This is a genomic window from Holdemania sp. 1001302B_160321_E10 (assembly GCF_015552275.1).
Classification (GTDB): Bacteria; Bacillota_I; Bacilli_A; order Erysipelotrichales; family Erysipelotrichaceae; genus Holdemania.
Genome location: NZ_JADNEM010000022.1, coordinates 1 through 57,671, shown reverse-complemented (window position 1 = coordinate 57,671; position 57,671 = coordinate 1). Strand labels below are relative to the sequence as shown.

Below are 57,671 nucleotides of genomic sequence, written 5' to 3'. Positions count from 1 at the left end.
CCCTGGCTGGCCTGAGTGATTTTCTTTGCCGTGGCAACCGGAACATACATCGAGGTCGAAAGGTTATCGCTGTCCGAGAGCGCCGCCATCATGCTGCTGGAAGTGTCATAATGGTAAATTCCGACGACATAGAACACCTGCACGCCGTTGTTGAGGCTGACCTCCAGCTTTTCGCCCATCGCCTTCTCAACGGAACCGTACAGCTTTTCCGCCAGATAATCCGAGATGACGGCCGAGCGTTTAGTCTGCGTATTGTCCTTCTCATTGATAAACCGGCCTGTGATCATATCCAGATCCTCGACGGTCAGGGCGTCGGGATTAACGCCGCTCACGCTGACGCTGCCGGATACCTCGGCCTGACTGATCGTGCCGCTGCCGATATTCTCTGAGCAGGATAGCGCTGTGATCCGGCTGCCGAACAGTGAGCGGTATTCCGTAATCATCGCTTCCGAGATCAGATCTTCCTCATCGGGATTGCCTGGGCCGAACATCAACACCCGGCCGCCGCCATAGCTGTTGGAAGACGCGCTGCTTTTTTTCTGCAGCGATACGGTGATGTTGCTTGCGCCCATCCCCGACATACTGTCGGTGATCGAACCGGTCAAGGAGTCGCCGACGGTCATGATCGCGATGACGGCGCTGATGCCGATGATGATGCCCAGCATCGTTAACAGCGAGCGCATTTTATTCGCTTTCAGGCTGGACAGCGCCATCCGGATATTATCAAGCACACCCATGGACGCCCGCTCCTTTCCGAACGTTGACGATCTGACCGTCGCGCAGCGTAATCACGCGCTGGGTTTCCTCCGCCAGCTCGGGATTGTGGGTGATCAGCACGATCGTTTTGTGTTGTTCCTCGTGCAGCTTGTGAAACAGATCCATGACGACCCGGCTGGTCGCCGTGTCCAACGCGCCGGTCGGTTCATCGGCCAGGATCAGTGAAGGATCGTTCGCCATCGCCCGGGCGATCGCCACCCGCTGCTTCTGGCCGCCGGAAAGCTCGTTGGGCTGGTGTTTTTTCCGCTCGCTCATCCCGACCAGATCGAGCAGTTCTGCCGCCCGTTGGGATCGCTCGCGGGCCGGCATCCCGGCGTACAGCATCGGCAGCTCGACATTTTTCAGCGCGCTCATCCGGCCGATCAAATTGAAGGTCTGAAAGACGAAGCCGATCTGGCGGTTGCGAATTTTTGCCAGTTCTTTATCCCCAGCCGTCTGGATATCGACGCCATTGAGCTTGTAGTGGCCTTCCGTCGGCCGGTCCAGCGCTCCCAGAATGTTCATCATCGTCGATTTGCCGCTGCCGCTTTCGCCGACGATCGCGACGAACTCGCCCGGTTCCACTTGCAGGTCGATGCCGTGCAGAATTTCAAGCTCGTTGGGCTTGCCAATGGAATACCGCTTGACGATGCCCTGCATCACGATAACAGGCTGAGCCGGACTCATCCGTTGCCTCCCCGGCCGCCTGGCGCTCCGCCGCCGTTTCCGCCCGGTCCGCCGGCAGGCATCTGACCGGCAGGCATTTCTCCGGAAGGCATCGCCCCGCCCATGTCGATCTGCATGCCGCCGTTCATCTGAACCGGTTCGCTGCTTTCGCTGCCGCTCACCTGAGCTTGTTTTGGGTCTGCGCTGCTGCGCACCTCCATGCCCTCGCTCAGTTCAGCTGAGCTGATTTCCACATAATAGTCGTTTTCCTCCCCGGTGGTCACGACGACTTCTTTAAAGATGGCGTCACTGCCGGAACCGGATTCCTTGACGAACACGATGGATTCTCCGGCGTCATTGGTGCCGATGGCGTCGATCGGAACGACGAAGACGTTATCCACGGTGAACTGGATAATCTCCACCGTGGCGTTGATGCCGACATAGAGTCCGCTGTTGGGCGTCGTGACTGTCACCTCGGCCGGGAATCCGCCGTTTTGCGAAGAAGCGGTTGGCGAGATTTGTGTCAACGTCCCTTCGATTTCGCCTTCGGTGGCGTCCGTCGTAATCTTGGCGTTCATCCCCAATTCGACGTTTTGAATTTCATATTCCGGAATCGTCACCGTGATTTTCAGCGCGTCTGTGTCCTGAATTGTCGCGATCGTCGTGTTGTTGGTCGCCATTGATCCGACTGTGACGTTGATCGCCGTGACCTTGCCGGCGGTTTTAGCAGTCAGCGTGCAGTTTTCCTTCTTCTCATACAGATCGTCGAGCGTATCGCTGGAAGAAGCCTTCGTGACGGCTTCTTTGGCGTCCTCGACTTTCGTCTGCCAGCTGTCGCGGTTATTGCGGGCTGTATTCCAGGCGGTAAGCGCGGCGTTGTAGGCGCTTTGGGCTGTATTGTAAGCCGCCGCCAGAGAGTCGTAATTCATGGCCGATTGGGCGGATTTGAGATCCTGCTGAGCACTGTCGGCTTTCGCTTTCGCGTCGGCAGAGGTCTGTCTGGCCGTGTTGTAAGCCGACCCGGCAGGGCAGGCTGTATCTTCCAGACCCGTGCAGGTCCCCTCGCTGATCGCGCTGTTCAACGTGGAAAGCGCCTGATTTTCCGCTTCCACCGCACTTTGATAAGCCGCCTGTGCCTGATCGACATTGGCCTGGAACGCATCGACAGAGCTGCGCGCGGATTCATACGCCGTCTTTGCGCTGTTCATTGCGCTTTCCTTCTCTGCCAGCGTGTTCCAGGCACTGTCTGCATCGCTTTGCGCCCAGGACAGATTTTCTTCTGCCGAAGTCAGTGAATCCTTCGCGTTGTCGATGTTCTCCTGTAAGCTTTCCCGTGTCTTCTCAATATTCTTGTCGATTTCCTCTGTATCCAGAACACAGATGATATCTCCGGCTTCCACCCAGTCTCCGACCTGAACCGGAATTGATTTGACCGCCAGCGCTTGATTGGTTGTCACATTGGAGACCGACGCGCTTTCCACCGTGCCGGTCAGGCTGATCGAATTGTTCAGCGTCGTCTTTTTCAGCACCGTCGTTCGAATAAACGACGCCTGCGTTTTGTTTTTTCGGGTTGTCCCCTGACGGGAAAAATAAAAACCCCCCGCCCCAGCCAGACAGAGACCAATCGCCAGGATCAGCGTTTTCTTTTTGGTCCAATGCAGGGATTTCAGTGAGAATCGGAATTTCATTTCATCACGCTCGCTTTCCACACTCTAATAAGCATCGCTATTCTCCCATGGGAATGTGAATTGTTTTTGAATAGTTCATGATAGTAAACTGAATTTCCGGCGAAGCTTTGGCGAAGACCGCAGATTCCCTCGTTTTTGAGTTCTTTCGACAAAGATTGCATTTTAGCCTTTCCGCTCTTTTGCAAAGTTGGGAAATGGTGTACACTTAGGATAATGAACATATCGCTTAACGTTGAAGAAAGGATCGTCCACATGAACAATTCGGAATTCTCTGGCGAACCGCAGGTTTTTTCCCTCATTCAGGCGTTATTTGTCGACAACGACTGGAACTGTTTAGAATCGCTGCTGGATGAAAACGTCCAATGGCACGCCACAGAACCGCCGCAGGACTATGCTTGCCGCGAACAAGTCCGCAGCCATATTGAAAATCAGATGTCGCGGCATCACGAAACCTTAATCTGTACGACGACGCCGATCAGTTCGGTTTTAAACGAACGGTACTGTTTGACCACCGTTAAGGCCCTGCTGCAGGGAGAAGAATGTCATTCGCTGATCCTGACGCTGATCCGCGACCAAATCCGCGGGAAATTCTGTTTCGTCCAGATCAGTCCGGCTCAGATCGCTTCCAGCGCTTATCAAAATCAGGAATTGTCGTTAACATTTCTGCCGGATCAGATGCCGGGCGGTATTTTTCACTGCTTGTTCGACGAACCGCTGACGCTCTTGCAGACCAGCGACAGCTTCCTGCAGCTGACCGGCTACACCCGGGAAGAAATCCGTTCTGAGCTGCACAACAGCTTCCGCGCCTTGATCGATCCGCGTGATTTTGAGAATACGCTCGCCGAGGTCCGCGAACAGCTGCGTCATGGCTGCGATAAGGAACTGCAGTTTCGGCTGCTGCGCAAAAACGCCGAGCCGATCTGGGTCCTGGATAAAGGCCGCTATCTTCAAGACGAATGGGGGCGGCAGTATTTCTGCTGCATTCTGGTCGACATCTCCGAATCCAAGCGAATTGCCGAGGAATTCCGATTAAGCCTGCAGCGTTATGAAATCATCATGAACCAGACGCAGGATATTATTTTTGAATGGAATATTCCGACGGATGAACTCACGTTCTCCGAGAACTGGAAGCAGTATCTGGGATATCCGCTGCAGTTGACGGTATCCGGACTGCTGGATGAAAAGAATACGAATTTTTATCCGGAACAGCGGCATTTATTCACTGATTTGTGCTGCCAGATCCGCGCCGGCCGAGCCTACATCGAAGATGAACTGCAGCTGCACAACGCCCAGCATCAGCCGGTCTGGTTCCGGATCCGCGTGACTACGCAGCTGGATGAAAATCAGAAACCCGTCAAGGCGATCGGTATTCTATCCAATATCGACGAAGAAAAACGACGGTCGCAAAGACTGCTGGAGAAGGCGCAGCGCGATCCGCTGACGCAATATTATAATAAGGAGACGGCGCAGACGTTAATTCAGGAATGGCTGGCTACCCAATCGACGCAGAATGCCTTAATGATCATTGATATCGACGACTTCAAAAGGGTCAACGATACGCTCGGCCATCTGTTCGGCGACGCCTTCTTAATCGAAGCGACGTCCCGGATTCGCCGGCTGTTTCGCAGCGAGGATATCCTCGGCCGGGTCGGCGGCGACGAATTTCTGGTTTTCATGAAAAATATTCCCTCCAAAGAACAGGTGGAAAAGAAGGCGCGGCAGATTATCGACGCCTTCCAGTCCATTGAACTGCGCAATCAGAAGATCCTGAAAGTATCCTGCAGCGTCGGCATCGCGATGACCTCGCCCGTCAATCCGGATTTCCATTACTGGTTCCACCGTGCCGATCAGGCGCTGTATTCGATGAAAAGCAAAGGCAAGAACCAGTTCGCTTTTTACAATCAGCTGGCTGATGAGAACGCGTTTTTCCCAATGGTGGAGGGCGCGTCGGCCGTCAATGCCCGGATCGATTCCAACACGAGCAAAACCGACGAGACGCCGCAGATCAGCGAATTCATTTTCAACAAGCTTTACAACGCGCAGGACCTGGAACGCTGCATTCAGGAAATTCTGGGGATCATCGGCCGGCATTTTGACGTCAGCCGCGTCTATATCTTTGAAAACAGCGACGACGATCAGTTCTGTACTAACACGTTCGAATGGTGCAATCAGGGCATTCCTGCGGAAAAAGAGAATCTCCAGCACATTTCCTATCAAGAAGACCTTGAAGGCCAATATCTGAAAAACTTCGATGAAAATGGAATCTTCTATTGTCAGGATATTCACACCCTGAACCCGGCGCAGATCCGCCTGCTGGAACCGCAGAAGATCAAATCCATGCTTCAATGTCTGATCAAGGACCGGGGCCGGCCGCGGGGCTACATCGGCTTTGATGAATGCCGGGAAAAGCGGCTGTGGGATCAGGTTCAGATCAACGTGCTGACCTATGTCGCGGAAATTCTCAGCGTCTTCCTGCTGAAGAAACGGGCGGAAGACCGGATTCAGCAGCTGGAATCCCGAATCAAAATAAAATAAAAAAACTCCCGTGCCGCCGCTTCAAGGGCTGCGTCCCCGCCTGTCTGGTCAATCCGGAATTCCGGATCCATGGCAAGCGTGCAAAGGCATGGAGTTTTTATTTTGGATAAGCCGTTATCCATTGAACAGTTATCCATTGAACAGTTATCCATTGAACAGTTATCCATTGAACAAACGTAAGGAGTAAGCGTAAAGAAGACTGCTTTTAGAAGTCAGGCATCTTCAGTTTCCGCACAGAGTGACAGGAAAAAACAAAAGAACGATGAGGCACTAGCTTTCCAGCAGCCGGCGCTGCTGATCGAGCGGCAAAATCATATACAGGCCCATTTCAAACGTGTAAAAGCTGACCAGTCCCGGATACCCGTTGAGATCGAGCTTCCCGTCCAAAACCAGCAGCAGACGCCGGTAGAGTTCCTGTTCCGTGCCTTCGAGCAGTTCATGGCGCACGCTGGCCGCCAGCCGCTGCATGTTTTTAGTATAAGTCAGATACTCGCAGTTATATTCGCCGATCAAATCGCCTAATGGCCCGTTGACAAAGCGAACCAGCGGCAGCGTGACTTTTTCATAGTTCATTTTCCAATACGCCTGATCCAGCGGATTTTCAGCCATCTTCCGCAGCTGATCAAGAACCTGCCGCTTCAACTTCGCAAACAACGCTTCATCCATCGTTAAGATGGCCCGGGCGGCATAATAGCGCAGACGTGCATCGTTTTCAATTTGTTCAAATTCCAGCGCATAAATAATCCGGGCGACATAACGCAGCGATCCTTTCAGATCCTGCTGCGCCTGCTCGGTAATCTTTCCCCACAGAAACAGCCTATATTCGCTTTTCGGCACGTTTAAAAACGAACTCCAGATAAAAATTGATATCATGCGGGCATCCTGATCCGGGCAGACCAGATCAAGCATCGACTGATCCGCCTCGCTGGGCGCCGTCGGCCGGCTGATCTGTTCCGTCAGATCGTTAACATTGTACTGCGGCGGCAGTTCCGTCAACAAGGAGGACAACGACCGAATCAGCCCCAGCTGCCGCAGCAGCTGCATGCGCAATCCGGCAAGCTGCTTATGCAGACAAAAATTCGTCATGCTTGGATGACTGATCAAATTCTCCACTTCACCCACGGGAATATTATATTGCCTTAAAAAAGCGATGATCCGCAGACTGTCGACATCCGCCTCGCTGAAATCCAGATAATTATTTTCCGCGCTGCGGCGGGGATGAATCAATCCCTGGTCAATATAAAAGTAGATCGCTTTTTTGGTCAGACCGGTCTGCCGGCAGACTTGTTGAATCCGCAAGGGAATCACCTCTTCTCTCTCTGAATCGTTATCCCGGTTCCTGCCGAAAACTGCCGGCTGGCGCAGTAATAGCGCATCGGATCCCAAATGGAGAATAGATCCGGAAATCAGACAACAAAACCATCCTCTTAGGGAACGGTTTTGTTCGGATTATTCTGTGAAAGCGCTGTAAATATTCACATAGTTGTCCTTTTTCTTCATTATACACTAATCTTTGACCGCATAAAAGTAGGGATTGACCTTCCTGCGACAGGACATTGTATAATCACTTTGCGAAAGCCTTAACAAAAAGGAGTGGAAAGAAATGAAGAAACAAGCAAGCAAGTTTGCGGCGCTGCTGATGTGCGGAGCGATGGTTCTGTCGTTAGCAGCCTGCGGCGACAGTGGTAAGAAAACCGAACCAACCCCGGACGCAGCCGCCAAACAGACCTACACAGCCGGCACCTACACGGCAGCCGCGCCCGGCATGAAGGGCGACGTCACCGTGGAAGTGACAGTCAGCGAAGACGCGATTACAGACATCGTCGTCAAAGATCATCAGGAAACCTACGGAATCGGCTACGGCCTGGAAACTTCCCCGGTTGAAGTTCTGCCGATGCAGATTGTTGAAACTCAGTCGTTAGGCGTCGACAACATCACCGGCGCCACGATCACCACCGCGGCGATCAAAACGGCAGTGGCCAGCGCTGTGACCGAAGCGGGCGGTGATGCGGAAGCATTGAAAAACGTTCCGGTTGAGAAGACAGCTGAAGATGTCACACTTGATGCAGACGTTGTCATCGCGGGCGCCGGCGCAGCCGGTCTGGCGGCCGGTATCGAAGCTTCCCGAGCCGGCGCGAAAGTCGTCATTCTGGAAAAGCAGGGCGTTACCGGCGGCGCGACGACGCGCAGCGGCGGCAAGCTTCTGGCAGCCGGCACTGAATGGCAGAAGAAACAGGGATATGAAGACACCCCGGATCAGTTGCTTGAATACATGAAAACCATGGCCGGCGCCGATCAGCTGGATGAAGCAATGGTCAAGGCATTCTGCGACAATTCGGTTGAAAACATGACGTGGCTGGAAGACATGGGCGTGATGATCTACGACGTGGAAGCCATCCATCAGTCGCTGACGCCGTGGCGCGTTCATAACACGACCAATGCGGCAGGCCACCATGGCGGCGGCATGACCGACGGCTTCGGCGGCAACATCACAGTGCCGATGACGGAAGAATATCTGAAAAACAACGGTGAGATTTTCTACGGCACCACCGCTGATACCATCCTGAAGGATGCGGACGGGGCGATTATCGGCTTAAGCGGAACCAAAGCTGACGGCAGCAAGGTGACGGTCAATGCTAAAAACGTCATCATCGCTACCGGCGGTTATGCCAGCAATCGTGAAATGACAAGCCGGTATGCCGCTTCGATCGGTGATAAATACGCGACAGGCGTTCCGGCCGGCAACCTCGGCGACGGCTTGAAGCTGGGCGAACAGGTCAACGCCAAGATTTTTGACGCTCCGGAAATTCAGACAGTTTACCTGAACTACTATTCCGGCGTCGGCATCAACGAAGAAGCAGGTCTGATCCTCAATGGCAACGGCGAACGGGTTGCCAACGAATATACCTATATGTATCATGTCGCGGACGCGATCTTCAAATCGGGAACGGATCACGGCTGGTACATCGCCAGCGCGAACGAAACCGCGCCGACTGTCCAGTATGCGCTGACGCTGGATTCCACGCTGAAAGCTTCCTCACTGGAAGAACTGGCAGGTTTAATGGGCGTTGACGCCAAGGTTCTGACGGATCAGGTTACCCGTTACAACGAGCTGTGCGCCAAGGGTGTTGACGAAGACTTCGGCAAGCCGGCGGAAAAGATGATCCCGATCGAGGGTGACACTTACTATGCCTTGTCGATGAATCCAAGCGTTACCGTCAGCTTCGGCGGATTGACAACGGACATCAACGCTCAGGTTCTGGATACGGAAAACAATCCGATCCCGGGTCTGTATGCGGCAGGCGAAGTTGCCTTCACCGGACTGTTCGGCGACGAATATCCGTGCTGCGGCATGGCCATCGGCGGCGCTGTCTATTATGGACGGATCGCAGGTCAGCTGGCTGCGGCTAACAAATAATCCAACGTTTAAAAATATTCAAAGCGGCATGTGTCCGGCGGATTTCCCACGGATCTGCCGCTTTTTTATGGCGTCAGTCCCATGACGTCCACCTGATGTCATGGCAGGTAGTTCAGACTGACTCGCTTAACGCGTCAGTCTGTCAGCTGACAGTCCGGGGTTGCCTCTTCCAATCTGGTTCCGGTATACTCAAACCAGAATCTGACAAAAAAAACGAAAGAAGGTAAATCATGAAAATCCAGGAAGCATGCCTGCCCTGTCTGGTATCGTTGGGCGTCCGCTGCGCCGCCCTGATCCCCGCCGCTTCCCGTCCCGCTTTCTACCGCGATTTTTTCCACACGCTCGCCAACGTTGATTTTGATCAGCCCGCGCCTTTGGCCATTGGCCTGCTTTACCGCCTGATCAAGCAAAAAGCAAAAACCGGAGATCCCTACGCTTCACTTCGAAAACAGGTCAACACACAGGTGGCGGCAGAAATCCCGGCGCTGATCAGGCGAATCCGCTCGGCAGTCGATCCGTTTGCGGAAGCACTGCGGCTGGCTGCGCTGGCCAACAGTTTCGATTTTAATCCGCTTCATCAGCCAGATTTCACGCAGATGCTTCAGGATTTCCAACATGTCCTTCTGGGTTCCTATTCAGCCTTTAAGGAAACGGACACTTTCCAGCAGGATCTGATCCGGGCGCAGACCGTTTTGGTGTTGGGCGATAATTTTGGCGAAGTGATGATCGACAGGCTGCTTCTGGAACAGATCCGTATTTTGAATCCGAAACTGCAGCTTTATTATGCCGTGCGCGGTTGTCCGGTTGTCAACGATGTAATCGCTGCCGATGCTCGGCAGGCTGGAATCGAACGATGGGCAACAATAATAAGCAGCGGCGACGATACGCCCGGCACGCTGATTGCGCGAACTGGCGCAGAATTCCAGACCGTTTACCGTCAAGCCGACGTCCTGATAAGCAAAGGTCAGGCCAACTTCGAATGTCTGATCGATCAGCCGGATAAAAACCGTTACTTCCTGTTAAAAGTCAAATGTGCCGTTCTCGCGGAACACACCGGGCTGCCCTCAGGCACACTCGCCTGCATCCACGCTCCCGTTCAGTTATAGCGCACGTTCGCTCTGAACCGACTTCCCTGCTTGTCATCCGCTTCCGCCGTGGTGTATACTAAAAATTAAGCAATCAGAAAGTGGGGGAGAAATCCATGAGAATTGAAGAATGTCTTGAAAAGTCCCGTTTTGAATCGCAAGGCTCGGTCGTTTTGAACGGTCAGACGATCCCATACCGCACCGTCAGCGAAGATAATTTCTTTGTCGATGAGGAAGGGCAGCCGACCGCAACGATCTTTTCTTACGCGTATTTCCGCAGCGATGTTGCGAATCCGGCAACCCGTCCGGTTTTGTTCGCCTATAACGGCGGTCCGGGGTGCTCCAGTTTGTGGGTCCACGCCGGACTGTTTGGTCCGCGGCGCGTCAAGCTGGAAGATGAGCTGCATCTGCCGACCGTGCCGCCCTTTGAGCTGGAAGACAATCCGCATTGTCTGTTGGATCTGTGCGACATCGTTCTGGTCGATCCGGTGGGCACCGGCTTCGGACGCCTGATTCAGGAAAAAGCGCGCGCTGAATTCTATGACGCGGATGGCGACGTGAAGGCAATGGCGATGTTCATCGAACAATGGCTGACCCGGTACAACCGGCGCAACAGCCCGATCCTGTTAGCGGGCGAGAGCTACGGCACCGGCCGTTCGGCTTTGTTAGCTGCGGAGCTGATGGGCGCGGGGCCGGTCAAACCGGATACGCTGGGGCTGTCCGTCAGCGGCATCATGCTTTTGGGCAGCACGTTCTTTGAAGCCAATCCGGCAGAACCGTCTGCCGTGAATCTGATCACGATGGCGGCAACAAATCACTATCATCATCCGGAAGGCAAACCGGATCGGGATGCTTTTATCGCTCAGGCCTTCGATTTCGCCAAAACAGAATACCTGAGCGCCTTGTTTCAGGGCGACGCGCTGCCGGAAGCAAAACAGGCGGCCATCGCGGAAAAACTGACGTATTTCACCGGCATTGAAACCGAGTTCTGGATTCGCCATCATCTGCGGATTGATATGCAGAAGGAATTTGCGCATCTGTTGTTAAAGGATCAGGGACTGGCCGTCGGTTTCTATGACGGCCGCTATACCTGGAAAGACGATCCGGCGATCCGGGATGCCAACGTCATTGCGGATGATCCGGCGATGGGCCAGTACACGCCTGCCTTCCAGACCGCTTTCGCGCTGATCTGCAAGGAGCTGAACATCAGTTTCAACCGCAGCAGTAAGGGACTGGTCTTCGACGTCAACGAAACGTGGCAGCGAAAGTCGAAATCCTCGCCGGCTCAGGCATTAGCCGGAGCGATGCGGCGCAATCCGAAGCTGCGCGTCTTCTTTGCCAGCGGTTTGTACGATCTCTGCACGACGGCCGGCAACGCCCGTTATCTGGCAACACATTCCCATTTAGATCCAAGCCGGGTTATGATCGGTGAATATCCGTCGGGTCACATGGCTTATCTGGGGGAAGAAAGCGCGAAACTGCTCGGAGCGGATATGCGGGCATTTTTCACTCAGGCGATTGGAAAATGAGAAGTCAATTTTGATTTGTGCATCAACCGGTCAATTCGTTTTAAAGTCTTGCGAAAGACTGGCGTTCTTTTGACGCCAGTCTTTATTTAATACCGATCCGCCGGTTCTTTATAGCCCATGAGAAAACGCTGCCATTGAATCTGACAGCGTTTTTTCCTGCTTGTTTAATTTTACTTCTCTCTCACATCGGTTTTAAGTTCTTGTTCAGCCGGTCAACGATCCAGGCGATGCGCTTAACCCGCCCGGCTTCGGTTTTAGGATCCAGGAAAGCGCGGGTATATGTTTTTTTAACCGACATGGACATCGCCAGGAAGTTGGAATAAGCTTGGGGATAAGCTTCCAAAACGGCGGAAAGCGACGCAATTTGTTCCTCGGTGACCGCCGCCGGTTTCGGCGCGTCCCATTGTCCGTTCGCTTTGGCTTCCGCAATCTTTTTCCGACCTGAATCAGTCATCCGGCCTTGTTCTTCCAACATTTGAACAAGCTGCTTGTTTTTTTCCGACCACTTACTCTTCCCGCGGCGCTGCGAAAAGTATTTGCGATACGTTTTATCGTCAAGGCTCTGCATCTGACCGTCAATCCAGCCGAAACAAAGCGCTTCTTCCAGCGCTTCGCCCGCTTTAATCGTTTTCGGCCCGCCTGCCTTGCCCAACACCAGCCAGATGCCTTCCTCAGATAAGCAATGGTCTTCCAGCCATGCCCTGAATTCTCCGCGCGTGGCGAATTGAAGTGTGTCGTTCATTTTCTGATCCTCCATTTCCAGCTTTTCATCAAGCGGACATCAGCGCTGTCCCTGCCGCGCGTTTTCTTCTTTTTTGAATCTGATTGAAAGTTCAATATTCCTGCGATGAAACGGAAACCTGACAGAATTCAAAATATTTTTTAACCGCTGTTTTTAAGGAAGCCAACCCGTTGTACCAGTCTGATCCGGCCTTGAAGTTTAAGGAACAGCGCAGCGGACGATGTTTCTGCCAGTCTTCCGTTGTATACGTTAGTTGATCCAGCAGGGAAGCACCCCCGTCTTTTCTGAATTCTAGATCAAGACTGACGTCCAGATTCTTTTCCACGCGCCGGCAGCGCTTGATATAGTTCTGAACGACAGCTTCGGAAACCAATGTACGCAGCCATTTTGCATAATCGTCAATCCGCATGAGTTGATCCTCTCTCTCTCTGTTGGTTTGATTATATCATGGAAGTTCGTCGCCGGCTTATGATAATATAAAGTCAGAAGTCCTGTCTGACGGTCGCTCGTTAAACACGGCTGCAAAGGTTCTGGATGCAAAGTCAGCTGACCGGCAGGATATTTACAAGAATTCACTTCGCCGAGGAGGATAAAAATGAAAAAAAGTATCGGCCTGAGTCTGAGTTTCATTCTCTTGTTTCTTGGATTTTGCGGCTTTAAAATCAAAACGACGGTTTCTTTAGAAATGCTCATTGCCAATTCCAGGATAATCAGCCTGACCTATTGTGAAATCATAACCAGCGATACAGCGTGCGAGCCGATTGAAATCACTGAGGAAGATACAATCAGGGAGCTCAGTCTGCTTTTTCAAAAAGATCGTTTTACCCGTACTCTCTTCTTTTCTCAGAAAACCGCTCATGAAATCCCCGTAAGAACAGGAAAATTGTTTCTCAGCGATGGAAATCAGACCTGGAATCTTGAGATCTACGGCGATCATACTCTTCGCCTTAACTATCAGGCTTATTCGACAGGATGGTTCAGCAATTCGACGGATTCCCTGCTTGATCGGATCGAACAGATTTACACGCAGTATTGAAAAACGGAAATTCGCAAAATTTTTTACAGGTGATAAAATCAACGTCATCACTGGCGATCACCATCAAAAAAAACGCAGCGTGAGAGAGCTCTCTCATTCTGCGTTTTCTTTTTTCTTTATTCCAGCAAGGAATTCCTGAGACTTAGCGAACCGTGCTGCCGACCGGCAGCTTTTCAACGGAGAGCACCTCGATCTGATCCTCGCCCATTCCGGCTAAAATCATGCCTTGTGACTCGACGCCTCTTAACTTGGCCGGCGCCAAGTTGGTAATGACGACGACTTTCTTACCGATCATCTGTTCCGGCTTATAGCTGCCCGCGATCCCGCTGACAATCTGCCGCGGCTTTTCTTCACCGATGTCAATCTGAGACACCAACAGCTTATCCGCCTTCGGATGCTTTTCGCAGGACAGAACCTGTCCGACCTTCATTTCAATCTTCGCAAAGTCGTCGATCGTGATCTGCGGCTTCGCCGGCTCCGCTGGTTTTACCGGCGCTTTCTTCGGCTGTTCCGCTTCGATCTTTTCCAGCATTTCCTTTTCGTCAATTCGCGCAAACAGAATCTGCGGCTTCGGCGTTACGTGAATCCCATCTTCCAGCTGACCGAAAGTCAGCACGGAATCATAGCTGCGCTGCTGCGTATTGAGCTGATCGAGAATGGCTTTCGACGTTTCCGGTAAATAACTTTCCAACAGAACGGCCGCAATCCGGATGCTTTCCAGCAGGTTATACAATACGGTAGCCAGACGATCTTTCTTCGTTTCATCCTTGCCCAGCGCCCACGGCATTGTTTCGTCAATATATTTATTGCTTCGGCGCAGCAGAGCGAAAATCTCGTCGATCGCATCCGCAACCCGCAGCTCGTCCATCTTTTTCTGAACATTCGCCGGCGTCGCTTTAGCCAAGGCGATCAGTTCGTCATCAATCGGATCGCTGACGTTTGCGTTATGGACTAACCCGCCGAAATACTTATTGGTCATCGACAGCGTGCGGTTGACCAGATTACCGAGGATATTCGCCAGATCGGAATTGATCCGCTCGATCATTAATTCATAGGTGACCGTGCCATCCTGGGCAAACGGCATTTCATGAAGCATGATGTAGCGCACGGCGTCGACGCCGAAGTAACGAACCAGATCGTCCGCATAGATCACGTTGCCCTTGGACTTGGACATCTTGCCCTCGCCCACTAACAGCCATGGATGACCGAACACCTGCTTCGGCAGCGGCAGATCCAGCGCCATCAGCATGATCGGCCAGTAGATCGTGTGAAAACGCAGAATATCTTTGCCGATCAGATGAACATCCGCCGGCCAGTAATGCTTAAACTTTTCGCCATGATTGCCATCGCAGTCATAACCCAGACCGGTGATGTAGTTGGTCAGCGCGTCGATCCAGACATAGACGACATGCTTCGGATCAAAGTCGACCGGCACGCCCCAGGTAAAGGATGTCCGGGAAACGCAGAGATCCTGTAAACCCGGCTTGATAAAGTTGTTGATCATTTCGTTTTTGCGGGATTCCGGCTGAATGAATTCCGGGTGGTCTTCGATATGCTTCAGCAGGCGATCCGCATATTTGCTCATCCGGAAGAAATAGGCTTCTTCCTTCGCTTTTTCAACTGGCGCACCGCAATCCGGACATTTCCCATCGACGATCTGGCTTTCGGTAAAGAATGATTCGCAAGGCTTGCAATACCAGCCCTCGTATTCTGATTTGTAGATATCGCCCTGATCATACAGTTTCTTAAAGATCTTCTGAACCTGCCGCTCATGATCCGGATCGGTTGTCCGCATAAATTTATCGTAGGACGTATTCATCAGATCCCAGATTTCCTTGATCTGCCCTGCGACCTGATCGACAAACTGCTGCGGCGCTACGCCTGCGGCTTTGGCTTTGTCTTCGATCTTCTGACCGTGTTCATCGGTTCCGGTCTGGAAGAAAACATCGTATCCCAACATTCTCTTATACCGGGCAATGCTGTCGGCCAGAACAATTTCATAGGTATTGCCGATGTGCGGCTTGCCCGACGTGTAGGCTATCGCCGTTGTAATGTAATATTTTTCGCTCATGATAATTCCTCCTTTTTGATAATAAAAAAACGTCCCTGAAAGGACGCTGATTTCGCGCGGTACCACCTTACTTCATATCTTTTCGATATGCGCTTGCTTCTTAACGCGAAGTCACGTCTTATCCTACGCTGTTCGGATAATCAGTTCCAAGACCATGTTCGCTTCTGTTTTCTGTCCTGCTTTCACCGACTCAGGCTCTCTGATTCAGAAAATGGAGAAGCTACTCTTCTTTTCTCTACCTTTACGTTCTTAATTATAGTCACAGAAACTGCCGATGTAAAGCCTTAATCTCGTCTGTCAACGCTTTTTTCTTACGATTGTTTCACTGGTTCTCAATCGCTAAAGCATGATATAATGGTTATCAAAGAGGGATGTGTATAATTATGCAAAAACAAAAGAAGCGCGGTTTCACATTAATCGAGTTAATCGTCGTCGTTGCGATCCTGGTTGCTTTGTTACTCATATTGGTTCCAAGACTCACAGGCTTTACGTCCACTGCGGCTGAAGTCCAGTGTCAGCAGACACGGCAGAAAGTCATGGAAATGTACAATGCTTACCAGATCAAAGGTGAACCGGTGTCGATTGGGGATTTATTAAAGAACAAAGATGATGAATATTTTATTTCCACACCGAAATGCGCGTCGGGAGGAAAATTGACCGCAATCGAAATTAAAGGTGTCGTTACCTTAATCAAATGTTCAAAACATGGCAGCATTGCCAGCGATAATCTGGATTACACGCCGAAAGGAATTCAACAAACGATGATTTCCATCATGCAGGAATTTGTAAAAGATTCAGATCTCATGAAAGAATGTATTGGTTATATGAATAACGATCAAATACGTAAGTTTATGAAAAATGAAATTTATGGAGGGGACTGGCCTTCTTTGGAAAAGGGAGTCGTTGAAACAGCGAAATTGCCATCAGGGGACTATAAGATCCAAATCTGTTTCAATCATAAAAGCTCCTATAATAATCCTACCATGGACAATGCGATCATCTATGCTTCCACAATTCAAGAAGGAAATTGGAATACACGTCTTATTTATAATCCTGATAATAATAAATGGTATACCGGGTCTAATAATATTCAAGTAATGAACAGTACTTGGGATGATATTTGGACTCAAATGCAGGCTAATAATTGGAAGCCTGTCGAATACAGCGAATAAAATTATGACAAATTCATGACATTTCCTGCTTCCTTCAATTTTTTCCTTTTTCAATTTCTCTAATCTTATAGTATCACCCAAAAGGATACATGGAGGATAAAGAAATGAAAAAGATAGTGATGATCATCTTAACCGCAGGTCTGTTATTCGGGGCTGCCGCTTGCCAATCCAAGGAAGACAAAACAACGCCGACACCGGAAGCAACGTCCAGTATGCCGGAGGCAACGCCGGCGGATAAGCCAGAAACCACAGAACCGACAATGGCTCCCGAAGCGAAACAAGGCGAAGAAAAAACCATCACCGGAAAAATCAGCGATATCAAAAATGTCATGTTTATTCTGGATGATGGAAAAGACGCCTATGTTTTCCCGATTGATGAAAATTTCAAAATGGAGGGTATCAAAGATGGTGATCAGGTAACAGTCACCTACACAGGCGAACTCAGCGTCACCGGCGATACTGAATTTACTACCGTCAAAGTTGAAAAAGCAAACTGATCCGAAGAACTTTACTTACGAACAGATGAGGATGAACTACTCCTCATTTTTCTTTGTCTCCTTTTAGAAATTTGATAGTCAGCAAAACGAGACCGGAATAAAATAAAGAGTATGAATTTCTCTTTCTTTTCCGTATGAAAATATTTCTTATTGAATGAAAATATAATCATTTTAGCATTGACATCTTTTCATTTCTCGTTTAAACTAAGAACCATAAAATCAATGAACAGAAAAAGTAATTGGAAAAATCCATCAGCGAGCTGATACAGAGTGGAAGGTCAGCGGCACGTGTTCCAATGAAAACGCATCTGGGAGATGACTTTCTGAATTCAGTAGGAAAGTCCGAATATCCGCGTTAAGGATTTGAGGAGGCCGGAATAAACCGGCAATTAGAGTGGCACCGCGAATCCATCGTCTCTAGCATAGGCTGGGGACGATTTTTATTTTCCCTCAGGATTCTGGAAAGGAGTGATGTTGATGATTCCCGCTGTAAACATATCAATTCATAAACAGAAATCAGAAATCCAACATTCCAGGAAACGTTATCGACGATGTTTCTGCATCTTTAACGAAACTCATCTAAGAAAGGAAAATAACCATGAAAAAATTAAATATGCTTCTCTGCGCAGGCTTATTCATCCTGAACACCGCCTGTTCTTCCAACGCTAATGTTTCTTCACCAGAACCGGAAACAAAACAAAATTCCATTGTCGTCGCGGTTGGAGGCCAGATCACAACGCTCGACCCCGGTTTCAATACAGAGACTGTCAACAATTACATTCTTGCCCATACCCTTTCCAGTCTGATGACCAAGGATGAAAATGGCAACGTCATTCCTGAGCTTGCCGAGAACTGCACCGTGAGCGACGATGGTCTGACCTATACTATAAAAATCAAGGAAGGGCTGACCTGGAGTGATGGAAAAGCTCTGACTTCACAGGATTTTAAATATGCCATCCTGCGCAACCTGACCTATGGCGCGGAAAACTCCCTGACGATTTACAATCTGACCACCTATTTAAAAGGCGCGGAAGAAATTGCGGCAAATACCGATCTGGACGCGGAAACGATCGAAATTGACGGAGTCCAGACGCCGGATGAGTCTACGCTGGTTTTAACTCTGAAACAACCCTGCGCCTTTTTCCTGAATCTGTTAACTGGCAACGTCTTTGCGCCGTTAAGACCGGATTTTGCGGATGCGCACGATTCCACATGGGCATTAAAACCCGGCTATCCAAGCATCGGCGCTTACCAGCTGGCGGAATGCAATGAGAACGAAAAAGCCGTCATCGTCAAAAATGACAGCTATTACAAAGCTGATGAAATCACGCTGGATCAGATTACATTTCTGGTCATGCCGGACAGCGACGCCCAGTCGCTCGCTTATAAAAATGGCGAAGTTGATGTCGCGTTAAACGTTCCGGTTGATGTTGGCGTCAATTATCCAAACCAGAACGAAGTCTGGAATATTCCGTCTCCAACCTCCTACTTCATCGCAATAAACTCTGGTTCTACCGCTCCGGAAAGCCTGAAAGACAGCCGGGTCCGGAAAGCACTGGCCCTTGCCATCGACAAAAAAGCTCTGGCTTCCACCCTGGGCCCTGAGGAATACTATCAGGCATTAGGCGGCTATGTCCCATCCGGACTTAACGGCGCAGATGGGGATTTCCGGAAGGAAGCCGACGCGAAAGGGACTCTGCAGGCGTATGACCCGGAACAGGCGAAGACGCTGCTGAAAGAAGCCGGTTATGACGAAGCCCATCCGTTAAAAATCAAATACAAATATTCTTCTTCCTTCATCCATGCCGACGTTGCGCAGATTTTGGAAGCGATGTGGAAAAATATCGGAATCGACTGCGAACTGGAGGTTGTGGAATCCGGCGTCTTCTATAATCAGATCGACAACGGCGACTTTGAACTCTCCCGGTACGGCTACACCGCCAGCGATGATCCATCCCAGTTTTTAACCTTGTGGACTATTGGACAACAAGTCGTTCCTGCGGTCGAGGATCCCGCTTATGATCAGATGATTGAGGACGCCGCGAAGATTGTGGATCATACGGAGTATATGAATGCACTGCATGCGGCTGAAGAATACCTGATTGAGCAGCAGGCCTATATCATTCCGCTGTTCAGCTATAACACACCGATCCTCAAGAGTGAGAAAGTCCAGAATGCCACGAAGAAAGGAACCACACCGTATTACGGCTACGTCACGCTGCAATAACATCCCGATTCTCTCTCCCTGCTTCACACTCCCTCCCAATCTTTTCACAAAAAAGGATGAACATGCACTTCTCATTGAGGGAAGTCACCTTCATCCTTTTTGCTTTGTTTATTTCAATAACGCCGCTTCCAGATCCTGAAGCATCACGTCCAACGCGGTAATCCCGCCTTCTGCCAGATACCAGACCGTCGGCGTGAGGTAGACGATATTGCCGTTCTGCGCGGCCAGCGTCCTGGCGGTCAATTCATTGTTCATGACTTCCTCCGCCAGCTTCGCCCCTTCGGTATTGATCGCGGAATCACGGTCGAGCACGAAGAGATATTCCGGATTCAGCTTGACTAACAATTCCATCGACGACTCGTTGCCATGGGTGGAATCCACGTCGTTCGCCAGATTGGTAAAGCCGATTTCATGGCCGATCAGCGAGCAGCGGCTGCCGTTGCCAAGGGTATTGAAGTTGCTGGAGGTCACCATGCCGATCACCGCGGTTTTGCCTTTGGCCGCCTGACGCAGCGTTTCAATCCGGCTGTCGAAACCAGCCAGCTGTTCCTTCGCTTTGTCTTCCATATTAAATAAAGAAGCGATAGTCATGGCGTTTTGCTTCACGCTTTCCACTATGCCCAGCTCGGCATCGGTGCTCAGATACACAACCGGGGCGATCTCAGACAACGCGTCGTACTGCGCGCTCAGCCGGCCGCCGATGAAAATCACATCCGGTTCGCTGGCCATCAGCGCTTCCATATCGACTTCTTTCAGCGTCCCCAGATTTACGATCGCTTTATTTTCATTATATGCTTTCAGATAATCGACCGTCGAGGATTTCGGCATGCCGACGACGCGGTTGCCCAATCCCCAGCTGTCCAGCATATCCAGCGCCGCCATGTCCAGAATTGCGATCCGCTGCGGATCGACCGGGACTTCCAGCGGACCTTTTTCCTGATTTCCGTTGAGCGTGGTAATCGTCATCGTCGCGGCTGGTTGTTGATTCGGCTGCTCCTCCTTCTGCGGTTTTGCCGTGCAGGCGCTCAGCATCAACAAGCCGGCGGCCATGAAACCCGTTAATTTCTTCATATTCTTTTCTCCTTTTTGTTTTTCCTTTGTGAACTATGATTTGTTGCGGGAAAACCTGTGATTCACATCATTCAAACTGACTTTCCTTTCCGATTCAGCTGAAATTCCTCTCTCGCCTTTCTTCTGAATTTTAGAAACCTATTAATAATAGATCGACAGCGGCCGGCCCGCGACCTGTTGAATCTCGAAATTCACGCCGTAGATCGCCGAAAGGTTTTCCTTGGTGATCACGTCCTCAACAGTCCCGAATCGTGCTACCTTACCGCCGACAAACGCGCAGATATAATCCGAGTAAAACGCCGCGTAGTTGATTTCATGCAGAACCAGAATCACCGTTTTTCCCAATTCATCGCACAGCCGGCGTACGATTTTCATCATGTTTGACGCGTGGTAGATATCGAGGTTATTCGTCGGTTCGTCCAGTAGAATATAATCCGTATCCTGAGCGATCACCATCGCGATCATCGCCCGCTGCCGCTGCCCGCCGGACAGCTCGTCGATAAATTGATCAGCGATCGCTTCCAGCTCCATGTAGGCCAGCGCTTCATCCACTTTCCGCCGGTCTTCTTCCTGCAGCCGCCCCTGACAATAAGGGAAACGGCCGAAACTGACCAGTTCGCGCACCGTGAGCTTCATCTGAATGTTGTTGGACTGCGTCAGGATCGCCAGCCGTTTGGACAGGTCGCGGCTGTTCCACTTCGCCAGATCCTTTCCTTCAAACTGCACCAGTCCCGCATCTTTAGCGACCAGCCGGGAAATCATCCCCATGACCGTCGACTTGCCCGCGCCGTTGGGACCGATCAGAGACAGGACCTTGCCCTTGGGAATTTCGAAGCTCACCTCGTCGACAACCCGTTTTGCGCCATAGTGCTTTGTCAGTTGTTTAATAATCATGCCCGCTGCCTCCCTTTTCCAAATAACAGAATCAAAAAATACAAACCGCCGCCGATCGTGATGAATACGCTGACCGGCATGCTGTAAGAAAAGCCATGCTCGACGATCAGCTGTCCGCCGACCAGAACGATCATCCCCAGCACGGCTGCGCCAAAAATCAGCCAGGTATGCCTGTATGTCTTAAACAGCTGCCGCGACAGATTCGCGATGATCAGGCCCAGAAAGGAAATCGGACCGACCAGCGCCGTGGCGATCGCGATCAGCACCGTTACGCCCAGCAATAACCGGCGGATCGTTTTGTCCACATCCACGCCCAGATTTATCGCCTGATTCTTCCCCAGCGCGATCACATCGAGCAGCTTCAGCTCCTTCCGTAACACGAAGATCACCAAGCCGATCAGCACGGCTGAGATCGCCAACAGACTGGAATTGACGTTGGAAAAGCTGGCAACCAGCGAGCTTAACAGCGCGTCGTATTCGTTGGAATCCATGATCCGGGTCAGCGTCGTCTGCATGCTGGAGAACAACGTCGACATGACCGTGCCTGCCAGCAGCACATAGAGAATCTGATGCTTCATCTTCTTAAACAACGTCCCGTAAATCAGGATCGCGGCTGCCCCCATGATCGTCAGATCGACGAGAAACGAAAGCTGCGGATGGCGGGCGATCAGACTGCCGGAGCCGAGAAAGAACACCACTGCGGTATGGATCAGGGCGTACAACGAATTCATCCCCAGCAGGCAGGGGGTCACAATCGTGTTTTGAATCAAGGTCTGGAAGACAATCGACGCACCGCCGATACAGAAGGCTGTCACGAGCATAACTAACAATTTCGGCACGCGCAGGCGCATCGCGAATTCAACATATTTCGGATTGACATTGAGCGTCAGATAGCCGATCACCGCCAGAATCGCCAGCGTGATCAGAACCGCCGCTTTAAAATGATTGGCATCACAGCGCTTCATCCTCTGCAGCCTCCCTGCGCTTTTCCGACAATCCGCGCTTTTCCGTTGAGCCGCATCCAAAGCAGGCCGATGAAGATCAGGCTGCCCAAAATCCCGACGATCAGCTCGATCGGCAGTTCATACGGCGCGATCACGATCCGGCCGAGCATGTCGCAGACCAGCACGAACAGCGCTCCGAACAGCGCGGTATCGGCTAATGTTCCGCGCAGCTTATCACCCTTGAACATCGTGACCAGATTGGGAACGATCAGTCCAACATAGGAAATACTGCCGGCCACCACGACGATGCTGGCGGTGATCGTCGCGGCGATCGTCAATCCCAGAAACAGCACGGCGTTATAAGGCACGCCGAGGTTCTTTGAGAAGTCTTTGCCCATGCCGACAATGTTGAAATGGTTGGCAAACAGAAACGCCGCCAGAACTAACGGCACAACCAGAATGACCAGCTCATAGCGCCCCTTCATCACCAGGGAGAAGTGGCCGACCAGCCACGAGGAGAGCGCCTGCGTCATTTCGTATTTATACGCCAGATAGTTCGTGATTCCGCCGATCACATTGCCGAACATAATGCCGACTAACGGCACCATCACAACGTCCTTGAACTGAATCCGCTGGATAAACGCCACAAAGATCCAGGTTCCCGCAATCGCGCTGACGAAGGCAAAGCCCGCGCGCACCCATAGCGTCGAGCCGGGCATGAACAGAAAAGCGAACAGAATTCCCAGCTGAGCGGAGGAAATCGTCGCGCCGGTCGAGGGGGAAACAAATTTATTCATGCACAGCTGCTGCATGATCAAGCCGGCCACGCTCATGCCCATGCCAGTGCATAAAATCGCCAGCAGCCGCGGCAGGCGGGAAAGAACCAGAATCTCCAGCGCCTCCCAGTTTCCATTCAGCACGTCGGATACGCCGAAATCCGCCGCGCCGATCAATAACGAAATCCCGGAACAGACCAAGAGAACTGCGGTCAGAATCAGCGTACTTTTAAATCGTTGAAGCATAACGTTCTCCTTTCATTGTTGAATGTTAGTTCAATCTAACATTGATGGAAAAATAAAAGAGTCGACGTCGGATCGATTCTTTTCTCTTTTAGTTAGCTATATCTAACCTTAAGCGTAATCAGCTTACCATGACTGTGAAAAAAATGCAAGCGTCCTTTCACCGGATTTCTGGAAGTTCCTGTAATCTGGCGAAAAGAATCATATTTCAGACGGAACCGTTTTCTTAGCGGCGGCATTCCCCTGCGTTTTAAACTTTCCTTATGGCAAAAGTCCCTCTGCGATTTTGAAGATTGAGGACAATTAAAAAACAGACGGTATCCGCAGTAATTCTTCCCTGGCTCAGGGTAAGAATAGAATTTCCATACAAAAAAACAGGCAGGATAAAGCGTTGTATAACCGTTTATCCTGCCCATTTCATCATGCAAATTCGACTAAGAACCTTCCCAGCGGCAGCCATCTGTTTTCGTGACTTCCCATTATGCGCTTGAAATGAATTTGAAAGAAAGCGGCTCCTTCTTTAATTGAAAGGAAGTCCGTTTGCTTAATAAACCCAGTTTATTTCCCGGCGATCTGTTCCACCCAGCGCCGTCCGGCCTGTTCTGCTTCCTCAAGCTGCGCCATGGACGGCTTAAACCGCACTTTCAAGGCTGGCATGACCGTAATCCGCAGCTGTTTTAACCGCTCTTCCAGATGAGCGAACGCTTCCCCGCTCCAGCCATAGCTGCCGAAGACTGCCGCAAACTTTCCGCCGTGCACGACCGGATTCAAATAAGAGAGAAGCATCCAGACCGGCGGCAGTGCTTCTGCCAGAATCGTCGGCGAACCCAACAGAAATCCCCGGGCCTGTTCCAGCTTTTCCACCACTTCCGTCACCGGGATCTGCGTCAGTTCCATCAATTCCGCTTTCCAGCCGGCACTTTCAATACCCCGGGCGATCGCCTGCGCCAGCTGTTCCGTGTAGCCATAAGCGCTGACATAGGCCAGAATCAGCTTGTTTTCCAACCGCGGTTCCGCGCTCCACCTACGATATTGGTTTAAAATCTCCTCCAGCCCGCAATCCAGCACCGGTCCATGACCAGGACAGATCATCTTCACATCCAGCCCGGCCACTTTGTCCAGCGCTTTCCGCATGAATGGGCGAAATGGCTTTAAAATATGATCATAATAGTATTTTAACGCACTTTGATAGGCCGTTTGATCCTCGACCTCACTCACGCGCAGCCCTTCAAACGCATAATGTGCGCCAAACGAATCACAGGTAAACAAAATCCCATCTTCCTGTACCAACGTAACCATCGTATCCGGCCAATGCAGATTGGGCGCCATGATAAACCGCAGCGTCTTTTTGCCCAGATCCAGCGTCATGCCTTCTGCCGCTGTCAATGAGCGGAAATCCTGATTGACGATTTCCTTTAAGAATTGCAGCGCCGCCGGACTGCCGACGATGGTCAGATTCGGATTCACTTCCAACAACTTCGCGATCGAACCGGCATGATCCGGCTCGGTGTGATTCACGATCAAATAGTCGATTTGATCGACTGGCAGCACCGCTTCAACGCGCTTTTCAAACTCATCAAAAAACGGAAGCTTGACCGTTTCGATCAGCGCCGTTTTCGCTGTACCTTTAAGGATATACGCGTTGTACGTCGTTCCATATTCCGTTTCCATGATGATATCAAATACCTTCAGCTGCGGATCCTGGACACCTACCCAGGTCAGGTCGTTGGTTATTTGTTGATTGATTGCCATCCTGCATCACTCCTTTATTCATTCTTTCCCAGAATTCTGGAAATTAACAGAAATCTTTTCTTTCCTGATTATCATAGTCAAATTCTGAACAAATTTCTATCAGAATGCTTCCTGCTGATCAATTTTGCGGGGTCTTTCAGACCCGGGGAATTCTCTTTCAAACAAGGATGCAGAGCTTTGAAAAAAGGACTGATTCTGTCTTCTTTTCGCTTCTGATTTTTATCCGGGAATCCATTAAAATTATTACAATTTCGAACAATAACCGACTATTTCATCCAAATTTATCATGAAATCCGGATTGATTCCGCCAGGAAATCGTGCTATATTGTAGTTAGATTTTCAAGGCTATAACTATAATTTCACATGAGGAAAGGATAGTTAATTCCCGCGCTCATGTGTCTTTTATTATAGTGGCATAGGAGGACAGCTCATGGTTACAGGAAAAGTCAAATGGTTTAATGCTGAAAAAGGCTACGGATTCATCACGACGGATGAAGGGAAAGACGTCTTCGTTCATTATTCCGCGATTCAGACAGAAGGTTTTAAAACCTTAGACGATGGCGAAGCGGTAAGCTTTGAAGTCGTCCAGAGCGATCGCGGCGAACAGGCTGCGAACGTCTGCAAGCTTTAATCGTCCTTTCGAATCAGACATGCGAAAAGCACTCCTGCGAGTGCTTTTCTTCTTGGTTCAGGGCTTAAAAGAGAAATGGCTGAGCCTGTCCCCTGCCTCAGACAGTTGAGGGAACTTGGGGATAGATTAGACAAGCGACGTTCACGTCTGCTTTCTGTTTCATCCAGTAACAATGGACAGGAAAAGGCAGCGCCTCTCCCTCCGGCTCCATCGCCTCATTCTGCCGATCCTGCACAAACAGCCATAACGCCGCAGGATAATCCCGGGACTTGATGCCAGAATGCAGATGTTCCAGTTCCGCGCTGATTTTACGCTCCTTTTTTACCTTCACAAATTCCAGGCATTGACTTTGGTTCAGCGGCTGTCCGTTATGCACTAATTGACTGATCATTTTGACCAGCCATTCGCCATTCCAGGGGTCCGTCAATCGACTGCGAATCTGCCAGGATGGATAACCGGCCAGCGGTTGAGGACTGATAATTAAAATTGGCTGGGGAAAGGAAGCGGCCAGCTGCGGATCCACAGCTTTCGAGGAACATAGAATTGTCTGATCCCATTTTTCGGGACGGCTGCCGGCATCTTGAATTTGGATGTACTCAATGACGAGATCGCCCGTCTGATGGCGGATCCGGTGAACCTGATCCTCGGCCTGCGGGTCAATCGGATCGCATTGCAGGATTCTGATTTTCATTGCGTTTTCCTCCGATTCTGTTTCCAATGTATGTCCCGGAATCCATAAATATGAATGGGATCGGTGATAAACCGGAGCGGAATCTGAAGCGAAAGCTTGAAATAGAAATAAGGATTAAAAGAAAAAGGACCCGGCGAGCGGATCCTGTGAATCAGAGAAATTAATAGTTGGCTTTTTCAACTTCGAAGAAAGACTTCGCATAGCCGCACAGCGGGCACAGACCCGGAGCGTTCTTGCCGACCAGAGTATAACCGCAGATCTGGCATTTCCACATGACGTCTTCTTCCTTCTTGAAGACTTTGTCTTCCTTCACATTGCTTAACAGAGCCAGATAACGTTCTTCATGGCGCTTTTCGATTTTGGCAACCATGTCCATCTGGGCCGCGATCTTGTTGAAGCCTTCTTCACGCGCAATCTTGGCGAATTCAGCGTACATGTCAGTCCATTCGTAGTTTTCGCCATTGGCCGCATCCTGCAGGTTAACGTCTGTCGAAGGAATCTGATCGCCATGCAGAGCCTTGAACCACAGCATCGCATGTTCCTGTTCGTTGCGCGCTGTTTCCTCAAAGATATTCGCGATCTGTTCCATGCCTTCGGCACGAGCCTTCATTGCATAGTAAGTGTACTTGTTGCGGGCCTGAGATTCGCCTGCGAAAGCGCTCATTAAGTTCTGTTCAGTTCTTGATCCTTTTAATTCCATTGTTCTTTACCTCTTTCTTTCTCTTTTTCCTGTTTGTCTTTACACTGGTTGCAGCAGCCTTCCAACGAGATATTCAGATCTTCCACGCTGACGCCCATCTGATCTTCCACCTGGCTGATCATCTGCTCCTCAACGGAGAAGGAAACGTCGAAATACCGCTTGCAGTATCGACAATAGAAGTGATGATGCTTTTTCGGATTTCCATCGTACATGAATCCAGCGCTGCGGTCCTGGAACTTCTGGATTTCACCCAGTTCCGACAACAGATTCAGGTTGCGATAGACGGTTGCGATTCCGATGGAAGGATCAGCTTCTTTTACCTTCTGGTAAACCTGCTCGGCATTCATGTGAATTCCTTCGCCGCGCATCACATCCAGGATCAGCTGGCGTTGCCTTGAATTCCTGCGAATCATCATCTCACCTCCTAATAACGATAACCTTTATCATTATAGCATAAGTTTTCTGAGAGTCAAGCCGCTGCGTTCAAAATTTTTTAAATTTTTGATTGGTTTTCCGAACGGATATGCTGAATATCCCCCCTTGGACGCCGACGTTTGAGAACCGGGATCTTCCGGTGGGCAACGAGGGGAAAAATCCTGAATGAAGCGCATTGCCAAAAATGGAAACAGAAGTTGACAGGCAGACTTCTGCCGTGGAACAAAAGAAAACAAAAAATCAGGTATACCGGATAATCCGGGCCCTGACGTTTTGTTTTTGGATCAGTCTTTTTTACAGCTTTCTGGTTGATCGGGCTGTTGATTTTGTTTCCTTCTGCCGTAAGTTTATAAAAGCTGTGAAAGCAGATAAAGGAAAGAACCATGAAAAGAAGGTGGAATGATGCAGCTGTTCCTTGATTTTGCCGCGGCAATGCTCGTGCGTTTGTCAGGCTGGTCTGCCTAAAATCCTTCCGCGCCCCGGCCGCTGCGTATTTTGGGGTTGATTTTCTTCAGCGGCTTATTTCTTGTGCTTACCGTCATCACCCTTGGATCCGGTTCTCTGGCGATTGTTCTGTTTGCCAGGCAGAAAGGTGCGCAGGGAATCTTTTTTACAGTTCTTGCTTCAGGGCTGACCGGTTTCTGCCTGTGCTTCCTCAAAACTTTACTTAAGGAAATCCGGCAGAAAACGCATTAGTCTATGTTGAATCCGTTCTGATCCTTTCGGCATTTTTTTCATTATTTCCCAATTCGATATAAAAAGCTCTTTCGGTATCGGGGATTTCCGATCCAGAAAGAGCTTTCTTCTTTATGATTCCTGATGATATGCGCGGTAAATCTCATTCTTGGACACGCCGGATTCCTTCGCAATCTGCCTGATCGCATCAGCGGCGGACATCCCGGAACGGATCCGTTCGTTAATCTGATCGGTGATCTGCGCCATATCCAGAGCCGGCTGGCTTTCCTGTCCGCAGCCCTCCACAACGAGGACCATTTCGCCTTTCAGACCGGCCGCCGCCGCTTTCAGCTCGCTTAAGGTTCCGCGCAGAAATTCCTCGTGCCGCTTGGTGATTTCCCGGGCCAGACATGCTTTGCGGTCGCCCAGAACGTCCAGACAATGCCCCAGCATCCGCTCAATCCGATGCGGCGCTTCATAGAAGATCATGGTGAACGGCAAGGATTTCAACCCTTCCAGCTCCTTCACGCACTCGCGGTCATTGCTGGAAAGAAATCCTTTGAACAAGAATGGCTGAGCTTTCAAACCGGACGCGACCAGCGCGTTGATCGAAGCACTGCAGCCAGACACCGGCACGACGTTATACCCCGCGGCCGTTACCTGCTCGACGATATTCTGCCCCGGATCGGAAATCAGGGGATACCCGGCGTCGGAAACCACCGCGACGGACTGACCTTGTTCCAGCAGATTTAACAATCCTTTGGCGCTTTCCCGTTCGTTATGAGAATGATGGGCGATCATGCGGGTATGGATATCGAACACTTGAAGCAGCTTCATCGTGTTGCGGGTATCCTCCGCGGCGATCACATCCACTGTGCGCAAAATCTCAATCGCCCGAGGCGTCATTTCTTCAAGATTCCCAATCGGCGTCGGCACGAGATACAGCGTCGGTTTTTCATTGGAAAAGCTTTGCTGGCGAATCATTTCTGATCCTCTCCCGGCGCATTTTTCGGCTGACCCTCTTTGCGGCCGGGATGCCGCCGGCGGCGATTCGGTCGTTTCCGCTCCTGAGTTTTCGCCTCGCCATCACCTTCCTGCGCCTTAACTTCGCCTTCCGGTTTGACTTCCTTCCCGCTCTCCCGCGGCTTCTGATGTCTGCGGTTCTCCTGCGGTTTGCGATCCTCGCGGCGCTTTTCTTCCGGTTTTCTTTCCTCCGGCTTCTTTTCCGTTTTTTTCTCACCGGGACGCCGGGCAGGTTCTCTGCGTTCCTGCTTTTTCTCTTCGGCAGGTTTTCGGTCGGTTACTTTCCGATCGTCCTGACGCTCGGTTTCCTTCGCCTCCGCTTCCCGACGCTCGCCCGTTTCCTTACGGTTGTTTTCTTTCCGTTCGTTATCCCGGCGGTCATCCTTGCGTTCGCCAGGCCGGTTTTCTTTCTCTTTGTTTTTTGCGTTCTGGGCTTCCGGGCGACGGAACACGCCCTTTTCCATTAAATCCGCAAGCGTAATAAACTGTACGTTTTCCCGATTTTCCAGCTTGGCGGTCCCGTTGATCACGTTCATCGACGTCACGCGGTACAGCTTGCCTTCATATTCGACCTGAGCGTTCATCTTCGGTAATCCGGCGCGCAGCTGTTTGTAATTCTCATCCTCAAATTTCAGACAGCACATCAGCTTGCCGCACTGTCCCGACAATTTCTGAATGTTCAGAGCCAGCAGCTGGTTCTTCGCCATGTTGATCGACACGACGTCAAAATCATCCATGAACCGCGAGCAGCAGGTTTCCATGCCGCAGGTGCCCAGACCGCCGATGATCTTCGCTTTATCGCGCGGACCGATCTGACGCAGCTCGATCCGGCACTTGAAGATCCCCGCCAGTTCCTTTAACAGCTCGCGGAAATCGACACGCTCGTCGGCGACATAGACGAAGATGATCTTGCTTCGATCCAGCGTGTATTCGCAGCTGATCAGATTCATATCCAGCTTGAGCCGGGCCACTGCTTCCTGACAGCGGGCCAGCGCTTCTTTGGCCAGATCTTTATTTTCGGCATACATCTCGCGGTCATGCCGGGTCGCTTTGCGCAGCACCGGCTTGAGCGGCGTATTCTGGGTGTGCATCGACACGTCGCGCAGGTTGCTGATGATCTCGCCCATCTCGACGCCCCGGATAGTTTCCACGACGACATAATCGCCATATTCCAGCGTTTCATCGTTCGCGCCAAAGCTGTACGCCTTACGCGAATTCTTAAACCGCACGGAGACGACATAGCGGTAAGCCGGAGCCGGTTTGGATTCTTCCGTTTTTACAGCTTCCTGATTTTCACTCATCTTTCATTCCCTCCTTCATTTGATAAATTAACTGATCCGCCAACAATGGCAGATTATAACTACGGGACAGCTTGTCCCGGCATTCAAGCAAAACGATAATCAGCCGATCCAGCCGCAGCGGACGCTGATTCCAGTTTCCTATTTCCTCCGCCATCCAGGCCGGGCCTTCCGTATGCCCTACCGCGGCGTCGCGGAGAAATTGAAGCAGACAGTCGATAAAATAACCGAAGGTTCGTTTGTCCTTCTCCTTATCCTTGCTTCCCAGATACTCGGTCTGCATCCACACCAGCACTTCTTCTTCACGCAATGGGAATTCACGGATAAACCGGCGCATCATCAGCATTCCATTCTGGTACGCTTCATCCTCAGCCGTCTGTTTGATCTGATCGACGTCGCGGATCATGTGCGACAACAGATAGCCGTCGGTTTCGTCAAGCTGTTCTTCCAATGCGATCTGATGTATCTGACGCTGCGTCAGCGGCCGAAAGGTCAGCGTCTGGCAGCGGGAGACGATCGTCGGCAGAATCCGGTCCTGATTTTCCACAATCAGAATCGCGAGAGTATCAGAGCCTTGCGGCTCTTCCAGAAACTTCAACAGGCTGTTAAGTGCTTCGGGCGTCGTGTTCTCCGCGTTGTTGAGAATATAGACTTTCTGTCCGCTGCGCTCCAGTCCGGTTTTATTGAAACGTTCCTGCAGCGAGCGAATTTCCTCTTTTTTAATCGACTTGGACGCGCCGTCCAAAAGAATCAGATCGGCATAGTTGCCCTCCGCAATCCGCTGGCAGTCGATGCATTCTTCACAGGCGAATCCGTCGTGAACATGCTGACAGATCCGGCTTTGCGCTAACAGAAGCGCCGTTTCCAGACGCGGCGTTCCCTTCTGCCCGACAAACAGAAACGCATGCGCCAGTTTCTTCTGCATTAACGCGTGTTTCAGCGTCTGATAAACGACCGGCTGCTGAGCCTGTAAGCGTTCAGCGAACTTCACGTTGGATCAGCGCTCCAATCGCTTTTACACAATCGTCAATCACCTGCTCAACCGGCTGGGAGGCGTCAATCACGATCATCCGTTCGGCAAACCGCCGACGCACCTGGCGATAGCCTTCACAGACGCGCAGATGGAAATCAATCTTTTCCTGATCGAGCCGGTCTTTGTCCTGCCGGCTGGCGATCCGGTCCAGCCCCTGTTGAGGAGCCAGGTCGAGATACAAGGTTTTATCCGGCCAATGGCCTTCGATCGCAAACTCGTTGATCGACAAAACTTCTTCGATCCCCAAATACCGGCCGACGCCTTGATAAGCCAGCGAGCTGTCGACGAAGCGGTCGCAGATTACGACCTTGCCTTCGGCTAAGGCCGGCAGTACTTTTTCGATCAAATGTTGCCGCCGGGCCGCGGCGTAAAGCAGCGCTTCGGTCTTGCTATCCATTGCCGTGTTGGCAGGATCGAGAATCACGCGGCGGATTTGCTCCGCAATCTCAATCCCTCCCGGTTCCCGGGTATATAGGGAATCAACGCCCATTTCCTGCAGCCGCTTCGCCACCGCCGTGCTGACTGTGGTTTTCCCGCTGCCGTCCGGGCCTTCAAATGTAATAAAATAACCTTTTTTCATATACGCTCACCCTTGATCTCCTGTGCTATTATATCACGGTTAACCGTAGTTACGCTACAACCTTTCCCTTCCTGCGCAGGCGGGATAGAACGCTGAATTTCTCCATAGAAAAGAACTATCCGCCCGGATAAACGGATAGTTTTCTTTTGTTAACGCTCTCTTTTTTCCCTGCGCTTAATACCGGACAGCCCAAAGCAGGTGGTAAAACTGATCATCACCGGTATCTTCCAGCTCCGCAGTCCAGTGCGGCATGCGGTCGAGATTGTCTTTCACCGTCTGAATAATCTTTTGATTGGCATTGTTCAATCCATTTTCGGCTTCGATCGGAATCCCTTCTACAATCAGCTTGTTATCCCAATGAGGCACATAGGTCACAAAATCCACGGTGATTCGATTATCTGATTGCTTTTGATCCAAAACGATCACACCGGGACTGGCTGGCAGCCAGTCGCCTTCGCGGGAATAGGCGACATAGCTGTTCACACTTTGGCTGTAAACGACACCGCTGCTTAACTTCCGGTTATCATAATCGTCATAAACATAATCCTGCCCGCTCAGCACCTTTGCCGCCTTGTTCATGTCTGGCTGGGTAACCAGCGAGCCATAGCCCTCGCGGATCGCGAAGTCCGCAAACCGCACCTGTCCTTCGGCATTCCTGCAATATCGGCCATCGCAGCCATAGTCAGGAATCGCGCTCATCAAGGTTGGCGCCAGCGCTTCCCAATCAATCGCAGAGGGATCGTCGAAGCCCTGATCCATCGCGGTGAACAGGTACAATGTTTTCTCAAGCTTTGTCGTATCCTTCAGATATAGCGTATCCTTATCATTAAAATTCATTTCCACTTCCAGCGTGATATCCGGCGTGATCGCCCCAGGTTCCAGAATATCAACATGCTGATCATAAAGTATAGCAAAGTTTTCTGCCAGTTCATTCAGATTCATTCCTGGTTTAATTTCAGCAGCGACTGCCACCATTTGTTGAATCAGAGTGCGCTGAGTCAGCGATTGATTCCAATATCGTTTAAAATAACTCAAACACTGACCATAAAGCGATGGTGCAAAATTCATTTTCTTCCCTAACGTCTTAGAATTCAATTCTGCGTCTTGAAGCTCCAAAGTTTGCGGGTCGAATTGAATGAGGAACCGCTGATGGTCTTCTGTAACGATTTCCGATTGCCAAACAGAATCAGAGCTCTTCAAATTCATCATAAGCTGCGCTGAAAATACTGCTGTTTTAATAACGCGATCTTTCTTTTTGTATTCGATCGTCACATCAGGAAAACCAAAAGTGATTTCAGAATTAATTAGATTGACGACAATATCTCCTTGACCCAATGTATCTGTAAAGACCCATGCCGCTTCAGTGATGTCCAGTTCATATTGATGACTAAAATCATACCAGGCTGCATTCAGGCGATCCATCACACCTTTATCATTCAGGAACTGCCGTAATAGAGTTTCTTCATTCGCTGTCGGCGTTGGCACCAACGAAGGCATCGGCACATCCGATGTCGGCTTCACGCTGCAGCCGCAAAGCAAAATCCCGATCATCATGACTGTGAGCGTTCTTGTCCAATGATGTTGTTTCTTCCTTTGCCTTCTTTCCCGGCCCATTCTTTCCCCCCCGTAATTCTTACATTCCTTCTTTCCCCTCATTGTAAAGGATAGAGGGGAAGGAAGGCAAGGTCTTTCATGAAATTAGAAGAATTAAAAAGTGGTTATCAGGAATGGTACAAAAAAAGACGCCCGAAAGCGTCCGAAATCCCTTTAGCAGTCTGTCTTGAGAGGTCTTTTCAACAGAGTCGATCTTACCTTTATAATCCGAAGCGCCTGGCCACCTGCGCTTTATCCAGCGCTTTGACTAACGGCAAGCCCAGAACGAAGCAGGCGATCAGCTCGCCAAAACCGACTTCCAGCGCATTGATCATAAAGCCGGTAACCAAAGCGGTTGGATAGAGAACATACGCCAATTCCGCGCCCACGATCACGGCGTTGAACAGCACCGGCATCAGCGCTGAAACGAGCGGCAGTCCTTTGACGCAGAGCTTGCGGAACTTCCAGGTCAGAAGAGCGGCCAGGAAAGTCGCCAGCGTCCCCGCCAGCACATCAAAAAAGCCTAACAAATTGACGCCCATGATCGCGCCGATCAAGTTAGTCAGAAAACAGCCCAGCGTCACGCCGGCAATCGCCTCCGGGAATAAAACCGGAAGCAGCGTCATCGCTTCCGCGATCCGGATCTGAACCGGTCCGAATGAAAGCGGCGCTAACGCCAGAGAAACGGCGGCGTACAACGCGGCGATCACCGCGCTGATACAAAAACGAACTAAAGTTTTGTTTTTCATTATCTTATTGAATTCCTTTCGTGTTTTGTTTATTGTCAGGGGATTGCGACTGACATTTCTTCTCTCAAAACGTTTACTATTATAACAGATTTTATGAACTTATAAAGAGGAAGAAAACGATTGTTTTCCCAATCGTCTGGTTAAGTAGGATTCTGGAAAAAATCATATTGATATTTGTAAGATAAACTGTCTAATCAACTTGCTAACGCTTCTTTTATAAAATCGAATCATCCGAATGAAATCAGAAGCTCTTTCTTCACATCTGAAAACACACTTCCCTAATCGTGCGATTCCGTTTTATCATTTTTTCAATTTTCACTCGCCAAAAGGACAAAAAACCGGCGAACCGGTTTTCTGATCAAATTCAAATTCTCGATTCTTCCTCGCGTGGCAGCAGCGAGTCGCTTTCCGAATACAGCATAACGCACGCCATCAACATGCCGTAAACCAGCCGGATGATCAGCTGGACGATCTGCGAGGCCCAGGCCGCGCCGATGAACCAACAGGCCGCCTCGGCGATGGCGCATAACGTGAACGCCAGCATGTAGATTTTCATGCGGAGATCCGTTTCCTTCGCTTTTTCCCGCAGCCGCCGACGGCGGAACTGCCGCCAGCACCCTTCAAACATTTTCGCAAAGCCGAACAGTTCAAAGATCCTGCATACCAGCATCAGAATGCCGCTGTACCGCAGCGGCAGACTGGCCGCCAACGACAACAGACAGCAGATCATCGCGCCTAAAAGACCGACGCCGGAGATCAGAAACGCGCGGATTTCGCTGGCTCTGAAGCTCATCAGCATGCCTGCTGCGCACAAGCCGTAGCCGATCATATTAAAACCCCAAACCAGCCCTTCCCAAGGCAGTTTTACGATCGTCAGGGTCAGAAACATCAGGCCCCAGAAAATCAGAAGCATTCCCTTTTTCATTCGCTGCCTCCCTTCCGCGTGGTCGACAACAGGTTGAAGACGTTAAACCCTTCCTGCCGCTTGCGCTGGGTGGAAAACTGAAGATCGAACGGATTGCCTTTTTCATCTTCCAGAACCATCGTCGGGCTGAGCCGCATGGATTGCAGCGGATCGACCGTTTTGTCCTTAAAGCTGCCCTGAATCACGATCTCGCCCTGCGGCACAAGCAACCCTTTCCATTCCTCCACCGGCTTGTCGTTGATAATCAGTTCCAGCACATCCAGCACATTTTCCGTGGTCGTACTGGAAATACTGGCAAAATGCAGCATTTTCGTCGCGTTTAACCGAATCGTAAAGCTTCCGTCATCCTTGGACGTCATTTCCGTAATTTCATACGGACCTTCATTTTTTTCTTTCGGCACCAGCTTCAGCTTGCCCAGCCGGATCTGTTCCTCACTGCCGTCGGTGAACGTCAGGATCGCGTCGGACAAGTCCAGCCCGCCGCTTTCCGGCCACTCCGTGTCCATCGGCGCGATGACCGCCTGCACCGTCGTCACTTCAAACGGACCGAAGCTCTGCGTCGTGCGCCCGATCACATAGACCGGAAAATCCCTGGCGACAAAGCGCATCGTTGCGACGGTTTTCGGTTCGTCCTGAGCGCTTAAATAACTGAATTCAAAGCCCATCATTTCCGCCGAACTGCTCTGATAGATCAATTCGGTATTCTGTTCGATAATCGTCAGGCTTTCCACCCGGAACACGCTGACCAGAAGCAGCAGCACCACGGCGCACAATCCCAGTATGCCGGTCAAAATCAGTAATAAACGATTGCCTTTTCGCATAAGTCAGCCCCTTTCTATCGTTGGTTTCCAATGGTATTTCACCGTTTTTTCGGCGGCGCTTTTTTTATCATGATCAGCCGGATTATTTCCTCAATTTCCTCTTGTTCCAGAATTCGATAACGGATCCAGCCGCCTTCCTCCCCGCACGGATACCGGTTTTCCCACAGAGTCCGCGCCTTTTCACTCCATGAGGACAGGCTCTCTTTCATCAACGGCACGCGCGCGTCGCCGATCTGAAGCATCACGGTGAACGCTCCCTGTTCAAAAAAGACGTAAACTAAGTGAACAGCCTTGTGACTGTACTTCACACCCCAACCGTAATCGTTGCCAAAAGGGAAGCGGAGTTCTTTGCGCAGATCGTAAAGATCCGCAAGCCGTGTTTCCAACAGGTTCAGATAAGCACAAGCTTTCATGCCCAGCGTATTTTGAATTTCCAGAGTGGAGGGACGATGCCCGCCGTCCAGCATGCGTTCATACATTTCATCCGCCTCCTGTCTTCCTTATTGGTCATCAGTCCTTTCCTGCGACAGGAAACACCAATTTCCGATTGGCTTTATTATCTCATTGAATGCTTTCAGATTCAATGAAGGAGCGGTGAACAGTTTGGGACTTTTTGTCTAATTTCATTGAAATATTTCAATTTTACAAATTTCAATCATTTTCCCAGTCAATTTTCAGAGGACTTTTCAAATACGGGACGCAATTCGTGATAAAATAAATAAAATCGCAGGAGGAATATCCATGAAATGTCAGGAAGCCGCATCCTTATTAAAGAAGAATATCGAACAGATCATGGTCGGCAGCGAACAGAGCTGCGACCTGATCATGATGAGTTTATTAGCCGGAGGCCACATTCTGTTAGAAGACGTGCCCGGCACCGGAAAGACGACGCTGGCCAAAGCAGTCGCCCAATCGCTGAACCTCTCGTTTAAGCGGGTTCAGTTTACCCCGGATCTGATGCCGTCCGATTTGATCGGCATTCAGTTCTACAATCAGGCCAAAGGGGAATTCGAATTCCGGCCGGGTCCGTTATTTACCCAGCTTGTGCTGGCGGACGAGATCAACCGCGCCGCCCCGCGCACCCAGTCAAGCTTATTGGAAGCGATGGAAGAACACCAGATCAGCGTGGAGGGTACAACCTATCCGCTGCCGGAGCCGTTCTTTGTCATCGCAACGCAGAACCCGATTGAAAATCAGGGAACCTTCCCGCTGCCGGAAGCGCAGATCGACCGGTTTATGATTCGCATTCATCCCGGCTATCCTTCGCCGCAGGAGGAACAGCGAATGCTGAAAAATCTCAGCGCTCAGGCAGCCGCGCCGCAGCTCTCGCCGGTGCTCGACGGAAAACAGCTGCTTACATTGCGCAGTGAGGTCGACGCAGTTCAGATCCATGACGAGCTGTTGGCGTATGCGCTGCAGGTCGTAGGCAGAACGCGGGCGCATGAGCGGATTCAATTAGGCGTCAGTCCCCGCGGAGCGCTGGCGTGGGTGCGCTGCGCGAAAGCGACGGCCGCGATCCAGGGGCGCGATTATGTGCTGCCGGATGATTTGAAAGCCTGTGCCCAGCCGGTGCTGGCGCATCGTTTGATTCTGGGCGGATTAAGCCTCGGATCGGACCGACAGGCAGAAGCCGTGCTGGCGCAGATTCTGGAAGAGATCCCGGTTCCGGTTGAAAAGTTTCAGGGTTGATTCCCCATGACATTGTTGTTCATCTTCGTCCTCGGTCTGTTTCTCGCCCAGCTGGGACGCTATGATTTTGAACGCCGCGGCGCTCGGGAGTTAACGGTCACGCTGCTCAGCGACGTCAGCCGGCTGGAACCGGGACAGACGCTGACGCTGACGGTGATTCTGGAGAATAAAAAGCGGATGAGCGTGCCGCATGCCGCGGTGCGGATCACTTTTCCCGCGATTCTGGAATGCGAGGAAACCGATCTGTCCCTGACCGGCGAAAGCGCGACGAATGCGTTTGTCCTGCATACGACCCTGAGTGGACGCCAGAAGAAAACCCGCACGCTGCAATTCACTGCGAAACAGCGTGGGGCTGGCGAATTCCGGGCCGCAACGACGCTTTCCGATTATCTGAATCTGACCCAGCTGGACGGTCCGCAGGCTGCGCCGCGTTTATGCGTCGTCCATCCCCTGCGGCAATTCCCGGCGGCGCTCGATGCCAGTCCGTGCGGTCTTCAGGGGCAGCAGTCAGTACGCCGCTGGCTCTATCCGGATCCGATCTTTTATACCGGCGTGCGTCCCTATCAGCCGCAGGACAGCTTCCGCGATATCGACTGGCGGGCGACGGCGCGGTATCAATCGTTTTATGTCAAAGAATACGATCATACCTCCGATCCGGCATTTTCGATTTTCTTAATCCTGCAGTCGATTCAGAATCTGTTTGCGGATGATGCAGAATTTATGGAAAGCGCGGTGCAGTTCGCGGCCGCCGTACTGGACCAAAGCCAGCGCCAACAGCTGCCTGCAGCGCTGGTCACCAATGCCGTCGTGCGCTTTACCGTCGCGGATACCTCGGCGTGCGATACCAGTCTGAACCATACGGTCAGCTGTCTGGATCTGTTAGCTTGTGCCGCACCCTATCCGCTGGGTGAACCGACGCGGTTATTTCAGCGATATCCACAGCTGTTGGATGCCTCGCATCATTGCCTGTTCATTCTCAATTCATTGACGGACGCCATCCGCGAATGGGTGATGAAACTCTGCGCCCAGGGCACGGCCGTCACGCTGGTCTGCTGGACGCTGCCCGATCCCAGGACACTGCCGGCGCGTTGTCAGGCGCTGCCGCTGCGGAAGGAGGGAACAGAATGAAACGGTGCTTTCCTTATCTGATCGCCTTCCAACAGGTTCTGTGCGGATTGTGGATCATGCTTGTCTTGGCGCAGGCGTTTCTGTCCGGAATGCTTTTCCTGCCGGGATGTGTCCTGTTCTTCATCCTGCAATGGGGCCTGTCGCTGCTTTCCAACAAGAAAAAACCAGCGCTGCGCTCTGGCCTGTTGTGGCTGAACATCGTGATCTTTGCGCTTCTGCTTCCCTTGCAGAAAAATATTCCGGCGATTGCGTTAACCGCCGTCGGACTGATTCTGGAAACCGGCCTGATCCTGACGCTGGAAAATTTCCGGGATTGTTCCTGGGGACGGTTGGGGATCGGCGGCTTAATCCTGATCCTCATCAATACGGTCAGCGCCAGTCCGGACCTGATCCGCAGCTCATTGCTGCTGGCACTGGCGGCGTTATGCCTGCGCGTGCAGTCTCAACTATTCAATCCGGCTGATCCGGCATCCCTGTACCAGCTCGATCCCGATCAGGAAAAACTGTTGCTCAGGATGGCTGGAATTCAGCTTGCGGCCACGTTGGCGATCGGGCCGCTGAGCGCTTTGATTCTTGCCGCCGCTGAGGGAGCAGGCCAGGTGCTGACCTGGATTTTAAGCCGTCTGATCGAAATTTTCGCGTTTGTCTTCTCGGCGATCATCCTGTCGCTGCAAAGTCTGATCCGCTGGATTCTGGCGCATCAAACAGGAACAGAAGTCACGATGCAGCCGCCCCAGAGCGAAGCAACGATCACGCAGAACCCAGAATCCGCAATGACGACTTCGCCGCTTTTCAATGGAATTCTGACTTTGATCCTCATCATCGCCGCCGGGCTTCTGCTTTTTCTCTTACTTCGCTGGTTCATTCGTTTAATCCGGAAAACGCATTACCCTTCTCTGGAAGGCAACTTCCGCAGTGAGAAAATCGCGGCCTCCGCGCTGGAACCCCGGCCGACACTGCGTCAGCGTCTGCATTCCTGGCTGCATCCGGAAGCACTTTCGCCCGTAAGAAAACAATATAAAGAAGCGGTTGACGAGCGAATTCGGAAAGGACATCCGTTCGCCCCTTCTGCGACGCCATGGGAATATTGGCAGGAAGTTCAGGACGAAGAACCGGACGATCAGTTCAAAAAACTGACGCACGCTTATAATGAAGAACGTTATCGTCCTTAACGGCTTGTAACATTAAGGATTTGAACATCCGTTATCTGGATGGAAAGCGAGGGATTCCCGTTTTGGATTTCCCTCGTTTTTCTTTTAAAGCACAGCTTCCCTGTCCCCTTTTATTTTACTTTCGGTACTGTCTGGTGCTGCGAAGAAGTCAAAGTTATTCCGCGGTTTATCTCCCGATGGGAATTTCGCATCTTCCAATACCGTTCAGCAGGAGCATTGCACGACGCTCACGCAAGCCCGGACGATTACGACAAAACCGCAAAACCGGATTTCCAATAAGACGAATTCTGCCGAAATTTCTTCTTTAACCCACCGCTGCCGGCGACGACAGGTTCATCCCCGCTTACTGACTGCCGGATTCAGGAAAAAAAGAAAAAAAGATAGAACAGAGCATAACCTGCCGTTCTATCTTAGACATCATTTTTAGACATCATTCGGATTTTGCGGTTTTCGGCCGCCGCGTCTTTGGCTTGGACAAAGCGTCACAGGTCGCTCGGACGATCTGTGCCAGTCTTTCCCGGTCATCCAGATCTTCCATCAAAAAACTTTCCTTCGCGCCCGGATAAGCCGGCGCTTTTGGACAATCCGGCATCCTGGCCGCCACCTCCGGCGTGATTTTAATAAACAGCTGATCGTCGCAGATCACCGCAAAGAACACCTGATCGCAATACAGGCCAACCTCCCCGAACATTCGTTTCCAGGTAATTGTGCCGGCCAAAGCCAGCTGATCGCACACATACCTGACAAATTCCAATGTCGAAGCCATTGTCAGAAACAGGCAATGTTGCTATCGGTACGGGATTCTGTCCCGCCGATCAACGTGCCGTTCTCCATTCTGAGAATCATCTGTCCCCTGCCGAAAACGCCGGGATCCAGACAAACCTCAATCCGGTGTCCCCGCTTCTGCAGCGCCTTCGCTAAAGCGGTCGGGAAGTGCGGTTCAACGAGAATCCGGTTGTCCCGTTCCCACAGCCAGCGCGGCGCATCCAGCGCCATCTGCGGATTGAGATGAAAGTCGATCAGGTTCATCGCCACCTGGACATGCCCCTGCGGCTGCATATAGCCGCCCATGACGCCGAACGGTCCGACTGCTTTCCCCTCTTTCATCAAAAATCCCGGAATGATCGTGTGATACGTCCGCTTGCGCGGCTCTAAATAATTGGCATGCTTGTCATCCAGCGAGAAATCATGACCCCGGTTCTGCAAGGAAATGCCGGTGCCCTCAACGACGATGCCGCTGCCGAAGCCCATATAATTACTCTGAATATAGGACACCATGTTGCCTTCCTCATCCGCCGTGCATAAATACACCGTTCCGCTCTGCGGCAGCTCGCTGACCTGTGGATCCTGCGCAATGTCCGTGATCTGAGCGGCGCGCAGACGCCCCAGCTGCGGATCAAGCAGGTGTTCCGTTTTCACCTTCATTGCCTTCGGATCTGTAATATAGAACAAGCCATCCTTGAACGCCATCTTCATTGCTTCCAGCTGACGGTGAACCGTTTCCACGTGCAGCTTCTCATGAAATTGGAATTCTTTCAGAATATTCAGCGCCATCAGGGCGACGATCCCCTGCCCATTCGGCGGAATTTCACAGATTTCATAGCCGCGGTAATTCAGCCGGATCGGAGTGACCCATTCATTTTCAAACGCTTCCAGATCCGCTTTGCGGAGGTACCCGCCATATTTGCGGCTGCAGGCGTCGATCTGATCGGCAAGCGGGCCATGGTAAAAGCTGTCCGCCTGCGTGCGGCCGATTTCTTTTAATGTTTCCGCATGATTTTTCAAGGTGATCACATCCCCCGCCTGCGGCGCTTGTCCCTGCGGAGCGAACGTCGCAAACCATTCGTCAAACTCCGGTTTCCCGGCAAATTCTTTTTTGTACTTGTCAAAAGCCGCCTGCCAGTAATGCGCTAAAACCGGGGAACATGGATAGCCTTCTTGGGCATAGCGGATCGCCGGGGCCAGACATTGCGCCAGCGTCAGCTTTCCGAAGCGCTCGTTCAGGCTTTTCCAGGCTTTGACCGCGCCCGGCACCGTGACCGGCGTCCAGCCGAAGGTCGGCATCGTCGAATGACCCTGAGCTTTGACCTGTTCAGCACTGATCGCCTGCGGTGCAAAGCCGGAAGAATTCAGCCCGATCAATTCTCCTTTATGCCAGACGATCGCAAACGCGTCGCTGCCCAGTCCGTTGGCCGTCGGTTCCACAACCGTCAGGGCAGCCGCCGTCGCCACCGCCGCGTCGATCGCATTGCCGCCTTGCCGCAGCATTTCCAAGCCGGCTGCCGACGCCAGCGCCGATCCGGTACAGACCATCCCTCTGCGCGCCATCACCGGATAGCGGTTGGATGAAAACGGTTGATCAAAACAGTCGAAATTCATCATTGTTCTTCCTCCAATAAAGCTTGTAATTTCAGCGTCATCGCGATCGTTTTCCCGTCGATGATCTCGCCGCGCATCACCTGATCGACGACGTCCTTTAACGGCACCTTTACGCAGTTCAGGAATTCATCTTCATCCAGATGCGTACCGACAAAGGTCAGTCCCTTTGCCCAATACATCTGTATTGTTTCTTCGAGATACGCGCCGGTCGGCACCATCTCGCCCATAAACTCAAAGGTTTCAGCGGTATAGCCGGTTTCTTCCTGCAGCTCCCGCTTCGCGGTGACTAACGGATCCTCGCCAGGTTCTCGTTTGCCTGCCGGGACTTCGCGCATGATCCGCTGTTGGGCATAGCGGAATTGATCGACGAGAAGCAGCTCGTTCTGATCGGTCAGCGCTGCGATCGCCACGCCGCCGGGATGTTCAACGACCTCACGGATCGTTTCCGTCCCGTCGGGCAAGGTAACTTCATCATGCCGCACATGAATCAGCCGTCCGGTAAAAACCCGTTTTTGTGAATTGGTTTGTTCAATCAGTTTCATTATTCCCCCCTGTTTTCCGTTTCCCATCTCCATGACTTTGGAGCGTCCTGACGGAATTCCTTTTCAGGTTCTGATTTAGTTATAGAGAGATTTCATGGAAAAATCAAGATGAAAATCGACTTCCTCAATATTCGTGCAATCATCTTGCTTCACCTGACTTTCCAGAGGTTTATAATAAAAGGAGAAAAGGAAGAAGGAATGCGTCATGAAAACGACAGGCATCGTTTTAACGATCCTCTCCGCTCTCTTGTTTGCCATCTCGCCGGTTTTCGTCAGTTGGACTTATGATTGGGGCAATAATCCGCTGACCATGGTCATGTTCCGTAATTTGTTTGTGCTTCCGGTTTTGTTCGTTCTGATGCGACGCAGCCGGGTTTCGGTTAAGCTGCCGCGGGATCAGTTTCTCGCCCTGTTGTTCGTCGCAACAATGGGATCCTGTCTTACGCCGCTGCTTTTATACAGCAGTTATTCCTATATCGGCGTCGGCGCCGGCACCACGCTGCATTTTTTCTACCCGCTGTTCGTCGCTTTGTTCTGCCGCTTTTTCTATCACGAGAAATTGGGCAAAATTAAAGTTCTGGCGTTAATCCTGGCCTTGACCGGCACCTTGTTTTTCATGGACTTCGGCAATCTGAAAAACCTGACGGGCGTCGCGATAGCGCTGGCTTCAGGAATGACCTATGCATTTTATCTGGTCTTGCTGGAAAAGAAAGGATTATCCCGGATGAATCCATTTCTTTGTTCATTCTGGCTGGCTTTGTTTGCGGCCGCCGATCTCTTTCTCGTCGGAACGTTTACCGATGGTCTGCATTATCAACAGCCGGTCATTTCCTATCTGACGATGATTGTGATCGCCATGATGACCTCGTTTCTGGCGGTGGTCCTGCTTCAAAAAGGTATTGAAGCTCTGGGTTCCTCAACCGCTTCGATTTTCTGCCTGTTTGAACCGATCGGCAGCGTGATCTGCGGCGCATTGTTATTGCACGAAGAATTAACGACGGCGAAGATCCTCGGCTGCCTGATCATTATTCTGGCAGTGATTTTATACATTCTTGCCGGAAAGAAAAAACCAGATTCACAAACCAAAAGATTAAAATCATAACTCCAGTTAATTTTGCCCCTTCGTCATCCGGCTTCATCCCGATCGCTGCCTGCGGATTTAACCTGTTATTCAAAAAATCTGTGCGGTTATCCCTGCGTTTCATTCCTGTTTATTATTTTCAGGGATGAGTTGAATTATATTTACAAAATAGCTGCTGAGATGTTCCTGCGTCGCCGGTTTTCTGCTTTTATCATTTCGCTTTGGCTTCAAACTGGTATAATGAAAAAGATAAAGGAATGAACTCGTTTATTATCGCAGAGGTGAAGGAATTGAAAAAAGGGGTAAAAACAGGATGCATTGTCATCGCCGTCATCCTGTTGACCGGCGGCTGCGGCTATGGCGCGGCCAACTGGGCGATGGATGCGATGCTTAACAAAATGGAACATGGCGAAACCATCGAGAGCGAAACGGCGGCGATCGCGCCGGAAGTCAGCGAAGCGGTGAAAGAACGGAAGCTGGTGAATATCGCTTTGTTTGGCGCGGATAACAGCCAGGGGCCGACGGGCACCGACGAGGACCGCAGCGACGCGATGAAAATTGTATCGCTTGATTTTGATAACAAAAAATTAAAAATTACGTCCGTGGAACGGGATGTCGTCGTCTGGATTCCCGGCGATCATCAAAAATACGGACATTTCAACTGGGCTTACTGGTTCGGCGGCGCAACGCTGGCCGTTCAGACCCTGAATTACAACTTGGACCTGGACATCACGCAGTATGTGACATTCAGTTTTAACGCGGTGGAAAGGCTTGTCGATCTGATCGGCGGCGTCGACATTGATCTGACGGCCAGGGAAGTCGGGGCGCTGACAGGAAAAACGAAGCACAGCGTGCAGACGGGAACCAATACGCTCAATGGCTACGACGCGATGATGTACTGCCGGCAGCGCTACATCGACAGTGATTTCGTGCGGATGGACCGCCAGAACAACGTGATTAACGCGATCATCGCCAAACTGAAGCATAAGAATATTCTGGAATTGATGGAGATCGTCAACGACATGCTTCCCTATATCACGACGAACCTGACGAATTCCGAGATCAAAAAATATCTCGTTTCATTGTTGAGCTTCGATCTGACCAGAATTGAAACGTATAAAGAACCGAGCGGCGAATATGACGATATCATGCGCTGTCCGGGACTGGGTGGTTATCTGGTGCGCAGTTACAGTGATATGGTGCGTCATCTGCATGCGAATATTTACGGTGATACGGATTATCAGCCAAGTCAGACCGTCATGAACAATGAAGAAAAAATCTATAAAACTTATGGGGAATTCAAGAAATAGGTGCGGGAATGCGATAGACTGCGGTTTTCTTCACTATCTCAGCGATGGAATTCCACTGTTTCTCACTGCGCCGATTAAAGCCTCTGAGCGCAACGTGCGAGGGAAAACAAGAAGCCGGTAAACAGAGAGAGAGGGATAACATTGATACCAGGTTTAGGGACATTGATAAACGGATTGGCGGTCATCGGCGGCGGGCTGCTGGGTCTGATCTTCCGTAAAGGTCTGCCGCAGCGGTTTCAGGACACGTTAATGCAGGCGCTGGGCTTATCTTCGATCTTTATCGGAATTTCCGGAGCCCTGGAAAAAATGTTGGTGATTCAAAATAGTGTTGTCAGCGTACAGGGCACAATGTTGGCGGTGATCAGCCTGGCTGCCGGCGCGCTGGTGGGCGAAGGAATTAACCTTGAATTCCGGTTTGAGCAATTCGGAAGCTGGCTGAAAAAGAAAACCGGCAGCGATCAGGACGATCAGTTCATGGAGGCGTTCCTCACCGCTTCGCTGACGATCTGCGTCGGAGCGATGGCGATTGTCGGCGCGCTGCAGGACGGCTTGTCCGCCGACCCGTCGTTGTTAATCACTAAAGCGGTGCTGGATTGTCTGATCATCATGATCTTTACTTCGGCTTTGGGTAAAGGCGCGGTCTTTTCCGTCATTCCGCTCGTTTTGTTCCAAGGCTCGATCACTTTCCTGGCGCGGCTGATCGCCCCGGTGCTGACGGATGGGATGATCGCCAATCTGGCCATGACCGGTTCCATGTTAATCTTCTGCGTCGGCGTCAATCTGATGTTTAACACTAAAATTCGGGTCGCCAATCTGCTTCCTGCCTTACTGATCGCGCTCTTATTGACGCCATTATTTTAATCAATATGATTAAACGATTTTTTCCCTGTTAAAACGAAATAAAAAGCATATCTGTCCTGATGCCCCCGCGGCAATTTTGCGTCCCGCTTGTTCCGGGAGCGCTTATTCGCGGCAGGAAGAGATGCTTTTTTTAACTCCTTTATTTCTTTGATTCGTTGTTCAAATTCATTGATTATTTTCCGTCAATCTGTTCCTCACAATCCAGTATCACGCGTCTGCCTTGCTTTATTATAGAAAGATTACGCCTGCTCAGCCTGAATTCTTTCTGACGAACTGTCCGTTAAGTTTTTCAGCCAGTTGCCTTTTTTCAGAAAAACCGTAGCCAGGCAAACTTTGACTAAACCCGCGCCTTCGACGATGCAGTAAGCGGGAAACAACGAAACCCGGAATACCCGCGCGACAAGAAAGCTCAGCAGCACCGGGCCAAACCAGGTAAACAGGCCGTCGATGATCAGCACCGACTTCGTGTCGCCGCCCGCCCGCAGAATATAATAAACCGTGTTCGCGTAGCCCTGCGTCCAGGCCAGAAATGCCTTCGCCAGAATTAAAACCGCCGCCATCGAAACATTCGCCGGACTCAGCGAGAACCAGACCGGCGCCCAGCGATGGATCGCCACTAAAATCAGACCTCCTGCCAGATACACCGTCAGCGCAAAGCCGATCATTTTCTTTGCATCCTGCTTTGCCTGGTCCAGCTTCCCTGAACCTAACGCCTGACCGATGATCACCCCGACCGCCACCGAACAGCCGCTGAAGGCAACGTAGACCAGATTGCTGATGTTGTCGACCACCGTGATCGCCGGAATGTACTGTTCCGCGATAAAGCTGTAATTAATAAAGATCATGTTCAGCCCCAGCGACCAGATCAATTCGTTTCCCATCAGCGGCAGCGCCTTGCGGATAACCGTCCAACGCATCGAAGAGGGCAGATTATTTTTTAACCGCAGCTTCAGCGTTGGCAGATATTTGCGGGAGGCATAGAACAAATAAGCCGCTTCCAAAAACCGCGCGATCATCGTTGCGGCCGCTGCGCCGATCACTCCCCAGCGCGGAAAGTGGAATAAACCATAAATCAGCAGCGCGTTTAACACAATGTTGACCAGGCAGGAAATTACGCCGGACACCATCGGAATCGCCGGCCGGCCCATGACGCGGCACGCCACGCTGATCATCGACGTGCAGGCAAACGGCAGCAGCGTCCACAGCAGCACGCCTAAATACGCTTCCGCATCCGCCAGCACCAGCGGATTCTGAACAAATAAACCGAGAATCGGCTGCGGGAAAATGACCAGAATTCCGGTCACCAGAATCCCCATCACACAGCACAAGCCAAGTCCAAAATTATACAGATCGGTAATCTGATCCTCCTGCCGCGCCCCCATGTATTGCGAGATGAAGATTCCGATCCCATTGCTTAATCCGAATAAAATCAGCTGATAAACAAAAAAGACTTTGTTGACGATCGCGACCGCGCTGATCGCATTCTCCCCGATCCCGCCGATCATCATCGTATCGCACAGGTTCAGCATATTCGTTAAAAGCTGCTGGATCATGACCGGCAGCGAGAGTAAAATTACCCGTTTTAAAAACGCCCAGTTTTCCCGCTTCATCCTGAATTCCCCCTTATTCAAGCTGGTTATGAAAGGTATTGTAAGGCGAAATGACAATGAATGCAAGACGGCGGGAAACGTCCGCAGAGAATGGACGCTGTATTTTCGGGATCAATGTTGCAGCTTTCCAGAGAGGATCGCTGCCTTGCATCAATGCCTGAACTCAATTTTTCCCCCTGATTGACAAACTCATCGAAGCCCGCCATATCCCAGAGGGCAAGCACGATAAGAAGGGTGTCCGGCTTGTTGTCAAGCTTCGCTTTTTTCCGCTTTCCCGAATTTGCTTCCCTATCTCCGCAAATCCTGCGGCAGTTAAACTCGCCGATTGATTCTGATCGCTGTTTAACCATTTCATATTTCCTTGTTCTCGGCCGCTATCGCTTGCTGAATTCAGCGGTTTTCCCCCCTACGCCAATCGCAAGCAGCCTTTTAAATATGGGAATTTTTAGTGAATTCCCAGGGCTTTCTTGATCTTTCCGGGGAACTCGTTTAAAATAAGCCAAGTTGTTCGTTCTGTGAAAGCGAACATGAAAGGGGGATAAACACCTTGAACCACGTGTTAAAAAATATAAATAAGCATCGGCTTCGGATCGGAGGCTTGTGCTTGATGAGCGCGACGCCCTTTACCGCCGTCTTTCTGATGCAGTATGTCTACTGCGGCGATCCGTGGCAAATTTCCGCGTCCGCCTTTCTGGCCAACGCGATCTGCGTCGGCGTGCTTTATTATCTGCTTTGCGCCCTGATCCGCAAACCGGCCGCCGCCAGCGTTATGATCCACACGGCCTGCGCGCTTTTAGGCGCGATCAATTATTTCGTCTCCGTCTTCCGCGGCACGCCGGTTCTGCCCTGGGACCTGACGGCGCTGAACACGGCGCTGGCCGTCTCTTCCACCTATGATTTTACGCCGACCGGGCCCATGATCATCGCTGCGGTAGTTTTGATCGGAGCGTTGATCGTTCTCCTTCATTTCCGCAGGTTTGACGTACTGCCCCATGCGCTCTGCCGACGCTTTCCCCTGCCGCTGCGGCTTCTCTGCCTGACGCTGGCGCTGCTTTGCGCGGTCTTCACCTCTCCGAAAAACCTGGCCCGCTTCAACGTTCAGACAGATGTCTGGGATCAGCGCGGCGCTTATCAGAAAAGCGGAATCCTCGCTACCTTCCTGCGCAATACCGAATTCATGAACGTCGAAGTTCCTTCCGATACCTCCAGAGAAAAGCTGGATCAGATCTTAAGCTCCGTCTTTGCAAAGGCGCCGGCACTGACTTTGAATCAGAAACCGCATATCATCGCAATCATGAATGAATCGTGGGCGGATTTTGAAGAATTCGGCAATCTTCAGCTCAGCGAAAGCGTCATCGACGGTATTGCCAAGCTGGATAACGCCCGGTTCTCCCACGCCTATGCTTCCGTTTTCGGCGCGGGTACCAGCGCCAGTGAATTTGAGTTTCTCACCGGAAATTCGATGGCCTTTTTGCCCTCTGGAAGCATCCCTTATCAACAATATATTTTAAAGGATTCCTTTTCTCTGGCTTCCCAGCTGAAACAGCTCGGCTATCAAACGGCGGCGTTTCATCCGGGCGAGCGGAGTTCCTGGCAGCGGGATCAGGCTTATCCGCGGCTGGGCTTCGACTCGTTTAAAAGCGCAGATGAACTGGACGTTCCGATCATCACAGAACATGGCTATGTCAGCGATGAAACAGATTTTGATCAGATTGTGTGGGACTATGAACATCGCGATCCCGACAAACCGTTATTTCTGTTTAACGTCACCATTCAGAATCATGGCGCGTACACTGTCAAGGACTATCCGGCGGAAATTCGCCTGATGGATCAGCCGGGCGTTTATCCGATGGCCGAACAGTATCTGACGCTCGTTCACAAAACAGAAGACCAGTTTCTGCGGCTGACTGAATATTTCAGCCAACAGGATGAACCGGTGCTGATTCTGATGTTCGGCGATCACCAGCCTTCCGTGGAACCGGCATGTCTGGACAAAGCTTATGGCGTGGAAGACGGCACATTATCCATGGAAGAGTATATGAACAAATTTCGAGTTCCGTTTGTCCTCTGGGCTAATTACCCCCTGCCGGAAACAGCGCTGCCGGAAATCAGTCTTAATTTTCTGTCGTCGCTTCTGTTAAACTATGCCGGATTGGAACCGGATGCTTATGGTCAGTATTTACAGACTCTGCGCACATCGCTGCCGGTCGTTACCTTTGCGGGCTATATGGATTCGCAGGGAAATGCGTACAGTCATTGGGAATCTACGGATTTCACCGCTGTCCTTGAGGATTATCAGACCCTGCAATATGAGCGGCTGTTTGGCAGCGGTTATTTTCAGGATCAATTAACGGAAAAGGCCGAAACTTTATCCCATCCCTGATCCGGATCTTGGAAACCGACGGACAGAGAATAAGATTTTCGCTCAAAGATTTCCGTTTTATCTCTAATGCTGCTTACGAAAACAGCGGATTGCCTGACGGTGTACATAACGCCCGGGCAGTCCGCTTTTTATCTCTCATTTTCCTGTTTCTGATGAAGAAACAGGTAAATAGGGGAAGGGGAATGGCTGAAAAATGATTACCGCACGATGGAGCGAAGAGGCGAGTTAGAGCGGGTTCAATGAAGACTTCAATTTTTCATCTGCACAAAAGCAAAAAGAAGCGAAATTCAATCCGCTCCTTTTCCCGTGTTCTTTCTTAAACTTGAGGAAAGATAAAAAGACAGGGGTACGAAGTTTTGATAACGCTTCATACCCCCTGCTTCTTTGCATGAAAATTTCAGGTCTGCCCTAAGCTGAGGAAGAACCTTTTCCTGATCCTGATTCTTTTTTGGCAAGCTCTGCCCTTTCAGCACCCTGCGCCTGAAAGCAGGCTCCCTGCCGCAGATTTCTGCATTCCAACAGTTTGCGTGAAATCCTGATTTTGATGAATCGAGATTGTTTATTTCACCGCAGCCAGCCGTTCGTTCAGCGCCGTTTTCGCCGCTTCATCGCTCAGTTTTTCAACCAGCCGTTCGGCCTGACTCTTCACGGCGGCCGAGCCGGTCTTTTCCACACGGCTGACCAGCAGATCCATCAAGGCTTGCAGCGATTGTTCGTCCGCCGCGTTCTGATAGCCTTCGTCAGTTTCGATCAATGTCAGCTTGTTCGCAACCATCTGCGCCAACAGGGAATCGATGCTGTCCATGGATGTCGGATTCAGTGCGTCATAAGCAAGCGTCGCCACACCGCCCAGGGTTCCGCCGATGAAATGGTTGCCATAGAAATAATTCGGATTGACCGTCGGATCGACAACCGGACTGTTGATCTTGTTGGACAGCCAGATGACGATCATATCATTTTCCGGGTCGATTAAACTCAGTGTACCTGTCCAACCGGTATGACCATACGTTGAAGCTCCGGCCTGTGGTCCGAAATACCAGCTGTAACCATGATCGCCCATGCGCCGCCAGCCTAATCCATAGGTCTGGCTTGTGAACTTCGGCTTGGTGAATTGATCAATCGTCTGTTTCGAGAACAGCTTGACATCGCCATAACCGCCCTGGTTCAGCATGACCTGCGCTAAGCGCGCCAGATCCTGCGCGTCGGCAAACAGACCGGCATGACCGGAAACACCGTTCATCGCATAGAAAGCTTTTTCATCATGGACTTCGCCCTGAATCGTATCGGTACGGTTAACCGTAAACGAAATCGCGCCGTCGCGGGAATTGCCGTTCAGCTCGGTTGCCGCGCACTGGTCTTTTTCAAATCCCTTCTGCAGCGGATTGAAGACGATGTGATCGAGGCCCAGCGGCTTGTAGATATTTTCTTCGACAAAGACATCGAGATCCATGCCGGTAACCTGTTCGACGATCAGTCCCAGAAGCATGTAGTCGACATCAGAGTATACGGTCTTGCTTCCCGGCTCATACTGCAGCGGAGTCTTCAGTATCATTTCCCTGGTCGTGGCTTTTTCCACTGAATACAGATCGTTGACGCCGTTGACAATTCCATCATCCTTGTCGTAGGTATCGTTATGATACTGCGGATCGGCCGGGAATCCGGCCTGATGTTCCAGAATGTTCTGGAGAGTCATCGTGTCCTTGCCCCGGATGGCAGCGCCTGCTTCATCCTTGAATTCCGGGAAATAGCTTTGAATCGTATCGGTAATGTTGACCTTGCCTTCGCTGACCAGCATTTGCAGCGCATAGTTGGTCGCGTACATTTTGGTGTTGGACGCTAAATCATATAAGGTTTCCGGAGTGCTTGGCACCGGATTTTCAATCCGCGTTCCATCCTGATTGTAGGAATTGGCATAGCCGTAAGCCGTGTTTTTGATCATCTTTCCGTCTTTGATGATGACCAGCTGACCACCCGGGAATCCATATTCCACTTCCTTGTTCAGCAGATCGTCAATAAAGCTGAGCTTCTCGCTGCTGAAGCCGACTTCCTCCGGTGTCCCTTCGATCACCGTCGGATAGTCAACTTTAATATTGACGCTTGCGGTTTCCGGAAGAATGTTGGTTACCTGAATCGTGTTGATCTCGTTGGTTGCCAGAGCCGAGAAATCGACCGTGAAGGCTTTCCCCGCAAATTCGCTGTGATCGACGGCTGTTCCGTTGATGAACAGATCGAAGCTTTCCGCTCCCTTCGGCGTCACGGAAACCTGGCCTTGTCCGGCATACGTTTTGATTGTTGTCAGATTGTTCATCGCCAGCGTGTCGTCCAATCCCTCCAGCGGATAGGTGACATCTGCCTGAACGCCTTTAACGCTGACGCCTTCGCTCAGCGTAACGCCGCGCGTTTCATTCGTCTGCGCCGAAGGCTGGCCGGCGGATGACGAGTTGTTTGCGCTGCAGCCTGCCGCCGTGGTGGCTAACACGGCAGCCAGGACTAAAATCATCAGTTTTTTCATCCTTGTTCCTCTCTTTCGACGATCTCTTTCCAGAGATTTCCTTTTCGACTCTTCCATCATAGCAGGATCTGGTCAGACCAGTCAAGAGAAAATGTGAAGCGCTTACAAACTTGTTTTTTCACAAATAAAAATCTGTCCAGAAGCATCGCCCGGAACAGATTTCAGTTTTTTTTGATGATTTTTCAAAATCCACAGCCCTTCACGGCTGACGCCTATGAGTCAGGATCAAACGTAATATTCAAGCTTTACGCTTGGATTTAAGACTCATTATGCCTGGTTGTGACTTGAATTCCAGATAAACTTCGAAAGGGATAGAAATAAAATCAGGAATCATGCGGCTATCAGGATCTGTTGGCGATCGCCTTGACTTCCTGATTTGTTTTTGCCGATTCAGCCCAGCTGAGCCAGAATTGCCAGTATTTCCGGCAGTTGTTTTACAAAATAATGGGCTTTCGACTGATCCATCGGGAATCGTTCGCCCTGCCGGGCAATTACCGTCATTCCTGCCGAGACGCCCGCCTGGATCCCATACGGCGAATCCTCCACAACGACGCATTGCCGCGGATCCAATTTCAATTTCTCCGCCGTGAACAGATAGATTTCCGGATTCGGCTTCGATTCTTTAAACATTCCGCCGGAGGTGACCAGTTCAAAATAAGGATACAGACCGGTGTCCGACAACATCTTCTCAATCATGGCAAACGAACTGGAAGACGCCAGCGCCAGTTTCTTTCCCTGCGCCTTCAACGCTTTCAACGTCTCTTCCACTCCCGGAAACAACAGCGCCTGATAATCTTCAATTCGCTGCGCATGGCGATATTCCCGCATCCCGACCATGAATTCGTCATACGGCTGCGGCAGTTCAATGCCTTCCAGAATTTTCGGCCACAGGTTCATCTTGCCATTCGCGCCGACCAGCAGATTTAATCGCTGCGGCGGCAGATCCACCTTCATCGCTCTGAAATATTCCATCAGTCTATCCTGATAATACTGTTCCGAATCGATCAGAACCCCGTCCATATCGAACACAACCGCTTTGATCTGCGTCATGTCATCACCCTCTCAATCGCTTCTAGTTTAGCGGATTTCCCAACCAGAGTAAAGGATTATTCCCCTTCCTTTATGGTCTTGTTATGAATTTCGTCGATCAATTCAAAATAATCTGCCCAGCGCTCTTCACGGATTGGCATCGGCGGTTCGTTGTCAAAGTAGAGCACCAGCGCCGGAGCAATCTGATTCCATCGCTCGACCAGTTCAAAATGGGTGCAATGTCCCTGACGGATCAGACGCATCGCTTTGGCATGATAATTAAAGTACATTGCGCAAATCCTCCCTTATCCGCTATTCTTTCCTGAATTCTGCCGCTTATCCCTTTTGCCGCTACCCCAATTCCGGTCCCCGCCTTGTCCTGCGCCCTTTTCTATGGTAGAATTCCCGTTGTACAATCGCAATTTCATGCAAATTCACGCAGAGAGGAGCATTTTATGTTAGAAGAACGTTTTTTCACAGCCGGAAAAGCCCTGAAATTGATTTTCATCGGTCAGGTCATCGCGCTGTTCGTCAGTTTGCCCAATGTGGGAAATCTCATCAGCTTGATCGCCGGAATTACCATTTTAGTCGGTATTGTCAAAATCCGCAAAGCGGATGCTTTATATAACCGGGCTTTTATCATGGTTCTGTGCAGCTTGGGCTGCAGTCTGGTTCTGTCTATGGCGACAGTTTACTTTTCCAGCCTGTATGCCGATGGAAATCTCGGCGCGGCTCAAACCTTTATGATCGTGGCGCTGATCCTGTCTGTCGTCGCCGCCGTGTTTGGATTTCTTCAGAATTTCTTCATCATCAAGGGAACGACGAAATTCCTGGGTGAACTGCAGGAAGAAGCGCTGGTCAAGCATGGGGAAACAACCTGGAAATTGATGATTATCAGCTATGGGCTCAATATTCTGTTTTCCGTCTTACTGCTGTTTGTATCCGATTGGTCCAGCGTCCTGTCGCTTGTCAGCAACGTCGTGAATATGGCGATCACCTTCGTTTACATCCTGTTCTTATACCGCAGTGAAATCCGGCTGTTAGCGGACTCCAAAACGGCAGACTAAACCGGAATCAGATTACAAAGTTCAGATTTATTTAAAATAAACGCGTTCATCCTGTCAGTTCAGGGGTGAACGCGTTTTACTTCAGGCTTTTACCGGATCGGCGTTTCAGCCTGACTGATGTGGATGGATTCTGCGTTGGCCTTTTCCTCTGTATTCATTCCCGATGGCCTGAATTTTGTGTCGTCATTAACGAAAACCGGTTTTGCGACGGAATTCTCCTCAGTTTTCAACATGGCAATCATTTCCGGCAGCTGTTCTTTTGTCCGCCAATACCAGGCGCCAATCATGAATAACATGACCGCCGTTACGATCAACCCGCCTTCTGGTCCGAAGGTTCCGCCATTAAGCAGGGAATTGCCTTTCATATAGGTTGTCAGCAGACCGCTTTCCTGACCGCCGCTGACAGAAAAGCCGTAAATTGGTCCCTGGAAGAAATTCCAGAAAATATGAAAACCGATGGCCGAATACAGGTTGCCGCTGGAAAGTGTGATCAGCGACAGAAACAAGCCGATCAGAAAGAGATTGAGATAGGGAAGCCACCCGATCCCCTGATTCGCTGAGTGAAGCAGCGAAAAGATCAGGGAAGGCACCAAAATGATCAGCCCTGGATTGTGTGTCTGCCGCATAACGCCCTGAATATAGCCGCGGCAGATGATTTCTTCCGAATAGCCAATCAGAATATACAGGAAGAACATGATCAGCAGCGAAGGTGAGCCTTGGGGAATCCAAGTCAAAACCTGTGCGCTGTCCGTGACTATGAGAAGCAGAAAAACTAACGTCATGGAGCCAGCGCCCATCGCCAGTCCTTGTCTCATTGTCCTTCTCTGCTTCGCCAGCGGCGGAAGTCCCAGCGACGCCTTATCCTTTTTCAGCACCTTCGTCCATAACAGAATCGGAATCGTGATCATAACGATCGTCTGTAAGAACATCATGGAACTGTTGATGATCGCTGCTGTCTGAAAAGCCAGCGGCGTCGCGGCCGCAGTCGTCGGATCCAGATTCCCGGTTGTGGTCATGATAAACACAAATCCAAACTGAATGAGAAACATAAGAAGAAACAAAACGCCGAAAACCGTTCCCAGCATTCCTGCGATTTTCCAGCCGGAACGAAGTTCTCCATTTTTATTTTTAAACACAGTATCCCTTCTTTCCGGTTCATGATAGGAGTATATCATGATTCAATCCTGGCAACTCTTAAATCTTATTAAAGTTTTTGTGAAAAAACTATGTCTGCTTTAGTCCGGATATTTAAGATCTTATCGAAGAGCCTCTCATTCAGTTGAACTGTTGAACTGAACCAGACTGTGTTTTTTAACGGGGTATCAAAAATTGAATACCAACCCACATATCTAAACGGTATGTCCTCATGAATACGATACATCTTGCCTGCTTTACCGCTATTGTTTAAGTTATGAAATATAACGGTACAGACAAAATAAAATTTTTAAAGTATTTCTCCGATTTCTCTATAAGCTTCCGACTCTGGAAACTCGTTTAAATTGATTTTTCGCTCTCTTCTTTGGCTTACAATCTGACGAACCTGTTCTGCCAGATCTTCGGATGTCTTGATCATCTCATACCGCTCCGATAATATCAGCAACTCATCACCATTTAACTGTTGAAGCAAATCTGTTTCTTTTTCTCCGATCGAAATCTGGAAGCTCAACATCTGTCGAAGCATCATTCTTTGTCTTGCTTCCCCTTTACGTTCCCCTTGCTGTCTGCCTATGCGCTCCCCAATGCATTCCCCGATCTTCTTCCCTAACCGCTGCCCTTTTTCGTAAATCTTCTGTTCGTCAATTTCATCAAACCGTGTCCTCATCAATGCGATGTCCAAGCTTGTACTTCTCAAAAACTCCATCCGCTGTTCTTCTGTCATTCTGATCATTGGAATCACCTCTGAAGATAGTTTTAAACCGTGGCCGCCAGCTTAGACTGTGGGATGGCATTCGTCCTTTGATTCACAATCTGACGAACCTGTTCTGCCAGATCTTCGGATGTCTTGATCATCTCATACCGCTCCGATAATATCAGCAACTCATCACCATTTAACTGTTGAAGCAAATCTGTTTCTTTTTCTCCGATCGAAATCTGGAAGCTCAACATCTGTCGAAGCATCATTCTCTGCCCATTAAGCTCGCCAACGCGTTCCCCTTGCTGTCTGCCTATGCGCTCTCCAATGCATTCCCCGATCTTCTTCCCTAACCGCTGCCCTTTTTCATAAATCTTCTGTTCGTCAATTTCATCAAATCGTGTCCTCATCAATGCGATAGACAAACTTGTGTTCCTCAAAAACTCCATCTTCTTTTCTTCCATCATTTGTATGACCTCCTCTTTTTCTTTTAACTCCCGAATGATTTCCTGTTTTTCGGCATCTAAACTGTACCGTGTCATATAAAGAATCTTTTCTGCCATCCGCCACTCTTCGATTGGTTTCTTCGCCAGCTCACTTAGATAATCCATCTCTACCCAGAGGATCCGGCAGCGCTCATCCGGCATCATGATGTGATCTTCAATCACGAAATATCGGCTCTGATGAGTAAAATGAGAATGCTTTTTCATGTTGGGCAGCCGGTTAACGATCATAATCTGAATAACCGGACAGAATTCATAATCCTCCCCGGCAACAACCTCATCACTGACTATCCGTGA

At 50.7% G+C, this 57,671-nt stretch carries 52 protein-coding genes and 2 other annotated features (1 of these 54 running past the window's edge); of the genes, 17 read left to right on the top strand and 35 right to left on the bottom strand.

Going from position 1 to position 57,671, the window contains the following annotated elements; all coding sequences use genetic code 11:
- The 3 genes in view from I2D94_RS13165 to I2D94_RS13155 are tightly spaced (each overlapping or abutting the next) and all read right to left on the bottom strand, a layout consistent with a single transcriptional unit that may run on beyond the window.
- A protein-coding gene (locus I2D94_RS13165) for an ABC transporter permease (RefSeq protein ID WP_195397239.1) crosses the window boundary here: on the bottom strand, positions 1 to 737 show its 5' portion. It extends 550 nt beyond the left edge of the window; only the first 737 of its 1,287 coding nucleotides appear in the window; it begins with the start codon at positions 735 to 737; its stop codon lies off the left edge, out of view.
- Entirely contained in the window at positions 724 to 1,443 is a 720-nt protein-coding gene (locus tag I2D94_RS13160; RefSeq protein ID WP_195397237.1) for an ABC transporter ATP-binding protein, read from the bottom strand. The genes I2D94_RS13165 and I2D94_RS13160 overlap by 14 nt, the downstream gene beginning before the upstream one ends.
- On the bottom strand, positions 1,440 to 3,110 hold the full coding sequence (locus I2D94_RS13155; RefSeq protein WP_195397236.1) for an HlyD family efflux transporter periplasmic adaptor subunit: 1,671 nt from the start codon (positions 3,108 to 3,110) through the stop codon (positions 1,440 to 1,442). Before I2D94_RS13155 ends, I2D94_RS13160 begins: the two co-directional genes overlap by 4 nt.
- Before the next feature lie 252 nt (positions 3,111 to 3,362).
- Between I2D94_RS13155 and I2D94_RS13150 the strand changes: the two genes are divergently transcribed.
- Positions 3,363 to 5,645: a diguanylate cyclase domain-containing protein gene (locus tag I2D94_RS13150; RefSeq protein ID WP_195397234.1), complete on the top strand. Its 2,283-nt coding sequence runs from the start codon at positions 3,363 to 3,365 to the stop codon at positions 5,643 to 5,645.
- A 270-nt stretch (positions 5,646 to 5,915) separates the two neighbouring features.
- Here the strand turns inward: I2D94_RS13150 and I2D94_RS13145 are convergent, their stop codons facing one another.
- Complete coding sequence (locus I2D94_RS13145; RefSeq protein WP_195397226.1) at positions 5,916 to 6,944, bottom strand: MerR family transcriptional regulator; 1,029 nt, start codon at positions 6,942 to 6,944, stop codon at positions 5,916 to 5,918.
- 304 nt (positions 6,945 to 7,248) lie between these two features.
- Here I2D94_RS13145 and I2D94_RS13140 point away from each other — a divergent pair, with 304 nt between their 5' ends.
- From I2D94_RS13140 to I2D94_RS13130, 3 genes are all read left to right on the top strand, one after another.
- Positions 7,249 to 9,063: an FAD-dependent oxidoreductase gene (locus I2D94_RS13140; protein ID WP_195397224.1), complete on the top strand. Its 1,815-nt coding sequence runs from the start codon at positions 7,249 to 7,251 to the stop codon at positions 9,061 to 9,063.
- A 230-nt stretch (positions 9,064 to 9,293) separates the two neighbouring features.
- Entirely contained in the window at positions 9,294 to 10,169 is an 876-nt protein-coding gene (locus I2D94_RS13135; protein WP_195397222.1) for a DUF89 domain-containing protein, read from the top strand.
- Positions 10,170 to 10,264: 95 nt separating this feature from the next.
- The gene (locus tag I2D94_RS13130; protein ID WP_195397220.1) at positions 10,265 to 11,677 is read left to right on the top strand and encodes a S10 family peptidase; all 1,413 of its coding nucleotides are present in this window, start codon (positions 10,265 to 10,267) and stop codon (positions 11,675 to 11,677) included.
- Between the two features lie 181 nt (positions 11,678 to 11,858).
- Here the strand turns inward: I2D94_RS13130 and I2D94_RS13125 are convergent, their stop codons facing one another.
- Both I2D94_RS13125 and I2D94_RS13120 read right to left on the bottom strand, forming a co-directional pair.
- Positions 11,859 to 12,419: a YdeI family protein gene (locus I2D94_RS13125; protein WP_195397218.1), complete on the bottom strand. Its 561-nt coding sequence runs from the start codon at positions 12,417 to 12,419 to the stop codon at positions 11,859 to 11,861.
- A gap of 91 nt (positions 12,420 to 12,510) precedes the next feature.
- Positions 12,511 to 12,828, bottom strand: coding sequence for a hypothetical protein (locus I2D94_RS13120; protein ID WP_072685304.1), 318 nt, complete (start codon positions 12,826 to 12,828; stop codon positions 12,511 to 12,513).
- A gap of 186 nt (positions 12,829 to 13,014) precedes the next feature.
- Between I2D94_RS13120 and I2D94_RS13115 the strand changes: the two genes are divergently transcribed.
- Positions 13,015 to 13,455: a hypothetical protein gene (locus I2D94_RS13115; protein ID WP_195397217.1), complete on the top strand. Its 441-nt coding sequence runs from the start codon at positions 13,015 to 13,017 to the stop codon at positions 13,453 to 13,455.
- A 142-nt stretch (positions 13,456 to 13,597) separates the two neighbouring features.
- Here I2D94_RS13115 and metG read toward each other — a convergent pair whose 3' ends face one another.
- Positions 13,598 to 15,526: a methionine--tRNA ligase gene (gene metG / locus I2D94_RS13110; protein WP_195397216.1), complete on the bottom strand. Its 1,929-nt coding sequence runs from the start codon at positions 15,524 to 15,526 to the stop codon at positions 13,598 to 13,600.
- A 36-nt stretch (positions 15,527 to 15,562) separates the two neighbouring features.
- Positions 15,563 to 15,771: a binding site (T-box leader), on the bottom strand.
- A gap of 138 nt (positions 15,772 to 15,909) precedes the next feature.
- Between metG and I2D94_RS13105 the strand changes: the two genes are divergently transcribed.
- From I2D94_RS13105 to I2D94_RS13095, 3 genes are all read left to right on the top strand, one after another.
- Entirely contained in the window at positions 15,910 to 16,698 is a 789-nt protein-coding gene (locus tag I2D94_RS13105) for a prepilin-type N-terminal cleavage/methylation domain-containing protein (RefSeq protein WP_229056882.1), read from the top strand.
- 104 nt (positions 16,699 to 16,802) lie between these two features.
- Positions 16,803 to 17,195, top strand: a complete 393-nt coding sequence (locus I2D94_RS13100) for a DUF1344 domain-containing protein (protein WP_195397214.1) — start codon at positions 16,803 to 16,805, stop codon at positions 17,193 to 17,195.
- 213 nt (positions 17,196 to 17,408) lie between these two features.
- Positions 17,409 to 17,617, top strand: a binding site (T-box leader).
- A gap of 176 nt (positions 17,618 to 17,793) precedes the next feature.
- Complete coding sequence (locus I2D94_RS13095; RefSeq protein WP_229056881.1) at positions 17,794 to 19,422, top strand: peptide ABC transporter substrate-binding protein; 1,629 nt, start codon at positions 17,794 to 17,796, stop codon at positions 19,420 to 19,422.
- A gap of 108 nt (positions 19,423 to 19,530) precedes the next feature.
- Here the strand turns inward: I2D94_RS13095 and I2D94_RS13090 are convergent, their stop codons facing one another.
- The 5 genes from I2D94_RS13090 to I2D94_RS13070 all read right to left on the bottom strand — a co-directional run bounded on the left by I2D94_RS13090 (position 19,531) and on the right by I2D94_RS13070 (position 25,102).
- Positions 19,531 to 20,493, bottom strand: coding sequence for a siderophore ABC transporter substrate-binding protein (locus I2D94_RS13090; protein ID WP_195397213.1), 963 nt, complete (start codon positions 20,491 to 20,493; stop codon positions 19,531 to 19,533).
- A 141-nt stretch (positions 20,494 to 20,634) separates the two neighbouring features.
- The gene (locus tag I2D94_RS13085; protein WP_072685297.1) at positions 20,635 to 21,387 is read right to left on the bottom strand and encodes an ABC transporter ATP-binding protein; all 753 of its coding nucleotides are present in this window, start codon (positions 21,385 to 21,387) and stop codon (positions 20,635 to 20,637) included.
- A complete protein-coding gene (locus I2D94_RS13080) occupies positions 21,384 to 22,352 on the bottom strand; it encodes an iron chelate uptake ABC transporter family permease subunit (protein ID WP_195397212.1) in 969 nt (322 codons plus the stop codon). Before I2D94_RS13080 ends, I2D94_RS13085 begins: the two co-directional genes overlap by 4 nt.
- Positions 22,349 to 23,353, bottom strand: a complete 1,005-nt coding sequence (locus tag I2D94_RS13075; RefSeq protein ID WP_195397211.1) for an ABC transporter permease — start codon at positions 23,351 to 23,353, stop codon at positions 22,349 to 22,351. The genes I2D94_RS13080 and I2D94_RS13075 overlap by 4 nt, the downstream gene beginning before the upstream one ends.
- A 555-nt stretch (positions 23,354 to 23,908) precedes the next feature.
- Positions 23,909 to 25,102, bottom strand: coding sequence for an FprA family A-type flavoprotein (locus I2D94_RS13070; RefSeq protein WP_195397210.1), 1,194 nt, complete (start codon positions 25,100 to 25,102; stop codon positions 23,909 to 23,911).
- 430 nt (positions 25,103 to 25,532) lie between these two features.
- Between I2D94_RS13070 and I2D94_RS13065 the strand changes: the two genes are divergently transcribed.
- Positions 25,533 to 25,733 carry a cold-shock protein gene (locus I2D94_RS13065; protein ID WP_072685293.1) on the top strand — a complete coding sequence of 67 codons (201 nt, stop codon included), beginning with the start codon at positions 25,533 to 25,535 and terminating at the stop codon, positions 25,731 to 25,733.
- A 97-nt stretch (positions 25,734 to 25,830) separates the two neighbouring features.
- On the opposite strand, the gene I2D94_RS13060 is transcribed toward I2D94_RS13065, so the two are convergent.
- The 12 genes from I2D94_RS13060 to I2D94_RS13005 all read right to left on the bottom strand — a co-directional run bounded on the left by I2D94_RS13060 (position 25,831) and on the right by I2D94_RS13005 (position 36,735).
- The gene (locus I2D94_RS13060; protein ID WP_195397208.1) at positions 25,831 to 26,424 is read right to left on the bottom strand and encodes a hypothetical protein; all 594 of its coding nucleotides are present in this window, start codon (positions 26,422 to 26,424) and stop codon (positions 25,831 to 25,833) included.
- Positions 26,425 to 26,584: 160 nt separating this feature from the next.
- Positions 26,585 to 27,124 (bottom strand): rubrerythrin, encoded by a 540-nt coding sequence (rbr, locus tag I2D94_RS13055; protein WP_072685291.1) that lies wholly within the window; start codon positions 27,122 to 27,124, stop codon positions 26,585 to 26,587.
- Entirely contained in the window at positions 27,115 to 27,540 is a 426-nt protein-coding gene (locus I2D94_RS13050) for a Fur family transcriptional regulator (protein WP_083538618.1), read from the bottom strand. Before I2D94_RS13050 ends, rbr begins: the two co-directional genes overlap by 10 nt.
- An 826-nt stretch (positions 27,541 to 28,366) precedes the next feature.
- Positions 28,367 to 29,218 (bottom strand): 16S rRNA (cytidine(1402)-2'-O)-methyltransferase, encoded by an 852-nt coding sequence (rsmI, locus tag I2D94_RS13045; RefSeq protein WP_072685288.1) that lies wholly within the window; start codon positions 29,216 to 29,218, stop codon positions 28,367 to 28,369.
- Positions 29,215 to 30,558 carry a regulatory iron-sulfur-containing complex subunit RicT gene (gene ricT, locus I2D94_RS13040; RefSeq protein WP_195397206.1) on the bottom strand — a complete coding sequence of 448 codons (1,344 nt, stop codon included), beginning with the start codon at positions 30,556 to 30,558 and terminating at the stop codon, positions 29,215 to 29,217. The genes rsmI and ricT overlap by 4 nt, the downstream gene beginning before the upstream one ends.
- Positions 30,551 to 31,546, bottom strand: coding sequence for a hypothetical protein (locus I2D94_RS13035; RefSeq protein ID WP_072685286.1), 996 nt, complete (start codon positions 31,544 to 31,546; stop codon positions 30,551 to 30,553). The genes ricT and I2D94_RS13035 overlap by 8 nt, the downstream gene beginning before the upstream one ends.
- Positions 31,533 to 32,168 (bottom strand): dTMP kinase, encoded by a 636-nt coding sequence (gene tmk / locus I2D94_RS13030; protein WP_195397204.1) that lies wholly within the window; start codon positions 32,166 to 32,168, stop codon positions 31,533 to 31,535. Before tmk ends, I2D94_RS13035 begins: the two co-directional genes overlap by 14 nt.
- Before the next feature lie 174 nt (positions 32,169 to 32,342).
- Entirely contained in the window at positions 32,343 to 33,722 is a 1,380-nt protein-coding gene (locus I2D94_RS13025) for a hypothetical protein (protein WP_072685284.1), read from the bottom strand.
- Between the two features lie 260 nt (positions 33,723 to 33,982).
- Complete coding sequence (locus I2D94_RS13020; protein WP_072685283.1) at positions 33,983 to 34,510, bottom strand: QueT transporter family protein; 528 nt, start codon at positions 34,508 to 34,510, stop codon at positions 33,983 to 33,985.
- A 364-nt stretch (positions 34,511 to 34,874) separates the two neighbouring features.
- Complete coding sequence (locus I2D94_RS13015) at positions 34,875 to 35,435, bottom strand: hypothetical protein (RefSeq protein ID WP_072685282.1); 561 nt, start codon at positions 35,433 to 35,435, stop codon at positions 34,875 to 34,877.
- Positions 35,432 to 36,256 carry a hypothetical protein gene (locus I2D94_RS13010; RefSeq protein ID WP_072685281.1) on the bottom strand — a complete coding sequence of 275 codons (825 nt, stop codon included), beginning with the start codon at positions 36,254 to 36,256 and terminating at the stop codon, positions 35,432 to 35,434. The genes I2D94_RS13015 and I2D94_RS13010 overlap by 4 nt, the downstream gene beginning before the upstream one ends.
- Before the next feature lie 38 nt (positions 36,257 to 36,294).
- A complete protein-coding gene (locus I2D94_RS13005) occupies positions 36,295 to 36,735 on the bottom strand; it encodes a DUF3788 family protein (RefSeq protein WP_195397202.1) in 441 nt (146 codons plus the stop codon).
- A gap of 154 nt (positions 36,736 to 36,889) precedes the next feature.
- On the opposite strand from I2D94_RS13005, the gene I2D94_RS18715 reads away from it, so the two are divergent.
- Genes I2D94_RS18715 through I2D94_RS12990 form a run of 3 tightly spaced genes read left to right on the top strand, consistent with a single transcriptional unit; the run spans position 36,890 to position 40,245 of the window.
- Positions 36,890 to 37,945 (top strand): MoxR family ATPase, encoded by a 1,056-nt coding sequence (locus I2D94_RS18715; protein ID WP_308560092.1) that lies wholly within the window; start codon positions 36,890 to 36,892, stop codon positions 37,943 to 37,945.
- A 6-nt stretch (positions 37,946 to 37,951) separates the two neighbouring features.
- On the top strand, positions 37,952 to 39,073 hold the full coding sequence (locus I2D94_RS12995; RefSeq protein WP_195397200.1) for a DUF58 domain-containing protein: 1,122 nt from the start codon (positions 37,952 to 37,954) through the stop codon (positions 39,071 to 39,073).
- A complete protein-coding gene (locus I2D94_RS12990; protein WP_072685277.1) occupies positions 39,070 to 40,245 on the top strand; it encodes a DUF4129 domain-containing protein in 1,176 nt (391 codons plus the stop codon). Before I2D94_RS12995 ends, I2D94_RS12990 begins: the two co-directional genes overlap by 4 nt.
- 430 nt (positions 40,246 to 40,675) lie before the next feature.
- Here I2D94_RS12990 and I2D94_RS12985 read toward each other — a convergent pair whose 3' ends face one another.
- The 3 genes from I2D94_RS12985 to I2D94_RS12975 are packed head-to-tail and all read right to left on the bottom strand — an operon-like array spanning position 40,676 to position 43,166.
- Entirely contained in the window at positions 40,676 to 41,011 is a 336-nt protein-coding gene (locus I2D94_RS12985; RefSeq protein WP_072685276.1) for a TfoX/Sxy family protein, read from the bottom strand.
- 2 nt (positions 41,012 to 41,013) lie between these two features.
- Entirely contained in the window at positions 41,014 to 42,627 is a 1,614-nt protein-coding gene (locus I2D94_RS12980; protein ID WP_072685275.1) for a gamma-glutamyltransferase family protein, read from the bottom strand.
- Positions 42,624 to 43,166: an NUDIX domain-containing protein gene (locus I2D94_RS12975; protein WP_072685274.1), complete on the bottom strand. Its 543-nt coding sequence runs from the start codon at positions 43,164 to 43,166 to the stop codon at positions 42,624 to 42,626. Before I2D94_RS12975 ends, I2D94_RS12980 begins: the two co-directional genes overlap by 4 nt.
- 205 nt (positions 43,167 to 43,371) lie before the next feature.
- Between I2D94_RS12975 and I2D94_RS12970 the strand changes: the two genes are divergently transcribed.
- The 3 genes from I2D94_RS12970 (at position 43,372) to I2D94_RS12960 (ending at position 46,418) form a co-directional block, all read left to right on the top strand.
- A complete protein-coding gene (locus I2D94_RS12970) occupies positions 43,372 to 44,268 on the top strand; it encodes a DMT family transporter (protein ID WP_195397198.1) in 897 nt (298 codons plus the stop codon).
- Positions 44,269 to 44,504: 236 nt separating this feature from the next.
- Entirely contained in the window at positions 44,505 to 45,557 is a 1,053-nt protein-coding gene (locus I2D94_RS12965; protein WP_195397196.1) for an LCP family protein, read from the top strand.
- Between the two features lie 141 nt (positions 45,558 to 45,698).
- Positions 45,699 to 46,418: a DUF554 domain-containing protein gene (locus I2D94_RS12960; protein WP_229056880.1), complete on the top strand. Its 720-nt coding sequence runs from the start codon at positions 45,699 to 45,701 to the stop codon at positions 46,416 to 46,418.
- Positions 46,419 to 46,657: 239 nt separating this feature from the next.
- On the opposite strand, the gene I2D94_RS12955 is transcribed toward I2D94_RS12960, so the two are convergent.
- Entirely contained in the window at positions 46,658 to 48,028 is a 1,371-nt protein-coding gene (locus I2D94_RS12955) for an MATE family efflux transporter (protein ID WP_195397195.1), read from the bottom strand.
- A 26-nt stretch (positions 48,029 to 48,054) separates the two neighbouring features.
- Positions 48,055 to 48,378, bottom strand: coding sequence for a hypothetical protein (locus I2D94_RS12950; protein ID WP_195397193.1), 324 nt, complete (start codon positions 48,376 to 48,378; stop codon positions 48,055 to 48,057).
- A 257-nt stretch (positions 48,379 to 48,635) separates the two neighbouring features.
- On the opposite strand from I2D94_RS12950, the gene I2D94_RS12945 reads away from it, so the two are divergent.
- Positions 48,636 to 50,411 (top strand): LTA synthase family protein, encoded by a 1,776-nt coding sequence (locus I2D94_RS12945; protein WP_195397191.1) that lies wholly within the window; start codon positions 48,636 to 48,638, stop codon positions 50,409 to 50,411.
- A gap of 559 nt (positions 50,412 to 50,970) precedes the next feature.
- Here the strand turns inward: I2D94_RS12945 and pbp4b are convergent.
- The 3 genes from pbp4b to I2D94_RS12930 form a co-directional block, all read right to left on the bottom strand.
- Positions 50,971 to 52,923, bottom strand: coding sequence for a penicillin binding protein PBP4B (gene pbp4b / locus I2D94_RS12940; protein ID WP_159432817.1), 1,953 nt, complete (start codon positions 52,921 to 52,923; stop codon positions 50,971 to 50,973).
- A 390-nt stretch (positions 52,924 to 53,313) separates the two neighbouring features.
- On the bottom strand, positions 53,314 to 53,973 hold the full coding sequence (locus I2D94_RS12935) for an HAD family phosphatase (protein ID WP_072685268.1): 660 nt from the start codon (positions 53,971 to 53,973) through the stop codon (positions 53,314 to 53,316).
- Positions 53,974 to 54,029: 56 nt separating this feature from the next.
- Complete coding sequence (locus I2D94_RS12930) at positions 54,030 to 54,242, bottom strand: thermostable hemolysin delta-VPH (protein ID WP_072685267.1); 213 nt, start codon at positions 54,240 to 54,242, stop codon at positions 54,030 to 54,032.
- Positions 54,243 to 54,407: 165 nt separating this feature from the next.
- On the opposite strand from I2D94_RS12930, the gene I2D94_RS12925 reads away from it, so the two are divergent.
- Positions 54,408 to 55,019 (top strand): hypothetical protein, encoded by a 612-nt coding sequence (locus I2D94_RS12925; RefSeq protein WP_072685266.1) that lies wholly within the window; start codon positions 54,408 to 54,410, stop codon positions 55,017 to 55,019.
- 89 nt (positions 55,020 to 55,108) lie between these two features.
- Here the strand turns inward: I2D94_RS12925 and I2D94_RS18710 are convergent, their stop codons facing one another.
- From I2D94_RS18710 to I2D94_RS12910, 3 genes are all read right to left on the bottom strand, one after another.
- Positions 55,109 to 56,155: a CPBP family intramembrane glutamic endopeptidase gene (locus tag I2D94_RS18710; protein WP_072685265.1), complete on the bottom strand. Its 1,047-nt coding sequence runs from the start codon at positions 56,153 to 56,155 to the stop codon at positions 55,109 to 55,111.
- Positions 56,156 to 56,463: 308 nt separating this feature from the next.
- Positions 56,464 to 56,907: a hypothetical protein gene (locus I2D94_RS12915; protein WP_195397189.1), complete on the bottom strand. Its 444-nt coding sequence runs from the start codon at positions 56,905 to 56,907 to the stop codon at positions 56,464 to 56,466.
- Between the two features lie 23 nt (positions 56,908 to 56,930).
- On the bottom strand, positions 56,931 to 57,671 hold a 741-nt coding region (locus tag I2D94_RS12910; RefSeq protein WP_195397187.1), incomplete at its 5' end, for a hypothetical protein.

Coding starts and splice junctions, on each gene's coding strand:
- I2D94_RS13020 (WP_072685283.1), bottom strand. CDS start 34,510: ATGAAAAACAAAACTTTAGTTCGTTTTTGTATCAGCGCGGTGATCGCC.
- I2D94_RS13140 (WP_195397224.1), top strand. CDS start 7,249: ATGAAGAAACAAGCAAGCAAGTTTGCGGCGCTGCTGATGTGCGGAGCG.
- I2D94_RS12950 (WP_195397193.1), bottom strand. CDS start 48,378: ATGGTTAAACAGCGATCAGAATCAATCGGCGAGTTTAACTGCCGCAGG.
- I2D94_RS13100 (WP_195397214.1), top strand. CDS start 16,803: ATGAAAAAGATAGTGATGATCATCTTAACCGCAGGTCTGTTATTCGGG.
- I2D94_RS12990 (WP_072685277.1), top strand. CDS start 39,070: ATGAAACGGTGCTTTCCTTATCTGATCGCCTTCCAACAGGTTCTGTGC.
- I2D94_RS12970 (WP_195397198.1), top strand. CDS start 43,372: ATGAAAACGACAGGCATCGTTTTAACGATCCTCTCCGCTCTCTTGTTT.
- I2D94_RS12995 (WP_195397200.1), top strand. CDS start 37,952: ATGACATTGTTGTTCATCTTCGTCCTCGGTCTGTTTCTCGCCCAGCTG.
- I2D94_RS13155 (WP_195397236.1), bottom strand. CDS start 3,110: ATGAAATTCCGATTCTCACTGAAATCCCTGCATTGGACCAAAAAGAAA.
- I2D94_RS12935 (WP_072685268.1), bottom strand. CDS start 53,973: ATGACGCAGATCAAAGCGGTTGTGTTCGATATGGACGGGGTTCTGATC.
- rbr (WP_072685291.1), bottom strand. CDS start 27,124: ATGGAATTAAAAGGATCAAGAACTGAACAGAACTTAATGAGCGCTTTC.
- metG (WP_195397216.1), bottom strand. CDS start 15,526: ATGAGCGAAAAATATTACATTACAACGGCGATAGCCTACACGTCGGGC.
- pbp4b (WP_159432817.1), bottom strand. CDS start 52,923: ATGAAAAAACTGATGATTTTAGTCCTGGCTGCCGTGTTAGCCACCACG.
- I2D94_RS12930 (WP_072685267.1), bottom strand. CDS start 54,242: ATGTACTTTAATTATCATGCCAAAGCGATGCGTCTGATCCGTCAGGGA.
- I2D94_RS13065 (WP_072685293.1), top strand. CDS start 25,533: ATGGTTACAGGAAAAGTCAAATGGTTTAATGCTGAAAAAGGCTACGGA.
- I2D94_RS12965 (WP_195397196.1), top strand. CDS start 44,505: ATGAACTCGTTTATTATCGCAGAGGTGAAGGAATTGAAAAAAGGGGTA.
- I2D94_RS13130 (WP_195397220.1), top strand. CDS start 10,265: ATGAGAATTGAAGAATGTCTTGAAAAGTCCCGTTTTGAATCGCAAGGC.
- I2D94_RS13090 (WP_195397213.1), bottom strand. CDS start 20,493: ATGAAGAAATTAACGGGTTTCATGGCCGCCGGCTTGTTGATGCTGAGC.
- I2D94_RS13160 (WP_195397237.1), bottom strand. CDS start 1,443: ATGAGTCCGGCTCAGCCTGTTATCGTGATGCAGGGCATCGTCAAGCGG.
- I2D94_RS13025 (WP_072685284.1), bottom strand. CDS start 33,722: ATGATGATCGGGATTTTGCTTTGCGGCTGCAGCGTGAAGCCGACATCG.
- I2D94_RS12985 (WP_072685276.1), bottom strand. CDS start 41,011: ATGGCTTCGACATTGGAATTTGTCAGGTATGTGTGCGATCAGCTGGCT.
- I2D94_RS13125 (WP_195397218.1), bottom strand. CDS start 12,419: ATGAACGACACACTTCAATTCGCCACGCGCGGAGAATTCAGGGCATGG.
- ricT (WP_195397206.1), bottom strand. CDS start 30,558: ATGAGTGAAAATCAGGAAGCTGTAAAAACGGAAGAATCCAAACCGGCT.
- I2D94_RS13150 (WP_195397234.1), top strand. CDS start 3,363: ATGAACAATTCGGAATTCTCTGGCGAACCGCAGGTTTTTTCCCTCATT.
- I2D94_RS13135 (WP_195397222.1), top strand. CDS start 9,294: ATGAAAATCCAGGAAGCATGCCTGCCCTGTCTGGTATCGTTGGGCGTC.
- I2D94_RS12945 (WP_195397191.1), top strand. CDS start 48,636: ATGAGCGCGACGCCCTTTACCGCCGTCTTTCTGATGCAGTATGTCTAC.
- I2D94_RS13005 (WP_195397202.1), bottom strand. CDS start 36,735: ATGTATGAACGCATGCTGGACGGCGGGCATCGTCCCTCCACTCTGGAA.
- tmk (WP_195397204.1), bottom strand. CDS start 32,168: ATGAAAAAAGGTTATTTTATTACATTTGAAGGCCCGGACGGCAGCGGG.
- I2D94_RS12925 (WP_072685266.1), top strand. CDS start 54,408: ATGTTAGAAGAACGTTTTTTCACAGCCGGAAAAGCCCTGAAATTGATT.
- I2D94_RS12915 (WP_195397189.1), bottom strand. CDS start 56,907: ATGATCAGAATGACAGAAGAACAGCGGATGGAGTTTTTGAGAAGTACA.
- I2D94_RS13010 (WP_072685281.1), bottom strand. CDS start 36,256: ATGCGAAAAGGCAATCGTTTATTACTGATTTTGACCGGCATACTGGGA.
- I2D94_RS13085 (WP_072685297.1), bottom strand. CDS start 21,387: ATGATTATTAAACAACTGACAAAGCACTATGGCGCAAAACGGGTTGTC.
- I2D94_RS13095 (WP_229056881.1), top strand. CDS start 17,794: ATGAAAAAATTAAATATGCTTCTCTGCGCAGGCTTATTCATCCTGAAC.
- I2D94_RS13075 (WP_195397211.1), bottom strand. CDS start 23,353: ATGCTTCAACGATTTAAAAGTACGCTGATTCTGACCGCAGTTCTCTTG.
- I2D94_RS12975 (WP_072685274.1), bottom strand. CDS start 43,166: ATGAAACTGATTGAACAAACCAATTCACAAAAACGGGTTTTTACCGGA.
- I2D94_RS13115 (WP_195397217.1), top strand. CDS start 13,015: ATGAAAAAAAGTATCGGCCTGAGTCTGAGTTTCATTCTCTTGTTTCTT.
- I2D94_RS13080 (WP_195397212.1), bottom strand. CDS start 22,352: ATGAAGCGCTGTGATGCCAATCATTTTAAAGCGGCGGTTCTGATCACG.
- I2D94_RS13070 (WP_195397210.1), bottom strand. CDS start 25,102: ATGGCAATCAATCAACAAATAACCAACGACCTGACCTGGGTAGGTGTC.
- I2D94_RS13015 (WP_072685282.1), bottom strand. CDS start 35,435: ATGAAAAAGGGAATGCTTCTGATTTTCTGGGGCCTGATGTTTCTGACC.
- I2D94_RS13105 (WP_229056882.1), top strand. CDS start 15,910: ATGCAAAAACAAAAGAAGCGCGGTTTCACATTAATCGAGTTAATCGTC.
- I2D94_RS12955 (WP_195397195.1), bottom strand. CDS start 48,028: ATGAAGCGGGAAAACTGGGCGTTTTTAAAACGGGTAATTTTACTCTCG.
- I2D94_RS13060 (WP_195397208.1), bottom strand. CDS start 26,424: ATGAAAATCAGAATCCTGCAATGCGATCCGATTGACCCGCAGGCCGAG.
- I2D94_RS13050 (WP_083538618.1), bottom strand. CDS start 27,540: ATGATGATTCGCAGGAATTCAAGGCAACGCCAGCTGATCCTGGATGTG.
- I2D94_RS12980 (WP_072685275.1), bottom strand. CDS start 42,627: ATGATGAATTTCGACTGTTTTGATCAACCGTTTTCATCCAACCGCTAT.
- I2D94_RS13120 (WP_072685304.1), bottom strand. CDS start 12,828: ATGCGGATTGACGATTATGCAAAATGGCTGCGTACATTGGTTTCCGAA.
- rsmI (WP_072685288.1), bottom strand. CDS start 29,218: ATGATTCGCCAGCAAAGCTTTTCCAATGAAAAACCGACGCTGTATCTC.